Here is a 49,059-nt window from a genome sequence, read left to right as displayed (position 1 = left end):
GTGCTTCTTTGTCCTTTGCCATCATGCTGTGGTGGCTCACGACATAGTGTTCTTCCTCGCGCCCGACGATGAGGCTGTCGCGGCGATGCGCGGGCGGCGACCCGGTCCAGGACTCGAGTCCGTGACCTGCCGCTTCGTCGAACCGGACAGTGCCATTGCCGAGTGGGACACGTACTTCGAGGAGCCCTCGGCCGGGGTCCCGACACCCGAGCAGCTCCACGGCCGGTGGCCGCAGTGGGTCACCGCCCCGTTGAACGACGGCATCGAGGTGTTCGCTCTGCCACAGCGGTTGACCCGGACCCTGGCCGACGCCGGCCCCACGGCACTGGAGGAGCTCGCCGACCGCTGGACCACCAGGATCAGGTCCCACGACGGCGACGAGACGACCGACGACGATCTGCCGGCAGTCCTGCAAGAAGTCGCCCGGCTCGCAGCGCTCGCGGTGAGCACAAACGCTCACCTGTACAGCTGGAGCATCTGACCGTCCAATCCACGACCGCCGAACTACCGGCTGCTCCTGATCACGAGTACGGCCGGCCTCCCGATCCTCGAGGAGGAGCAGCGCGAGGGCCCGTCGGCTGACTGCTCAACGGCTCACCCCAGCCTGCGCGGAGCAGACCCTGCCGGGCTGAAATCGGCAACGTGCTCAAGGCATCATCCCCGCGAGCGCGGGGGTCAGCCGACCACTGGGGAGATCGTCGGACCTCCGTCTCGTCCTCCCCGCGAACGCGGGGGTCAGCCGTCGTACCGGATCGCGCCGCTAGCCCGCTTCCCGTCCTCCCCGCGAGTGCGGGGCAGCCGGTACAGAGTGCGCCCCAGTACCGGTCAAGCCATGCGAGGGGCCACCCTGGGCCCGGCCTTCGTGCGCAGGGAACGACCCCTCCCACGACACCGATGCCCATAGCCCCAGCGGCTGGAGGCTGCTCTTCAGGGGTGACCGGCCGGTTCGTCCGGCCGCCGGGTTCAGGGGCGCGGTGTCCAGCCGGGCGGGGTGAGTTCGGTGTCGGTCAGGATCCGGGTGACGGTGTCGTCGAGGGTGCTGTCCTCGCCGATGACGTGTTCGAGGTCGCCGGGCAGGAGGTCCAGCGGCCGGTACCAGTCGGCCATCTGCTCGGCGCTCACCTCGGCGGACAGCGGCCGGGTCGCGTGGCGGCGCACCGTCTCGGCGAAGCCGACGTCGAGGTAGTAGAGGAAGCTGCGCCCGCGGTGGCCGGCCACCAGGTCGGTGAGCATCGCGCCGTACCGGCCGGCGTCGAGAATGCCTTCGACGACGGTGTGGAAGCCGCTGTCGAGGGCGTGCCGGGCGACCAGGCCGATCAGGGGGATGTTCGCGCCGTCGGCGACGTCCCGCTCGCGAAGCACCTCGCGGCGCAGCAGGTCCTGTCCGACGACGGCCAGGCCGCGGCCGTAGGCGGAGCGGATCCGGGCGGCGGTGCTCGACTTCCCGGCGCCGCTCGGTCCGCGTACCACCACCAGTACTGTGTCGGTGCTACCCGTTCCCGCCCTCACGGCGAGGGGATTCTTCGCGCTGTCGTCCACATCGCCGTCCGTACCCACGGCCGGGCCAGGCGACTCGGCCGATCTGGGCGTTCACCGGGTGAAGCGGCTCTCGGCCGACGCGGGCGCGGCCGCCGAGGCTGGCACCACCCTCAACGCCGACGACATCGTCGTCGCCATCGAGATCGCCTCACCCTCCACCCGGGTCACCGACAAGAAGATGACACCGGCCCTGTACGCCGCGGCCGGCATCCCCCACTACTGGCGACTCGAACTCGAACCCGCCCCACGCATCTACCTCGGCCACCTCGAACGCGGCACCTGCACCGACCGCCTCGTCCAGGCCGGCGACACCACTAAGCTCACCGACCCGTTCCCCCTCGACCTCGACCCCGCACGGCTGCGCCGGTAGTCCACCGAGGAACTGCGACGGCCAAGCCTCGCCCGACCATCGGCCCCGGAAACGACCGGTCCCCTCACGCTTGTCGACGTGAGGGGACCGGCTTTCAGCGTACGGGGAGAACCGCGCAGGGCTGGCTTCGGGTCGATTTTCCGTGAACACCCGTTGCCGTCCCGCCCGTGCCCGTGGGCTGCCGACCAGCTGCTGCTCCGGTCGCGTCGCGGCCGATACTCACGTGGCGACGCCAGGCCTCGGCGGTGATGCCGTCCGGGGCGGGGCGGCTCTCCGGCGCGGCGGCCGGGATGTCAGGGCGGGCGGGCTGAATACGACTACCTGCCGGTATGGCACGATGCCCGGGTGGAGAATGGAGCGCGTGCGACGGACCCGTGCAGTCTTGGTGATCTGCTGATGTCGCTGCGGAACGAACCCCTCGTCTGCGTGCGGTACGGCCGGCTGCCGGACGGAACGGCCCCTGATCACCGGCTGCGGTCCGTTGCCAGCCATGTGCACGGCCTTGTCGCCGAGGTCCACCCGCTGTGGGAGCGGTACCTGGCCACCGTCGGTGTTCCCCCTACCGCTTCGCAGGTCGAGGCGTGCCTGAAGCCGCTGGCCGCCGACGGGGCGGTCGAGATGATGACCGCGCTCGCCGCCGAGGACCTCGTATCGTCCGACGAGGTCCTCATGAACCGTGAGATCGCCCACCACACGGTGACGCGGATCGTGAGGTGGCTCGGGCCCGGTGCGACGTGGTGGACCAACCACGGGGACGGCGGTTCCTCGTATCCCGTCAGCGCCTGCACCTTCGACGGCGTGGTCGCCGGGAGCGACGGCGAGTACTTCGCGATCCTGCTCCAGCTCGGCGAGGACTGAACTCAGCCGCCCACAGACTCCTCTCCCGCAGCTCTCCATTGGAGAACCGGGCCCACCTCGAAAGCTTCTAGCGAAGCCTTGCCGCCGTTCCGGCCGTACAAACCGGCAGATGTGCGGGAACTGCGCGAGTACGCCCCATGGACGCCCGAGGCCTGGTCGGAGCGGTCGCCCGAGCGGACGGGCGGACCAGGTGAGGCCAGCGGCGGCATTGTCATCGCAGCCGTCGACGCGCTGGAAGTAGCCGGCCATGGAAACTGAGTGCCGGGCCCAGCCGCCCTGGTCGGCGATCGAGACGGTGTTCCCGGCTCCACCCCGACGAACAGATCCAGCTACGGCTGCGGGTGGAGGACAGCACCCGGACCCAGGGAACACCCCTTTTGTACTCCCGGGGCCGACTGCAGGCCCAGGCACCGCTGTGCAGTATGGGTTCTCCTGTTCTCGGAGTGTGATGTGCACGCCACAGATACGCTGGTGGGTCCGGACAGGTGAAGATCATGGGGGGATAATGGAATTCGACGGAACGGAACTGTCCGAGGCGATCGCGGCCGTCCGCGCGGGGCTGATCGCCGCTCAGCGCAGCGGGGCGGACTCCGAGATCCGGTTCACGGTGAAGGATGTCGTGGTGGACCTGGGGCTGGAGCTGCGCCGTGTTGGCGGTGCCGGCGGCGGCGTCAAGGCGTTCGTGTTCTCCGGCGAGGCCCGGGCCGAGCAGTCGAACGGGCAGACTCACCGGCTGACCGTGACGCTGGGGGTCGTCGGTGGCGACGCGGTGCCGATCAGCGGTAGCGGAGAAGTCGGCCTGCCTGAGGGCGGCTACTCGCTGCGGTAGCGGGGGCGTCGTCGATGTACTGGGAACGGGCCGTTGCCGTTGAGTGTTCGGGCCGGGTCGGCACCGGGTGCGTGGTCGCCCCGGGCCTGGTCCTGACCGCGCTTCACGTCGTCAGGAGCGCCGGCCCAAGCCAGGCACCGGGGTGTTGCACAATCAGTCTCATCGGCGGACACGGGCGTGCGGCGGCCGAGATGGCCTGGTACCTCGGCGACGCCGCGCTGCTTCGATTCCGGCCGGGTGACCTGCCGCGCGAGTTCGCTCCCGTCCGGTGGGGCGAAATCGTGTGTATCAGCCCGTCACGGCAGGCACGCTGCGTTGCCGTAGGCCTTCCCGACGCGGCCAGACGCGCGGAGGGCCGGCGCGAACCCGAGGTTGTGGAAGGACACATCAACGCGGTCGACACGGGCGGCACCTTCTACAGCCTCCAGGCCGACAGCGCTGTCCCCGCCGGCGACCCCGCGTCCGGCACCTCTCCGTGGGCCGGCATGTCCGGCGCCGGGGTGTTCCACGAGGACCTCCTCGTCGCCGTCGTGCAGCAGGCCCTCCCGGGGCGGGCGAACGCCCGCCTGGAGGCCGTCCCCGCCCGCCGCCTCCTGGACGACCGCAGGTTCTGCGACATCGTGGAACAAGCCAGCGGCACACGCCCGCAGCTGGAACCCGCCGATCTTCACACCCTCTTCGACCGCACCCCACAGCCCGCCGCGGCCGCCTCCTATCTTCTGGCCGCACGCTCCGAGACCGTCGAATTCACCGGCCTGGACACCGAACTGCAACTCCTCCACGACTGGTGCCACAGCACGCAGGCCGTCGACGTGGCCGTCGTACGCGGCTCCGGAGGGGTCGGCAAGACACGCCTGGCCGTCGAGCTGGCCCGCCGCCTGGCCGACCGCAGACCCCAGGCCGAATCGGCCGCCGACACCGCGAACTTCGCATGGTCAACCGGGTTCCTCGACACCAGCACCACGTCCACGCCCGACCACGACTACCCGATGTTGCGGCACCTGATCCGGCCCGCCCTGGTCGTCATCGACTACGCCGAGTACCACCTCGAGCAGATCACGGCACTGCTGGAAGCCCTGGCCGGCCACCGCGCCCCGGCCCACCGCATCCGCGTACTCCTGATCGCCCGCTCCACCCGCGACTGGTGGCCCAAGCTGCGGGCCCGGTACCCCGCGATGGTCGGAGGCACGGACATCGCCCTCGCCGCGGACAGCCTGCTGCGTCAGGTGGACGTGAAGGAACTGCGTGAGCATGCACGGATCTCGTTCGCCCGGCGTATCTCAGCCCTGCAATGGTCAGGAGTGCCCGGCGATTGGGATGCCGACGACCTCCTCGACCGGCTCGGCGACCGTGGACCCTCGAACGGGGTCCAGGCGGAGGGTGAAGAGGCCACCGTCCTTTCCCTGCACATGGAAAGCCTTGCCGGGGTTCTGGTCGACAGGCCGCTCGAGGGCGACCTCGATCCGAGGGAGGTCCTGCTCTTCCACGAGGAGAGGTACTGGGACCGGGCCTCGGCAGCGCTGTTCTCCCAGCGCCTCGACCCCGACTACCGAAAGGCACTCGTCGCCGTGCAACGCCTGGCCGGTGCGGCGGACCAGCAGGAAGCCGACGCCGCGATCCGTGCGGCATGGGCCGCCCACTACGGTGACGGCCCCGACGCGCCGCGGCTGACGTCGGACGCGGTGCGGGTCCAGCGCCGGTTCCTCTCGACCGTCTACCCACCGACCGGGCGTGCCTACTGGGGCGGGGTGGGCCCCGACGCGCTGACCGCCAAACTCGTCAACGACGTCGAGGAGGACAGCAGCGGCGAACCCGGAAACGGAACGTTCCTGTCCCGGACCCTGACCGACCCGCTTCTGTCACCGACCCAGCGCCGCCACTGCCTGGCCATCGTGGGCCGCAGTATCCTCAGCCAACCCGGCCTGGTCGACGTAGCCGCCGGGGCCGTGGCCTCCAGCCCGGCCTTACTGCACGAAGACGCCCAGAACCTGCTGAGGAAGCTGTCCGGCCCGGCGCACGACGTCTGGCGCACCGCGCTGGCCGACGCACGGCAACGGCACGAAGCCTCCAGCCCTGCCGCTGCGGGCGCTACCACAGGAAACCCGCAGCAGGAGCGGGTCACACCGGCTGCGGAACCTTCTCTCCCTTCCGGTCCTCATCCAGTTGTCGTTGCACTCCCACGGCCTGTCCGCGGCATTGCCCGCCCTCCGGAACCGCCGCCGCCTGAGGGCTCGCCACCGCAGCCAACGGGGACCGGGACGGAAGCAGCCTCCCGCGCCCTGGCCGCTCCGCAAGTTCTTCACCAGCCTGCGGCCACAGCCTCGCCCTCTCGCGCGAACCGCGGACCGCACCCAGCCGGAATCCCCCGGCGCACGGTCCCGGTGACCATCCGTGACTACCTAGGACTCGACGCCCACGGTATGAGGCGAGTTCTGCCCACCGCCCTCCTCCTCTGCGTTCTCCTCCTCTTCATCGTCCTCTGGCAGACCGGGTGAGCCGGGGGATCCGTAAGCCGGTAACCGTCTGAAGTCCCCGCCGGGAACAAGGAGGGCAGGCACCGGAGGCCGTGAACGAGCCTGGGTGTTGCAGTCGCCGAGCACAGCGGGCCGTGGACCGTCGAGGACGTCCTGGCCCTGCCCGAGGACACCCACCACCGGATCGAGCTCGTCGGGGGAGCGCTGCTGATGAGCCCGAACCCCGGTGTGCCGCACCAGCGCGCCGGCCTCCGCCCGGCCATGCTCCTGGGACTGGCCGTCGACAACGCCGAAGCCCCGTTCGAGGTGCTGGAGGCGGTCAACGTCGTCGTGCCCGACGGCCTGCTGATCCGCGACCTGGTCGTCGCCGACGGGCGTGGCAGCCGACGCCGGCACCACGCTCAACGCCGACGACATCGTCGTCGTCATCGAGATCGCTTCACCCTCCACCAAGGACAAGGATCCTTGTACAACATCTGTCGTACAATAGTCCTTGTATGTATCCTGGTCGCATGAGCGATGAACCCGACAGCCCTGCCGCCGCGCGCGGCGCCGTCCGGCAGATCTCCGACTCCCGCGTCCTGGCCGCATTCACCCACCCCGTGCGGCGCCGCCTGCTCGACGTGCTCAAGGTGGACGGCGCCGCCACGGTCGGCCTGCTCGCGGAGCGCACCGGCCAGGCGGTCGGCAACGTCAGCCACCACCTCAAGGTGCTGGCCGCGGCAGGCCTGGTCGAGGAGGCGCCCGGGCTGGCCCGGGACCGGCGCGAGCGGTGGTGGCGTCCCACCTCCGCGAGCCTGCGCTGGGCGCGGGCCGACTTCGAGGACGACCCGGTCGCCGAGGCGGTCGCCGACGCCGCCGGTTCGCTGCAACTGGAGCGTCAGGCCGGCCTGGTGCGCGCCTGGTTCGCCGCCCGGCAGGAGTACGCCCCCGAATGGCGCGAGAACTGTGCCGTCGCCACCGAGACCTGGCTGCGGCTGACGCCCGAGGAGAGCCGGGAACTGGCGGCCGACCTGGTGGCCGTCCTGGAACGCTGGGCGGCGCGGCCGGTACCCGAGGACGGACGGGAGCGCGAGTCCGTCTTCGCCTTCGCCCACAGCGTCCCGGCCCGGCCATGACGACCGACCTGACACGGACCAGCGCCCCGGCCAGCACCTCGCTCGGCGGGCCCGCCCGCTCGCGGTGGGGCCTGCTCGCGCGGCGGGAGTTCCGGCTGTTGTGGGCGGGCGAGAGCATCAGCCGCCTGGGAAGCAGCGTCACCTCTGTCGCGCTCCCGCTGGTCGCCGTGGTCTCGCTCGAGGCCGGGCCGCTCGCGGTGGGACTGCTGAGCGGCGCGGTCTGGCTGCCGTGGCTGCTGCTCGGTCTCCCGGCCGGCGTCTGGGTCGGCCGGTTACCCCGGCGGCCGGTGATGATCGGCTGCAACCTCGCCTCGGCGGCGCTCTTCGCCAGCGTCCCGGTCGCCGGGTGGCTGGGCGCGCTGACGACGGCCCAGTTGCTGCTGGTCGCTCTGCTCACCGGCACCGCGGCCGTCTTCTTCAGTGCCGCCTACCAGGCGTACCTGCCGGAACTCGTCCACCGGGACGACCTGATCGAGGGCAATGCCAAACTCCAGGGCAGCGCCTGGGCCGCCCAGGTGGCCGGGCCCGGTGTCGCCGGACTGACCGTGCAGTGGTGCGGCGCGGCCGCCGGGCTGCTCGTCGACGCGGTGACCTTCCTGGTAGCCTCCGCCGCCCTGCTGCTGATCCCCGGCGGCCGGGAGCCGGTGCCCGCTCCGGTGACACCCGCCCCTCTGCGCGCACAGGTCCGCGAGGGCCTCGCCTTCATCCTGCGCGACCGCTTTCTCCGCTCCTTCCTGTTCTACGGGGCATCCGCCAACTTCGCGCTCACCGGCTACCAGTCGATCGCCCTCCTCTTCCTGGTCCGCGAGGTGGGCGTGGCCCCAGGCGCGGTCGGGCTCCTGGCGGCCGCCGGCGCGCTGGGCGGAGTGCTCGGCGCCGTCGCGGCCAGACCGCTCTGCCGACGCCTCGGCACAGCGCGCGCCGTTCGGTTCGCCCTGCTGGCCGCCACACCTTTCGGTCTGCTGCTCCCGGCGGCCGGCCCCGGCCCGCGGGTGGCCCTGTACGCGATCGGCTCGGCCGTCCTGGTGGCCGGGGCGGTACTCTGCAACGTCGTCCTCGGGAGCTTTCGCCAGACCTACGCCCCACCCGCGCTGCTCAGCCGGGTGGTAGCTACCTCGATGTTCGCCAACCAGGCCACCATCCCGCTCGGCGCCGTCGCGGGTGGCGCGCTCGGTGCGACGCTCGGACTCCGGGCCACAATGTGGATCATGACCGGGCTGCTGGTGTCCTGCGGCGGCCTGCTGCTGGCCTCACCGCTGCGCAAGGACCGGGACCTGCCCGCAGGACCGGCGACCGACAAGCGGAGCGGACGATGACGACGTCCCCTCTTCATCTCGGGCCCCATGGTGACCTCCTCACCATGAACACCATGAACCGGTACGAGCACATCCACCCCAGGCCCGTGACCGGCCGGACCTACCCGCGTGGTCCGGTCCACAGCTGCCGGCGCCCGGCCGGGACGGTGGGCTCGGCGTCGGCCTGGTCGACGTCCTCGACGGCGGGCGCCGGGTCCGGTAGCAGCGGCCAGGCCGGGCGCGCGGGCGCCGGGGCGTGGGCAGCGGAGTCGGACTGCGGGCTGGTGCCGAGCGGGCGGCGGGCGGAGGACGTCATCCGTACATGATCCACCGGCGCGTGGAGCGGGGCCGGACCGGGCCTCGGTCATCAAGTAGGGGGGACAACGACGAGGGCGTCGGCCGCGGCCGACGCCCTCGATCATCTGTCGGGAGCCTCTCGGCTCCTGTGCCGGCTGTCCGGCGCGGGACCCTGGCCGCTGCAACGACCGGTCCGGGTCCCGGCCGCGCTGGCCGTCTGGCCCGTGTTCTCGTTCCTTCTCCTGTGCCACCGCCACGGCCTGGCCGAAGCCACCCGGCTCATCCGCAGCGTGCGCTCGCTCCTGCCCGCGAGCACAGTGCCACCAGCACCGTGACGGGTGAGGTCCACAACTGAGGAGCCGACCGTCCGCATGTCGACGAGCCACCAGAGGGACGACCCTCCGTCGGTGATCCGGGTGCCGCCATGCTGCGGGTGAGGAGTTGCGCACAGCGTGACCGACGGACCGGACACAGCCACCGAAGCCACTGGAAGGGGAGTTCGTGCGAGCGGGGACCGTACTGGACGGGCGCTACGAGCTCGTCCAGCGAATCGGAGCGGGCGGTTTCGGACAGGTGTGGGAGGCGTACGACCCCAAGATCGACCGCTGGGTCGCCGTGAAGATCCTGACCTGGGACGGCAGCCCCGACAGCACCCGCCAGGCAGCCCGGTTCGCCCGCGAAGCCGCGGTCGCGGGTGGTCGCTGAACCAGCAGTTGGTCACGCCGTCGGCGCGCATCCGCTCGGTGCGGGCGGTGATGGCGTCGTTGGTGATCGGGGAGAGCTGGGCCTCCAGCCGGAAGGTCGAGGGAAGCCCGGGCCGGCCCCGGCGCCGGCTGGCGGCGGAACGCAGGAACCCGGTCCGGCTCCCGTCGGAGCCCGGGTGAACGCGTTGAGATCCTGGCCGGTGACTGATTGTCAGACCCTGCTGATTCCATGATGTCCACGCTGTTGCGGACAAATCAGGAGGTCAGTGCGATTGCTTCGACCCGTTCTCGCGGCCGCCCTGCCGGCCGTCACCTGTGCGGTTCTCGCCGCGAACCCCGCCCACGCCCTGTCCATCACCGCCGGCGACTACGCCTGTGTCGCCTCCTCGCCCGCCCCGCGGCTCGTGAACAACCAGATCGAGTGGTACGCCGACGTCACCTGCGAGGGAGACGGCTGGGGCCCGAAGTGGCTGAGCGCGACGCTGGAGAAGGCCACCTGCGACGGAGCGCTGTGCGCCCGGCAGTACACCCCCGTCGCCGGCCCGGTCCGCAGCCCGTTCGGCGAGGACTGCACGCGGGTGAGCCGGGTGGCCGCCTCCGCGCCGTGCACGGCCGCGGACCCGCCGAAGGTCTCCAGGGCCCTCTTCCGGGTCTTCGGCGAGGCCTGGAGCGAAGGCGGAGGCAAGCACGAGCAGGGCTACTCGGAGGTCGCCGAGCTGGCCTGCGGCTGACCGGCCGACACGGTGGTGCGGCCGCTGGCGGCCGCACCACCGCGGGGCTACCGTCACGCCATGGGCGAGACGACCACCACCGGCGACGGACTGCGCGTCCTGCGGGCCCCCGAGACCCTGCTGGACGACCCCGCCGGCCGCCTGTCCCACGGCGGCCTCCTGGACACACCGGCCGGCCTGGTCACCGTCCTCGTCCTGGAGCGCCGGCCCGTGGCACCACCGGCCGGCGCGGCCCCGGCCTGGCTCGTCCACCTCTCCGAGCCTGGCCGCCGCGACGCGACCCTCGCCCTCCCGACCGTGCTCGCCGACACCGAGCACGGCATCCAGATCGTCGTCTGCGTCTTCGGCCGGGCCTCCGGCCACGACCGCACGGTCATGGCCGCCCACCACCCCGACCTGCCACGGCCGGCAAGCCTCTTCCTCGACGCGCCCGCCCCGCCGTCCCCCTATGCCGCCTGGGCCGTCGAACCCGCGCTCCTCGCTCCTCCCACCCTGCGGGCGCCCCGGATCTGGCACACCGGCCTCCTGCGGGCCGGCCCCGTGCTCTTCACCCACCTCGAAGCAACCACCGACGAGCCCGGCCTCCTGGACCCGCCGGCGTGGGACATCACCCCCCAACGGCCCGAGGGCACCCCCCTGCCGTTGCGGGCGGGCTTCGACCACGGAGCCCACCACCTGCAGAGCACCTACAGCGCCGGCCCCGGCCACGTCTGCTGCGACACGATCCTCGACAGCCCCCCGACACCCGAACCCTTCACCTGGACCTGCCACCCCCGCGAGCTGTCCGCCCGCCACCTCGTCCACCCCACCTGAACCACCCCGGGACGGCGCTCCCGCCTTTTGGCATGCACGCGCGGAACCGAGTCCCGAGCTGCTCCGGATGACGTCGGACCTACTCGCCGTCACCGCCCGGACCCAGGACGCCGAACGGTGATGCGCCACCGTCGCCCGACCGGAGAACGCCCGCCTCACCGCCCGGGCCACCGAGAACCAGCTCGACAAGGCCGTCGCCGCCCTGCGCCCGCCCGGCCGCCGGAGATCGGCCCGCCCCCGGCTCCGCGAAGAGCACCAAGCCGGCGCCGGCGGCGTTCGGCCGAGGGAGGTACTGCGGTTGTTCAGTCGTAGTCGCCGTCGAGGTCGATCCGGAGTCGGCCGTTGCCGTCGACGTAGGCGGGGTAGAGGTATCCGTCGACGACGGCGCCGTCGATGTGGACCACGATGTCGCCGTGGTCGGGGTCGCAGCGCACCGCCCCCAGCCGATCCCCCTCAGCGGTCCCGCGTGACCAGGACCGCTCCACCGCACGCCCACCGACCGCTACCGTCGAACCTGCGGCCCGCCGTCCCGGCGGCCGCCACCACACAGGAGGCCCCGGTGACGACCCAGCCCGACCACCAGAACCCGGCCCCGGCCAGGCCCGCGACTCTGCACGAACTGCGCACCGCGCTCTCCCGCTACGGCCTGCCTGGCGACCGCGAGGCCTTCGAACAGGCCCTGGCCGCCGCCCTCGACTCCTCCCCGATCGGCGACCTCGCCGCCGTCGCCGAGGTGATCGCCACCTACCGCCACCGCCTGACCCTGCGCACCGACGAGCACGCCATGGCCTCCCTGGCCGCGCCGATCGGAGGCCAGCAGTGGACCCCGGCCGCCGAGGCCTTTGCCCGGGCGCGCGCCGCCGGCGGCGACCGGTGACCGACCGGCCCGAACCGCCGGCCCCGCTGCACGTCTTCCTCTCCGACGCCGCCGAACGGGCCCTCGCCGTGCTGCGGCCCGGCGAGCTGGACGCCGTCGAGAAGCTCCTCGAGCGCCTCGCCGTCCACCCGCGGCTCGGCATCCCGGTGCCCGGCGGCACCGACCCCGAGGTCGACGACTACACCGCCCGCACCGACCCGGCCTCCGACACCGGCGACCGCATCAGCGTCGTCTACCGCCTGCACGAAGGCATGTCCGCGATCTTCGTGACCTGGATCATCGCCGGACCGTGACCTGCATCAACACCGGCGGGAGACGGCCGGGCCCCTCACCCTCGTCGACGTGCGGGGCCCGGCCGTCAGCGTACGTCCGCAGCCGCCCTGCTTCCCCAGCCGGGGCGGACATGAACCGAAGCCCACCGTGAACACCACGACCACCACGACCACCACGACCACCACCACCGTCGACCTCCCCGGACCGCTGGGTCCAGCAGGTCCGGGCCACGACGCCCGGCTGGACCCAGCGGTCCGGGTCAGGTCCGGCACCGCCTGTGACAACCGACCCCACCGAGGAGCAGCAGTGACCGCAGAGCAGTACACGCAGGCACGGTTCAACGACCGGGTTGCGGAGAACGATCAACTCCGGCGCGATGCCGCCAAGGCCGTTCGGCTGATCGAAACAGGCCGTACAGACGAGGCGGTCTCCCTGTTGCGGCTGATCTCCCGAGGCTACGAGGAGCAGCAGTGAGCAGCCACCCCGTCGGCGTCGGCGCGCGGATCGACAACCTCGACAGGCTGCGGTGAGCGGAGCCCCACGAGCCGCACACGTCCAGGCGGTTGCCGATGTGCTGCCCCTTTCGTGTGCGGGGCAAGGGGCAGTCGATCCTCAGCATCGAGACCCGTGACCTGGGGAAGGGTCCGGGCGCGGCTGTCAGGGCAGGGGGTCGATGGGCAGGTCGAGGCCTCCGAGAAAGCGTCCGAGACCCGGGGCCGGCCCGTCCGCGACCGGTGCTGCGAAGTACGGGGCCAGTGGTTCACGTTCGGCCTCGCCCAGGACGACGGTCGCCAGCGGACCTGCGAGCGTCGCCCAGGGGATCTCGGCCCCGATGTGCCGGGCAACGACCCGGAGCGCCGCCTCCGTCGTGGACGGTGCCGTCGAGTTCCGCAGTTCGGCACGGACACCCTCGTGGAGCGTGCGGGGCCCACTGCCCTGGGCCGGCGACCGCTGGCCGGGCTCGAAACGCTCGACGAGTCGGCCCTCCTCGAGGCGCTCGACCACGGTCATGCCATCCGCGTAGAACAGACTCACGACCTCGGAGCGTCCGCTCAGCCGGGCCAGTACCCCGGGCTTGAACCCCTCCGCTTCCCGGGCCTCGAAGCAGAACGTCCACTCCCCCAACCGGCCCACCCGCAGCAGCGCACCGCCCTTCGCCATCGGGTACCGGGAATCGGCCTCGGCACGAGAGAGCTGTCGCAGTCCGCCCGGATCCGCACCGTACGCGGCAACCACCTCGTCGGCGGAGAGCCCCCACACCACGTTCAGACAGAACGTGGGCACCATCCCTCTCTCCGCCCACTGTCCCCAGAATGCTCCGGCATCGGTCACAGAATCCTCCTTCGGAAGGGGGCGTCCCGAACCCGGCAGGCTCGGGACGCCACTGGGGTGGTGCAGTTCAGCTGGTAGCGCTGACGACGGACTTCTCGGAGTCCAGGACACGGTCGGTCTGCACGAAGCCTGCGCGGGGAGAGCACGGGTACTAGCTAGTCGGCCAGGTCCACCGACAGCTCGTCGCGCCAGTGCACGGACATACGCAGGCTCAGGACCGTCTCCGCCGCCGCGGGCAGGGGCAGCAGCAGGAACCGGCGCAGCGCCCCGGCCGCCGCGTCCCGTCCGTGCCACGCCGCGAGGTCGGCCGCGGTGACGGACGCCGGATCCTGCTGGTGGCGGGCCGCGTCGAGCAGTCCTCGGACGGCCCGGGTCTCCGCCCGGACGGTCCGCATCCGTAGATCCAGGGCCCCGTCGGTCGTCAGGTCCACCGGCTCGCCCCGGCGCAGGGTGGGCCCGCGTTCCGGGCCCACCCTGGGGACGAGTACGAGGAGTGGTGCAATCGGTGGCTCAGAGAGTGTTTTGCAGGGTGGCTGCGGCGGCGACGAGATCGTCGATTCGATGGAATTCGTACTTCTTCTCCTCAGTTTCCGAGGAGGACCACAGGAGGTAGGATCCATCGTCCTTCTGCTGGATCAGTAGTTGGCCTGGTTGTTTACGAAGGGAGTCCTTCGCCAGGCGCAGTGTCCACATCGAGAAGAACGGGAACATCTGTGCGAGCCGCGGTTCGGCGCGGAGGGCGATGAGGAGTTCCCGGTATTGCGCGAATTTCGGGTCGCCGATCTGCAGGTCCCACATCACGGTCACCTGGTTGCCTTCGTCGTATCCCTGGCTCAGTCTGGTGTACGTCATGAAGGGGAAGTGCTGGGCCAGCCCGGTGAGGGTCTCGCCGTGCTTCCATGCCGCGAGCACCCGGGTGGCCTCGGCTAGGTCCGCGGTGGTGCCGTCGGCCCATTGGGAGAACCATCCCCTGTCGCTGTACAGCGAGATGTCGAATCCGCGTTCCGCGGGCCGGAGGACAACTTCCATCCCGCCTCGCGGCGAGTCGAACCGCGCGACCGTCGGAGCCCCGTCGGGCCCGGGGGCGTGCGGTCCGTCGCCCAGGTCGAGGCCGTGATCGGCTGCGGTCGCGAGGATCGCGGCCATGAGGCCCTTGTGTCGAGCGAGTTCCGGATAGTGGTCGGAGAAGTCCGACGGGAGGCCGCCGATCGCGTCGTTCATGGAAGATTTCGTCCTTTCCTCTTTGTTTGTCTATGAAATGGCTGACTGGTGGGACGGCCGCCAGGGAAAGCGGCTGTCCCACCAGCCATTGAGGGTCATTCGATCCAGGGGTCAGTAGGCCCACTCAAAGATCCAGGCCTTCTGCCATTTGGCTTCCTGCCACTTTGGTTCCGGAGGAAAGGTCTGGATCCCGTTCTTGTCGTAGAACTTGAACTTAGACCACGGCACCCTCTCGCCGATCACGGCCCGGGCGATCCACGACATCTCCTACTCGGTCGGCTGGAGCGAGACCTGGGCCCCGGTGAGCGACCGCGTCGTGACGGCCGTCGACAGCGTCGCCGTCGGCGACTACGTCCACACCTACGCTGTTCTCGACGACGGCCGCGTCTACGACGGCGGCGGCCGGATCGGCGGGAAGTGGGACACCTTCCAGGAGGTCCCCGGCGGAGCCGTCGGCGCCACCAGCATCTCCGCCACCACCCGGGGCAACGGCGTCGTCGACCTCATGATCGTCGGCGGCGACGGATCCCTCCACAGCACCACCGCCGACTACGGCACCGGCCGGTGGAACCCCACCTGGGACAAGATCGGCGACAACCACCTGAAGGCCGTCACCAGCGCCCACTACAACAACACCACCCACATCTTCGCCGTCAACGAGGACAACCGGGTCTACACCCGCAGCGCCGAGTGGGGCGTCGCCTGGAGCGACTGGACCGAACTGCGCGGCGGCCTGCCCAACGTCCAGGCCATCACCGCGAGCGTCCACGGCACCACGATCGACGTCCAGATCGCCACCACCGACGCCTTCTACAGCACCAGCGGCCACTTCGACACCGGCCAGTGGGACCCGCAGTGGACGAAGATGAGCGACAACAAGCTCAAGGCGCTCACCAGCACCGTCTCCAACAACGTCGTCCACGTCTTCGCCGTCAACGAGGACGACAAGGTCTACGGCCTCGACGGCGACTACAACGCCGGCAAGTGGTCCGACCACTGGTTCGAGATCCCCGGCGGCGCCGCCGGAGCCAAGGCCATCACCGCCACCAGCACCCGCTGACCAACCCCCTCCCGGCCCGGCGGCCGTCGAGGCCCGGCGGGGTGCCGGGCCCAACGGCCGCCGAGGTGAAGTCGCCTCGGTACAGGTCGACCATGGCGCGAAGGCCGTGGACGAAGACCCTCACCATGAACAGCCGAGCCTCACCCGCTACCGGGTTCGACGCCGGGACGGCGGAACCCCTTTCGCGGCCCGGCCGGCCACGGCCGCCCGCCGGGTCCGCGCGATTCGGGACTCCACGCGGAAGTCTTCCTCGCACTGGTCGCCGCCCACTGCGCGGGGCCGATAACCTTCCGGCGTGCACAACCCCGGCCGGCAGTACTACCGCCCGAACCTCACCGCAGCCGAGGAACGTGCACTACTGCGCCGCAACTACCTCGTGCTCATGACCGGGCAGGCCACCCTGGGCCTCATCGCGGAAGACATGCTCGGCATCGCTGTCGAAGGCCGGCCGGACACCGTCGTTCTCCACTTCGCAGTCACTGCCCGCACCCCGGGCGGCAGCGGCGCGAGGTCCTGGGACACCCTTCCGTCCCGGCTGTGATTCACGTCACTACCGGCGGCTCGGTGCAGCACCCGGCCCCGTTCCGCCGTCATGGGGGCAGTGATCGGGACGGGACGAGGAGAGGAGGTCGGCGGGTGAGGTTTCGCAGGAGCGGTCCGGGCAACGGATTCACGGAGTTCGTCGCACAGCGGTCGGGAGCGTTGTTCCGCACCGCGTATGCGCTGACCGGTGACGTGCACGTGGCCGAGGATCTGGTACAGGAGACACTGGAGCGGGCGTGCCGACAGTGGCGGAAGGTCGCGGTGGCGGACTCGCCGGAGGCGTACGTACGCAAAGTGCTGGTCAACCTGGCCAACGACCGCTGGCGGCGGCTGTCGCGCCGGGGCGAGCGCCCCGGGCTGTCGGGGGTGCCCGAGACGGCCGACCCCCGGGACCGGTTCGGGCAGGTGGATCTGCGCGCGGAACTGATCGAGGCACTGCTCGGGCTGCCGATGGGCATGCGCAGCGTGGTGGTCCTGTACTACCTGCACGATCTGGACGCCCGGCAGGTCGCCGACGTCCTGGACATCTCTTCGAGTGCGGTGAGGTCCCAGCTCGCCCGCGGCCTGGCCAAGCTGCGCGATTCCGTATCGGGCGCCCAGGCGCCGCACACGCCGTCGGCCGCTTTCGGAGGTACGAAGTGAGGAACACGTCGTCCGGACCGGCCCCGTTGGAGCCGGGCCTCGAAGCCGAGCTGCGTGCCGCGGTGGCCTCCTTCGCCGACGGGCCGACGGCGCCGGTCGTCGACGCGGCCGCGATCGAGCGAGCCGTCAGCCGCAGCCGCACCCGCCGGGCGCTCCTCGGCACCGCTGCGGCGTGCTGCGTGCTGGTGTGCGCCACTGTGGGGTTCTTCGCGCTGAAGCCCGTGCCGTCCACGCCCGGCGCCTCCCCGTCCCTGTCCCCAGCGGCGAACGGGGCGTGCACCCCGCTCGCCACCGGCACCCCCAGGAGCGGAAGCGCCGATGCGACTCCGACGCAGGAGCAGGAGCAGACCGCGGGAGCGGGCATCGCGCTGCCGGACCTGGCCGGCATGCCGGTCGAACAGGCCGGGAGCCTGCTGCGCGGACTCGGACTGAGCTGCACGATCATGCGTCACACGGACTGGAACGCTCCCGCCGGGCAGGTGATCAGCAGTCAGCCCCGGGGCGGCGCAGCACCGGTGGCACGGGGCTCGTCCGTGCTCCTGCTGGTCTCGACGGGCAAACCCGGCGGCACCTGAGCGACCGGGCCCTTCGGCCCGGCACCGGCCGAGTGCCCCAGAGGCCAGCACCGACGGACCCCTCGCCCGACACGTCGACCCGGACCGAGGACGACGTCCCCGCACCCACCTGAGGCGGTGGCGGGGGCGCGTCGCTGGCGCCGCCCGGCGTGGGGAGTGCGGGACCGTCCTCCGCCCGCGGCGCTGGTTCGCCCTCGTTCCCGTCCGTACGGGCGTGGTCGGTCGTGCCGGCCGGGTCGCCGGCTCCTGGGGCTCCGGCGTCCTCACCAGACTTCCTGCGCCAGGGCCAGAGTGCTGGGGTCATGACCGGCTCCCGTTCACCGCACCGTGGCCAGGCCGGGGCGCTGGTGCGGTGCCTGCGGCCTGGAGGGCGCGGGAGCGGAAGTCGGCGGCGGCCTCGGGTTGCCCGTCGGCATCCAGCACCGCCGCGGCGAGCCCGTACGCCTCGGCCAGGACCGGCCTGTACGTCGCCGGATCGTCGGACAGGTACGGGCCGACCGCCCCGACCGCCCCGGCGGCGTCCCGCCACGCCCCCGCCGTGTCACCGGGCAGCAGAGCACGCCCCCGCCCAATCAACATGGTGGTCAGGTTCACGCGCGACCGCACGGTGTCCGGGTGCGCGGGGCCGAGGACACGATCCCGGCCCTCGGCAACGGAACGCAACAGGTCGACGGCGCCGTCCGTGCGTCCCGCCTGCCAGTAGGAGCCGGCGAGGTTGCCACGGGCCATCAGGGTGTCGGGGTGGTCGTCGCCGAGCAGCCGCTCGCGGTCGGCGAGGCCCGCGTGACGGGTTGTCGGCCCGGGGCGGTCCAGTAGGCTGCGGCGGCCATGGACACGCACGCCGAACCCGAGCAGGCCCGGCAGGACGCGATCTCCTGCGGTCTGCCGGTTCGGCGACTCTTCCGGGACGTCATCGCCGAGCGCGTGCCGCCGGACCGCAGGCCGCCCCAGGCGGCGATGCTGTTCGGTGGCGAGGTGGACCCGTTCTGGGACGAGCGGACCTTCCTCGGTGACTTCTACAACGAGATCCTCCACCAGGACACCTGCCGGCCCGGCACCGCCGACGGCCTTCTCCTGCTCGCGCACCTCGCCGCCGACGACCGGGTTCCCGCCCGGCAACGTTTCGAGGCCGTCCACCTGATGTTCAGGGCCGCCACCGTCGCCGAACGGCGCCTCGCCGAGTCCTGGCCGGCCGCCCCGAAGGACGCCGATCCCGACAGCGAGGCCCTGGCCCGCACCGCGGTCCGCACCCTCGGCCCGGGCCTGCTGACCCGCTGGCCGGCCGAGTGCCCCGCGGTCCGGCTGGCCCTCGCCGGCCTCGCCGTCGTCTTCCCGACCGACCGCACCCTGCCCGCCCTGACCCCGCGCCTGCAGGGCTTCGCGTACCAGCACCCCCGGGGCACCGGCATCGGCGACTACGTGCGGTTCGTCCTCGTTCTGGCCGCCCAGGACGAGGACCGGATCCTCACGGCGACCGAGAATCTCACCGCCGCCCACTGGACCGGAACGGCGCGCGGAGTGCCGGCACGGGCACGGGCCCTCCACCTCCTCGGCCGGATGCTCACCGAGATCGGGGCCGGACCCGCCCGGCCGCCCACCGGGAAGTGACCTCCCGCAGCCGCGACGAGCGCGCTACAGGCCGGGGCCGCACACCTCCCGCGCTGTCGGCCCGTCGCGCCGCAGACCGGCCCCGTCATCGGGGACGCAGTGCGGAACGGGATGTCAGCCAGCCACAGGAAGCCTGGTTTGTATTCAGACAGTCTTCGGGCGGCTCGGGCAATCCGCGAACCCGGCGACGACGTCAACCGGGGCACCCGACCGACCGGCGCGCCGCTGCGCCCCGCGAGCGCGGGGAGGCGGCCGATGCCGCTGCTGCCCGGTCGACCCTCTGTTCGCGGACAGCGACTGGACAAGCCATGCCATATTTCGGTCTCTTCATCGCAGATCGGATGAGTACCTGCACGGATAGGAACGGACCGGTCACCGCAATAGGCTCTCTGCCGACTGACGAGCTGTCGGGAGGGGAACGCAGTGGGCCATCTCAAGGTCAATACAGGGGAGATCCACATGTCCGCCGGGGCGGCGAAGGCGATCGGTGAGGATCTCCGGAAGCCGTGTCAGGCAGCCGTATCGGCCAGTCAGAGCGTCGCCGGCCAGCTGACGGGCTGGTCCGTGGCGGCCAGGCTCGGTCGGGTGGCAGGGGAGTGGGCGCCGGTGCTGACCGGTGTCAGTGACCGTCTCAAGCAGACGGGCGACAACCTCACCGCCACGGCGCAGGCCTACAAGGACAACGAGAACGCCGTCGCCGATGTCTGGACGAAGCAGGGGATCGGCGAGGCATGGGAGAAGCCGGGCCAGTGAGCGGCAACCTGTTCGAGCTGCTGATACGTTTCGACCCGGCCGGCCTGCACGACGCCGCCGCGAAATGGCGCGATCTGTCCACCGGGGCGCAGTCCGCGGAGAACCGGCACCGCAGTCAGGTGAACGGTCCGCTGCGGCAGGCGAAGTGGGAGGGGGCGGACGCGCAGAAGGCGTTCTACACCCTGAACCGGACCGAGCAGATCCTGGAGATTCTGCGGGTCGAGTCAGCCGCGTTCGCGCTCACCCTTGACACGGTCGCCGAGCGGATGTACCAGGCGCAGACCAACCTGAAGAACGCGGTGCACCGTGCCGAGGAGCAGGGGCTTGTCGTCGGTGCCGACGGGACGGTGAACCTGCCGTCGCTGGGCGAGGGCGAGCGCAACGACCCGGACGCCGTGTCCAGTACCGAGCGCAGGGCGCTGACGACCCTGCGGGGGGACGTACAGGAGCGGATCAACAAGGCCCTGGCCGATGCACAGCAGGCGAGCGACCAGGGCGACCGCGCCCTGGGTCGGCTCGATGCCGGCATCCTGACCAACCCGCGTGTCTTCGGCTCCGCCGCCGAGACCGCCGCCGATGCGAGGGGCGTGGCGGCGGACCTCGGTCTCGTCGACCCGTACGTCCCCGAGAACAAGGACCCCCAGAAGGTCGCCGACTGGTGGAAGTCCCTGACTCCCGACCAGCAGAGCACCTACCTCGCGCTCTACCCGGACCGGATCGGGCAGTTGGACGGCCTGCCCGCCGCAGCACGGGACGAGGCCAACCGGCTCGTCCTCGACCAGCAATTGGACGAGCTGAAGGCCGGCAACGCGCGGGGGAGCGGCATGACGGCCGAGGAGTACAACGCTCGTGAGCAGACGCTGATGAAGCTGAAGGACCAGCTCGACGTGCACGACACCGCGGTCGAGGACAAGCGCGTGTTCCTGCTGGGTCTCGATGCCAAGGCCTACGGCGGCGACGGCAAGGTGATCGTCGCCGTGGGCAATCCCGACACCGCCGACCACACGGCCGTCCTGGTGCCGGGTACGGGGACGACGATCGACAGCACAGGCGGCCAGCTGGCGCGCGCCAGTGATCTGCAGGAGGCCGCGAAGCAGGCGTCGAAGGGGACGAATCAGAAGGTCTCGGTCATCTCGTGGCTCGGCTACGACGCCCCCGAGGTCCCGGTCCAGCAGGCGCCGAACCTCTCTGTCGCCTGGGACGCCCGGGCCCAGGACGGGGCCGAGGCCCTGCGCCAGTTCACCCAGGGCACCCGGGTCGCCCAGGGCGACCACCCCAGTCACCTCTCGGTGTTCGGCCACAGCTACGGAACGACGCTGGTCGGCGCGGCCGCCGCAGGCGGGGCAGGACTGGGCGCCGACGAGATCGTCGCTGTCGCGAGTCCCGGACTGACGGTCGACCGCGCCGACCAGCTCCACATCGACCCGAACCACTTCTGGACCGGCCGGGCCGCGGACGACAACATCAGCATGGCCGCCGGCTACACCCTCGGCGCCGACCCGGTGGACGACGAGTTCGGCGGGCAGAGATTCGAGGTCGACACGTCCGGGCACAGCGGCTACTGGGACGACGGCAGCAAGAGCCTCGACAACCAGGGCCGCATCATCGTCGGGAAGGAACCGACAACGCTTCCCAGACTGACTTTCAACCCACCGGGACCCCTGTAATGGCCGGGTCGGGCCGACCACGGCCCGGCCTTCCGTCCTCACGCCCTGTTCCAGCCACAAGGAATTCCACCGTGCCGTTCCACCTGCCACGACCCGCCGCCCGCGCTGTCGCCGCGCGGCGCCTCGGCGTCGCCGCGCTGGCGCTCTGTCTGCCCCTGATCCTCGGAGGATGCATGTCCACGCCCGGCCCCGCCGAGCCGCTGCCCGTCAAGGCCCGCCAGGACGCCCAGGGCTGGGCCCAGCACATGACCGAGTACATGGCGCAGAGCGCCGGCGTCACCCTGGATGCCGGCAGCGCAGAGCCGTTCTTCAACGACTGCGTCGGCAAGAACGACGAGGTCGCCCAGGACGGCCGGTACAAGATGTCGTACGCGGTCTACAGTTCCGCCCCGATCGAGCAGCATCCCGAGGCGGTCCGCAAGGTCCGTGCGATGCTCGAACAGCAGGGCTTCAAGATCGACGGATACCGGGAGACCACGGACGGCAAGGTCGACACCGTCCTCGACGCCTCCCAGGCGTCGAGCCGGTACCTGATCACCGTCGAGACCACGACCGGAGGACTTCTGCTCTTCCGGGTCAAAACGCCCTGCCTGCTCCCCCCGGCAACACCCGGAGCACCCAGCTGACAACAGATGGCGCCAGCCCGGGCCGCCGGCAGCCGCAAGCAGGCGAACAGGGGACAACGACGTCCGCGTCCTGACCACTGGCCTGTGCGCCGGCGTTCGTGCGGCCCTGGCGGCGCTGCCAACCAGCCGCGACCCGGACTTCGGACGCACACCCGCGATCGACCCGACCCGCTCGCCGCAGCGCTCCGCCGGCACCGCGCCGGCAACTGCTGTCGGCAACTGCTGCCGTAGCGACCCGACAGCGCCGAGAAGGTGCCGGACGGCACGGTCTACGAGAACGGGGGCAGCTGCCGCAGGAGGTGGTGGTAGCCGCTCGAGTCCCGCACGAGCGACTCCAGGTGGAGAACGGCGATCACGGCTGCCAGTCCGTCCTCGCCGGTGGTCAGGGTGTGCTGCCGGGATCCGGAGACCGGGACCGCCCCCGCCAGGGCGGTCCGCAGCGCCGGAGCGTCGATCCCGGCCAGGGCGCCGGCCTCGGCGGCGGCGAGCGCGGCACGCAGGACGTCGACGTCGCTGCCACGGACCTTGAACCCCTCCGGGACGGGAGCCAGCTCGATGGTGGGACGGGGGTTGTCCTGGAGTGCCCGGTAGGTCAGGACGGTCCGGCCGAGCGGGGTGATCCGCGCGGCCCAGTCCGGCCGGGAACCTCCGGAGGTCAGCCCGTCGAGCACCTCATCGGTAGCGAGGTCGCACAGGCCCCGCTCGGCGACGTCACGGACTGCGGTGCTGGCCCGGTACCGCTTCTCGAGCGGCCGGATCCCGGTGATCCAGGCACCGTCCGGTTGATTCCCGAGGTCTTCGAGCACAATCCACTCGTCGCGACGCAGCGTCACCAGGAACCTCCTCAGTGTGTTGATCGCGAATCATCGTGGCACGCTGCCCGACTGGTTGTACGTGGAATCCTGCCGCTCGCCAGCCACTCCAGAATCCTGTGGGATGCGACTTCGGCTGACATGGCGCTGGTCTGGCCGTGCGGGCAAGGTGGCACAGGGGGCGGCCCCTCCGTCGGTGCTGACGCTGCCGAATTTCAGGCCGCACCGACGTGCCAGTGGGCTGGCGAGGGCCAGAGGTGGTACCGGTTCCCGGGAGGTGCCGTCAGAGCTTCGGGCCCGGGGGTCCTCGGGTCGCCACCTCGAGCCGCTTGGTCCCGGAGGAGCCATCGTCCGCCGCCGTTGTGGTGTCCGTGCTTCGGCTGATGAAGAGACGTCCGTGGGGCAGGGAGAGCAACCGGTTGTCGGTGCTGCAGCACTCCTGCGGGTTCGCTCGGACGGCTATGGCGAGCCGGTCGTCGGTACCGGTGACACCCGTGGTGGATCCGCGGACGGTGACGCGCGCCTTTACTACCTAAGAAGGGACATATGCCCTGACCTGCGGTTTTGCCTCCCCTAACGTCTGGTTTTCCAGACGTTAGGGCCAGAAAACCCGACGTTAGCGCAGGTGCTGATGAGGGGACGGTGACTCGACACGCTGCACGGAGTCTGCGTTTTCTGGGCCACATCCTGTAGGTTCTTGCCGCTAACGTCGGGTTTTTCGGAGCTAACGTCTGAAAAACCAGCCCTTAGCAACGTCAAGGCGCACCGGTCGTTGTACCGGGGTTCGGACAGCGACGGCATGGTGAGGAGCAGCATGGCTCGCAGGGGCAACATCGCCCTGGTGAACCTGGATACGGGGGCGGTACTTCCGGCGCCGAAGGCCCGGACACCGCACACCATGGACGGTTCCTACACCCTGAACGCGTACACGGACGATGCGCCGCTGTACTCGCTCGCGCTGTCCGGGGCGGAGTGGGCGACGATCGACTGGGTCCGCTCGAACGGTGGTGCCGGGGCGGCGGTGAAGGTCACTCCGGCCGACGCGGCGAAGGCGATTCTGGCGACCGAGACGACGGCGAAGACGGCGCTCGCCCGCCTGGTCAAATTGAACATCCTGCTCAAGACCAGCGCGCGGAGCCAGACGTACCAGCTGAACCCGCGGCGTTTCTGGGAGGGGTCCGGCGACGCGCAGGTGCAGGCGTGCCGGCGGTTGGACCCGCCGCCGATCACTCCGGACGCCAAGGCGATCGCCGCCAAGAAGAAGGCGGAGGAGAAGGCGAAGGGCAAGTTCGGGGAGACGGCCGAGGAGGCGACGGCTGTGAAGACACCCCGACCGCGCCGTACCACCACGGCCAGGAGCACGACGACCGGAGGCACCCGATGAGCGCGGCCACCCACAGCCACCACGGCGGCTTCGACCCTGACAGCCTCGGCATGCCGCCCGTCTACACCCTCAACCTGTCCGCCTCGCAGCGGAGCGTGCTGGAGTGGCTGACCAGCCATGGTGCCGTGTTCGATCCGATCACCGCCGACGTCGAGGAGATCGCGCACGACTGCGGCACCTCGACGTCGACCGTGTACGAGGCCCTGACCCGCCTGGAAACGCTCCACCTGGTCGACCACCCGGATCCCGGCAGCTACCGGGTCAACCCCCGGTACTTCTTCTCGTCCAACCCGGAGGTCCGTCGTCTGGTCGCGGAAGCGCTGGAGGCACCGGAGATCACCCCGGACGCCCGCGCTGAAGGCCCCCGCAAGGTGGGCAACGTGGACTCCCGACGCCGGCGCACTATCAAGGCAGTCCCCGACCAGGAGTAAGCCGCAGGCACTTGGACTGGGGCATCACTGTCAGTGGTGCTCTGTAACGTACCGTGCCGTGAATGGCATTGTGGTGGACGGACCGGTAGCGGCGACCAGCGACTCCGTCTACGTGGTGGGGTCGCCCGCCGCTCGGCCGGTGAAGATCGGACGGAGCGTCGATCCGGTCGGACGGCTCGTGGACCTCCAGGCAGGATCGCCTGTCGAGCTTCGCCTCCTGGCGACATTTTCCGGCGGCCCGCGATTGGAGAAGCATCTGCACCTCTGCTTCGCCGGTCGGCGGATCCATGGGGAGTGGTTCGACTTCCACGGTGATGACCCCCTCGCGTTGATCACCAACGCGGTCGAGGTGTACGAGCCGGACCCCCAGCGGCTCGACAGGGCGAAGACTCCCCGCGCGGCCAGCGAGATCGCCGCAGCGGTGCTGGACCTCTACAGAGACGGCGCGCCCGACGGGGATCCGTTGTTCATGACGAACCTGCGCATGGCCGAAACGCTCGGCACGTCCCCGGCCAGTGTGAAGAAGGCCATCGCGGTGCTCGTTGCCGACGGCCGTCTTGTGGTCGTGAGACCGCTTGGCCGGGTGATGTTGCACGCGCTCGCGGAGCCGACTCCGAGGAAGGTGGTACCCGCGCAACGTCCACGGCTCAGGCTCGTGCACTCGTCTGCCAAAGTCCCGCCTTCGAAGGGGTGACAGCGATGTGACCTTCCTCGGCCACGCGGGCTGTGAGACTGTGGATCATGACTGACCGTCGACCTCTCGCGCTGCCCGCCTTCTCCGCGCCCACCACAGACGCGCCCCTGCCTTCCCAGCCCGGCGGGCGTCGGCTGCCGGTCGAGCAGGGCGCCGACTTTCGCCAGCCGCCCGGCGACACCGTGCCTGCACCTGCCCCGGCCCGCCGCCGCCTCTCGTCCGGCGGCCTCACCTTCTCTGACCCGGACCGCCAGATCTGAGCGGGTGGGCAAACACTGTGGCGGTGGTCGGCGGGGTAGGCCGGCCATGGCAGTGCCGTGGTGCTCTCTGGCGGGGTTTCCTGCCCTGTAGGTTCCTCTCCTGTGCCTGATGACATTGACGTGCCCGACGACCTGATCGCTCTGCAACTGGCGGCCCGGGCCGCGCAGCGCACGGTCGAAGAATTCTCCGCCGCGATCGCGGCGGAGGCCCGCGAGCGGTTCCCCGCTCCGGAGCAGTGGCTGGAGCGGCTCTGCTGGCCGGCCGATCCGCCGCCGGGCGGCCTGCAGGACGCGCCCGCCACATCGTTCTGGCCGGCGGACCTCACCGAGCGGCTCTGGCAACTGCGCCAGGAGGCCGGCACCGCCTGGAAGAGGGCGGGCGAGCACCCGGCCTTCGACGAGGCCCGGCGCGACGGCCGGTACCCGAAGTTCCTGACCGCACTGCACGAGCGAATCGTCGAGGCCGAAGCGGCGACCGCCTGACCGGGGGCCGGCGAGGGCCGCCCGCCCCGGGCACCGGACGCTCCCTGCGCCGCCGTCCGGTGCCCCTCCCCCCGGGTGCCGGTCGCCGTTCGCGGCTGGCGGGCGGTGACCCGGGTACCGCCCACGCATCTAGGTGTCGCGGATCCTGCGCGCGGACTGACTCGGAGGGTCCAGGTGTCGTCGCTGCGGACCAGCCGCAGCACCGGCCGGGGGTTCGTCGCTTCTCCCGTGCCTTGTGGCAGCCCCGATCGCCGACCGCTGGGGCACGCGAGGATGCGCATGTCGCGGTCCCGCTCCGCTGCTGCCGGGCGCTCGCAGAGGCAGGGGCGGTCTGCGGGTCGGCGTGGGCGGCCGGGCCCTCTCCGAAGGGGGCCCGGCCGACGGAATGTCGCCTTCGGGCGTTTTGTCGTGGGGGTGCTGGGACAGGTCCGGGCCGGTCGGCCGGGGCGGCGCCTGTGGTTGGCGGTGGCCGCGCCTCCGATTGGAGGGTCGTCTATCACTTGTCATGAAATCCTCAACTACTCCTCAAGTTTCGCCTGCGTTCCATCTCTTGTCACCTAGGGTCCTCTGTATCCGACCTGCTTGGGGTCGGTTCAGGAGGGGATTCCGATGATGAAGAAGGCCGTTGCCGGCATGTTCGCTGGCGCTGTGGTGGCGGGGGTTCTGGGGGCTGTGCCGGCGAGTGCCGCTGATGTGGATCCGGGCCAGAGCAGCGACTACTGCGAGCCGGTGACCAACCGCTACTACGAGCAGATCGGCTGGGACTGGAAGACGAGCGACAGCGGCACCATCTCGAACAGCTCCGGGGCCTCGATCAGCCGGGCGATAGCCCGCACCAACAGCGGGACGCTGACCGCGACCGCCAGCGCCGAGATCTCGGCCACCGTCGACACCTTCATCGGCGAGATCCAGGCCAAGCTCGGCCTGTCCGTCTCGGTGTCGGCGACCGTCACGAACACGGAGACCTTCACCGTGAACGTTCCGGCGTGGACGACCGTCAGCTACCGCGACGGCCTCATCGAACGCCGCTTCAGCGTCCGTGTCGTCCGTACCTACAGCAATTGTCAGACCAGCACGACGTGGGCCACCGCGAGCGCGCCGGAGCGCTACTCCGAGGTCCGCAACGCCTAGCAGTGCCGGTGCGGGGTACGGCCGAAACGAGGCCGTACCCCGCACCACCACCGCACCCACCCGCCACGGGAGACCGATGAACCACCGCACCGTACCGGCCCTGCTCGCAGCCCTCGCGGCCCTGACCGTCCTGACCGCCTGCACGAACGACGAACCCGCAAACAAAGCCCAACCCTCCGTGCAGGCCGTTGCGTGCACGACCGAGTACCACGCCCCGGAAGGCACGCTCCTGCGCCCGGAGAGCGTCTGGCCCCAGGCCCCCTACAGTCGGTCCGAGGCCTCGCTCACCCTGTCCGCGGGCTGCCCGAAGGCGCCCGCCGCCCCTTCCACCTCCTGCGATCCGGCGGAATTCCCGTGGACCGCCCCGGACGGGCTGCGGGCCGCCCGCCTGCGCGCGGCCGGTGTGGAGACCTGGGTCAAGTCGACGATCACCGGCGGCGGCGCCGGCCAGGGTCTCACCCAGCAGGTACTCGAACTCGCCCCGGCCCAGGCGTCTGCGGCGCTGAATCGCTTTCGTGACCACCTTGTGCAGTGCGGGGCGACCACCGTCACCGAGACCGACGGACATCCGCAGGTCCTCCTGCTCGAAGGCCAGGGCGAGCCGAAACTCCTCGTCGACCTCGCGAACGACCGGATCACCGCGCTCACCCCGTCCGGAGAAGGGTGGACCAGGCAGCAACTGCTGCAGATCCAGCACTGACCCGCACTCGCAGAGCGGGCCGCGTCGGCGCTGACGTCCCGGCGTCGCGCCGTCGATGGCGGCGAGCACGGCCGGCGTCGGCGGCCTGCTCGGGCAGCGGCCGCTCCTGCGCGGCCGCGGTGAGCTCGCGGCCCAGCTCGCCGATCGCGGCCTTCCAGTGGGCCAGCTGCCCGAGCAGGCCGCGCACCAGCTCCTCGACGGCGCGGGCCGGATCGGTGCCGAAGGTGCGGGCCTCGGCGACGATCCCGCCGACCGTCTCGGCCGGGAGCGCGGCGCCGCCGGCCTCCTGGTGGGCGTCGGTGAGGCGTTCGGCGATCAGGTCGGTGAGTTCGCTGACCCGGCCCTTGAGGTCGACGACCGCGCGTACCGGCAGGATAAGGCCGGTACTGTCCCACGCGTGGGACACCCCGAGTCCGTGCTGCACGGTGGTCTCGATCGCCTCGGCGACGGCGGCCAGGTCGAGCAGCCGGTACGCGGTGGAGCGGCCGATGCCGAACTCGGCGAGCGCGTACACCGGTCACGACGGGTACTCGAGGACGGTCCAGACCCGGGCCTGGTGGGCGGCGCGGACCCGGCGGGCGAGGACCAGGACGGCGGCGCGGACGTCCTCGATCGCGGTGCGCAGCTGCTCGGTCAGTTCCCGGGCGCGCGCCGCGTCGACCGGGCCGGCCTGCTCCTGGTCCTTGTCCATGTCCGGCTCATTCCCTGCGGTCGCGGCCGGGGAACCGCGTCGGCCGGGGCTACAGGAACGGCCGGGCGAGGATGCGCAGCTGCTGCTCGGCGATGGCGCCCATGGGTCCGGCGGTGCCGAGACGGGCCACGATGCTGGGCTCGAACAGCTCCAGCATCGACTGGGCCTCGTGGACGGACTGCAGGGTGAATTCGGCGTGCTTGCGGCGGTCGCCGTCCAGGGCGGGGATGCGGCCGGTGACCACGTCGTTGTGGATGCTCTCGCTGGTCCGGATGCGGTCGCGGTACTTGTCGCGCAGGAAGTCGACCATGGCCCGGGTGTCGTTCATCGCGTCATCGTGACGCACCGGCCACCGAAACACATCCCTTGTGACGAGGGCAGTTCCGCTGCTTCGATCCTGCGCGCCGGTGTCGGCCGCGAGGACGGGTGGCGGGTAGGGGCGGGTACCGGGCCCTGGCGCCCGGATGGCATGTTCGCGGCCGAAAGCTCGCAGGTCAAAGCCCTGTTCAATCGCCGATCCGCAGGTCTAGCATTCCCGGCACGGCGGCCCCCACCACAGCACCACGGGCCGCCGGCCAGAGCAGCCGCGCCATGCCTCCCTGGCGCTGCTGGCCCACGGCCGGGTCCCGCGGACACCCCCCTTGTCCCCGCGGGACCCGGCCGCCTTCCTGCCCGCGCCCTGGTGCCGCGCCGGACCCGGCTGCGGGAACGGACGAAGGCCCGCTCGGCACAGGCGCGGTGCCGGCATCGACGCGCCGCACACCTTCGAGCGGGTCCGGGGTGCAGGGCGGGCGGGCCCGGTACGGCTACGGCGCCTGCTCGGGCAGGAGGTCGGCGGCAAGGAGCGGCAGGGCGAGGCGGTGGGCGGCGGCTGCGCACAGCGCGTCCGGCATCGTCAGGTCGATCCCGCCGGCGGCCGCTCGGTTGGTGAGGTCGAGGGCGTGGGCGGTGTCGGCGGCGAGGGCGGCGCGGTGCTCGGCGGGGCGGACCTGGCGGACGCCGAGGAGGGTGAGCTCGTTGAGCAGGTGGTCGGCACGCTCGTGGATGCCCGCGCGGGCGAGGACGGTGACGAGGTCGGCGACGGCCGCCTCGGGCAGTACGGCGCGGTCGAGCCAGTGGCCGACCCTGGAGTCGGGGCCGGCGGCGATCCAGTGGAGGACGGCGCGGGCGGTGAGCACCACCTTGTGCTCGCCGAGCGCGAGGACCCGCACGCCCCGCACGTCCCAGGGCAGGGGGCGCAGTTCGGCGGGCAGCGGATCGGTGTCGTCGTCGGGCTCGGGGAGGGGGTGGCCGCCGGTGAGCATCAGGGCCTGGCCTAGGGGAAGGTGGCCGGCGAGCGGTGGTCCGAAGTCGGCGCGCAGGCGTTCGCGTACGGCCCACAGCGGCTCGATGGTGATCGCGCCCTCGCTGGTGGTGCGGACGGCGACCAGGTCGCCTTCGGTGATGCGCGCTGCGCGTTGGGCCTGGGCGGGCAGGACGAGGCGGCCGCGCTGGCCGACGCGGGCGGTGACGGCGGTGACGGCGGTGGGCTCGGTCATGTCGGCACCCTAGGCCCACATCCTGTCCCGTGGTGAGCAAATCGTAGTTTGCTCACCACAACGTATGACGGGGTCGGGGTGGTGCTGCCGACGGCCGCGAGCGGGAGGGCGGGGACGGCGCGATCGCCACCGCCGACCCGTCCCGCTGGAAGGGCCACCCGGTGCGTGTCATCGACCTCGCCCCGTAGTCCCGCCACCAGGACGGCCGGACATGCCCGGAAGGGGGTCGTCCCGGCGAACCGGCGGGCCGGGCGCCACCGCCGAGCAGACGGCCGTGGCGGCTCCCTTGGGTGGGACTGGGGCTGCGGATGGGCCTGATGGTGCTTCCCATCTGTGTCGCTCGGCCACGAACGATTGACTTTCGGTCAAGGGTTCGAATGCGCGCGGTGGGTGCGCGCCCGCTACTTCAGGCTGGTCCCACCGCACATTCCATGGAGGGGGATTCTCGTGGTTTCCAAGTTCGTGACCGCCGCCGCCGTGACGGCTCTGGCGGTGGCCTCGCTGGCCACCGCCGCGCCGTCGGCCCTCGCCGACTCCGGCACCCCGGCACCGGCCCGTCAGGTCCTCGAGGGGGGCCTGAGCTTCAGCGGCTACGACGCGGCGGTCGCCGAGGCGAACGGCTACGTCATCAAGACCAACGCCGCCGGCATGCAGTACTCGGTCAAGAAGGACGCTTCGCCGCAGGAGGACACCGCCGCCCAGCAGAAGGCCGCGGCGAAGTGGAGCAAGGTGTCGACCCGTCCGTCCGCCTACGCCGAGTCCAACGACGCCTGCGGCAAGGCGTACCTGGAAGGCAACGCGACAGGCAACGCCTCGATCAGCATCCGTACCGGGTTCAAACTGCTGCCCGGCGATGCCGCGATCTTCTACTACTGGAAGGTCGACGCCGTCGACCACGGAGGTGTGACTCACAAGCCCTGGGGCCCGTCAGGCCTGGCCGACCGCAACGCGTGGGAAGGCCGCTGGAACCACGGCGGACTGACCCGCGGGGACGCGTACTCGATCATCAGCCCCGAGAGCTACGCGCTCCTGGACGACGGCTCCTACTGCCACCCGGTCCCGCTGACCGTCTACTACACCATCTACTAGACCCGCCCGCGGCAGCCCGGCCCATGGCCGCCGGGGGCACCTGCCGGACCTGAGGGACAAGCAGTTCCGGGTTGGCCGACATCGGCCCCCGCAGTGCCGGCGCGGTGCCACGATGAACAGGCGCCGCGCCGGCGCCACGCCGTCGGAGGAGAGAGCCGTGTTCCGCGATCCCACCCGCAAGGACCGCCCCACCGCACCCACCTGGCAGGAGAACCTGCGAGAGTTCGAGATCCCCGTCGCCGTCCTCGCCCAGCCCGACCCGGGTCAGCGCATCCTCGTCGGACGCCAGAGCACCGACGACTTCCTCGACCAACTCGACGTGACCTACTACGACGACGACCGCACCATCGCCGTCCAGGTCACCACCCACCGGCCGCTTCCCGCTCACTTCCGCACGACGTCGGACCTGCGCCCGCCCCTGCTGCTGGACGTCTTCCTCGCCAACGCCTCGCCCGACGGACCCATCGAGATCCCCGGCGAGCCGGTCACCGGCCCCGGCCACCTGATCATCGACGGCACCACCGTCCCGGCCGACCGGATCACCCACGGCGACTACGTGCTCACCAGTGCCACGGTCACCGACGCCACTATCGCGGTCATCAGCACCGCAGACCTGCACGACCGGGCCGTTCGACTCGACCGGGAGAGCACCCGCCCGACCGACGGTGTCCTGTAGCCGCAGCGAAGCCCGGCATCGGTGGAGCCAGGGCGGGGCAGGGCGTCCACACACCTGACCGGTAAAGGGTGGCCTCCGGCTGTCGGCGCGAACCGGTCGAGCAGCGGGCGGTCGGTGAGGTCCCCGAGTGCTCGGCGGGTCCAGTGTTCCCGGCACGGCGGCCCCATCACAGCACCACCAGGCCGCCGGCCAGAGCAACTGCGCCATGCCCCCGGCGCCGCTGATCCCCCACGGCCCGGTCCCGCGGACCACCTCCCTTCACATCTCCCCGGGACCCGGCCCCTGCACCCGCGCCGGGCCCAGCCGCGAGTGCGAGAAGGACCGGGGATGACGTCGAGTACGACCGGAAGGCCCTACGGAGCCTCGGCGGTCAGCAGACCGGCGGTGAAGGGCGGGACGCCGAGGAGGGTGGCGGGCGGTGACCACGGCCCGTTGCTCGCCGGCGGGTCGTCACGCCTTGCCTGCTTCCCCCGTTCGACGACTCCACCCCCTCGAAGCCGCAGAGACTTGGGCCGGTCGGGCCGGGGTGGGACGGGTCTAGGACTGTTCCACCCTGTTATGCCTGGTCAGCGGATGTAGCGGTGAGCTGGGACATCGGGCCGGCTACCGACCCGGGGCGGCGCCGTCGATCGCGGCGAGCAGTCGGGCGTGGACGGCGGTGGCCGCTTCCCGGGTCGCCGGGTCCGGGTCCGTGAGCTGGGGGGCGATCAGTTCGGCGGCTGCGGCGAGGACCGGCACCGGCACGGTGGCCTCGTGGAGGTGGAGGAGCTGGGAGGCGGCGCGCTCGCCGGGGGTGGCCCGGGTGCGGGCGTCGGGGATCAGGGAGGTGAGGCCCCGGGGCAGGGGCTGGGTGCTGGTCACCCGCCCCATTCTTCCGCGTCCCGGGACGCCGGTGATCACCACGGCTTGTCGTCGGGTTCCTCGTCGGGCACCGGGCCGTGGTGGTGGCGGGCGATCGCTTCCAGCAGTGCCTGGCGGGCCCGGCGCCGGTGGACGTCCTCGGTGCGGCCGGCGTCGGCGGCCCACTCGGGCAGCGGCCGGTCCTGCGCGGCCGCGGTGAGCTCGCGCCCGAGCTCGCCGATCGCGTCCTGCCAGTCGGCGAGCCGCTGCCGGAGCTCGCTCACCAGGTGGTCGACGGCGGCCGCCGGATCGGCGCCGAACGCGCGGGCCTCGCTCGCGGCCTCGGCGAGGACGTCCTCGTCCAGGCCGTCGAAGGCGTCCCGCCACGGCTCGGCCGTCGCCTCGAACCGCTCCAGCTCGGCGCGCAGCGCGCCCGCGACGGCGGCCGGTGACCAGGGCGGCGGGGTGCGGGGTGTTCGGACGGTGTCGGCGAGGACGCGGTCGGCGCCGGGCCCGAGTGCCCGCCGGGCCCGGCGGGTGGGCGGAGGCGGTGTCACGCCGGTCGCGGCCGCGTGGGAGCGGTGGTGCCGTCGCCGTTCGCGCCGCCCAGGTCCTCGACCACGCGCACGTTCAGTTCGGCGGCGATGCGGTGCAGGTGCTCCCACTGGTCGGGGTCGAGGCCGAGCGCGGGATCGTCGGCCACTCGCAACAGGGCGGCGGCCGCGATGCCGAGGCCGGCGGCGGCGAGGGCGTTGTGCAGCGCCTGGGCGCGCGCCAGCTCGCCGTCGTCGCCCTGGTAATGCAGGGCGATCTCGAAGGCCTCGGCGGCGCGGTCGAAGACGCGCCGGTAGGCGAGGCGGTCGAGCGGATCGGCGTGGTCGGCGCCGAGGGTCCTGGGCCGCCGGGCGGGGCACGCGCGGGCGGTGCCGGCGGCGGTGGCGGTCCGGCCGGCCTCGGTGGCGGTTGCCAGGTCGCCGGTGAGCGCGGTGAGCTCGGCCGCCAGGTCGCCGAGTACGCAGGACGGGAGGGCGGCGGCGATCGCGCAGACGGCGGCCAGCGGCATCCTCTCGCCGTCGTGGAGTTCGGGCAGTGTGCCGGTGGTGTGCGAGGCGCCGAGCACCGCGTCCGCCGCCAGGGTGTAGCGCAGCTCCTCGGTCAGCAGGCCGTCGCTGCCGGGGACGATCTCGCGGCCGCTCACCCGGACGACCGCGTCGGCCACCCGCTCCAAAGCCCGGGCGTGATCCTCCTTGCTCTGGCGGCCGGCCAGCTCGCGCACCCACGCGGCCGCCGCCTCTCCCGCGTCGGCGGCCCGGTGCAGCGCCGCCAGCTCGGCCGAATGCTGCGCCTGTTCCTCGCCACCGGGGGCTTTGGTGTCATGGGGGTCGGAGCGCAGTGGTGGTGAGGACAGCGGCGTCGTCATGCCGGGTGCAACCGCTGTGGGCCCCGGTCGGTCACGGGCAGCGGTGGGTGCAGCAAGGGCCGCCCTTGCTGCACCCGCCGCAGCGCTGCACAGCCCGCTGGCCTTCGCTGCGCAGCGCCCGCTGCGCATGCGCGGTGCGGGACAACCCGCTGCGCGGCGGGGACAACACGTTGGCCAAGGACGTGCTGGTGCGGGACAGCCCGGACGCGGTCGGCCGGCGGGGACTTTTCGGAGCGGTGCGAAATTCCCGGCCCCGGCCTCGGCTGCAACCGAGGAGGGGAAGCGCCCCGGGGCGAAACGGCGTCGGCCGCGGAGGTAGCCTCTCGATCATGAGTTTCTCCCCGGGGATTAATGCGGCCTCCGAGGCGTCCGAGCCGATGCTGTTCGGCGCGCCGGTCTGCGCGGTGTGCGCCACGGAGCTGCTGTGGGGCGGCAAGGGCCGCCGGCCGAAGTACTGCTCGAAGGCGTGCTCCTCGAAAGCCGACCGCGCCCGCGAGAAGGAGAAGCAGACCAGGGCCCTCGCCGAAGCCGCCGAAACAACCCGGGGCGAAACACGGCTGCCCGCGGGCCTGCCCGACGGCCTTGCCGACGACCCGGCCGCGTCCGAGCTCCTCACCCTGAGCGAGGAGCTCGCGGCAGCCGACCGGCTGCTGCTGCATCGGCTCGACCGCGCCGCCCGGGACACCGACCCAGCCCTTGCGCACAAGGCCCTGGCCGCCGTCCTCGACGCCGCCGCCGCCGTGACACGGCGCCACCGTGAGCTGGTCGAGCGGCTGCGTGCCGGGCACCCGGCCCTGGCCGACGCCTCCGAACAGCCCACTGCCGGACCCCGCGAATCCCCCCGGGGCGAAATCGCGACGGTTCACCAAGTCGCCTCCGGGACGGGCGACGCGCGGTCGGCCACCGCACCCGCTCCGTCCGCCGTCACCGCCGGCCCGGGAGCGGCGGACGCATCGGCAGGTGAATCACTCCGGGGAGAAACGACCGCGGCACAGGGCACCCTCGAGGCCGTCGGCGCGGCCCGTCCGGCGGGTTTTTCCTCCCGGGACGAAAAGACACCCGCCGTGCCACCGGGAACGTCGGCACCCGTTGCACCCCGGGAGGAAACCCCGACCGCCGCGGACGTCGCCGGACCCGCGCCTGTTACACCCCGGGGCGAAAACACCACCGGCGGAGCCGCGGCCGCCGGCCCCGCCTCCGCCGACGCGAACGCACCGCTGCGCACCGCGGTTGCCGATCCTTACGCCCGCTTCGGCGCGTCCGACCGGCTGGACGACCTGGCGGTGACGTTCGGCGCCGGCTGGGAGCTGGCGACCTGGAGCGCGCCCGGCGTGCGGCTGCTGCTGCACGACGGCACACCGAAGGGCTGGACCTGCCGCCTTCCGGACGGCTCATGGGGCCTGGGCGGCTGGATCACCGTCGAGCACCAGGGGGACGGCCGCCCCGGCCGGTTCGTCGCCGACCGCTTCGGCCGCCCCCGGACCTTCCCCACCGCAGACCTCGCTCTCGACGTCCTCCTCCTGCGCGCCGCCGCCTCGACCACCCTGTCCTCCGCGCCGGCACCGGCACCGGCCGCCGCCTCGACCACCCTGTCCTCCGCGCCGGCACCGGCACCGGCCGCGGCCGACGGGGTGCCGGTGCCGGACCTGGCACTCGCAACCGCCGCTGGCCGCACGCCGCCGACCCTGCGCGGCCTGGGCGACCCGCACCGCGACTACGCGCTCGGCGACGGCCTGGTCCACCTCACCTGGCCGAGCGCACCCACGGTCCAGGCCCTCGAACACCGCGGGCGGCTGGCCGGCTGGGTCGAGGTCTACGACGAGGACGGCAACTGGATCGCCCTCGTCTCCGGCCGCCCGGTCGCCGACGCCGCCGACAACATCCCCCTGCTGTCCGCGAACCCCGCCGACGCCCTCACCCTGCTACGTCTGGCGCTCGATCAGGGCCTCGCCGCCGCCGGTCCGGCGAGGCCGCTTCCTCCCGTCCACGGGTGATCCCGGTCACGGACAAACCTGGAGGACAAGGTCCTTGACCGGGGCAATTCGGGCAGGACAAGGGGGCTTGGTCAAGGGGTGCGGTCAGACCGCGGACAAGGGGCCGGTGTGCAGGGTCGGCGGCACCCGGGCGAGCGCCCGGATGCCGGGGCTGGCTGCCGCGTCCGCCCCGGCCTCCCGCTGACGGAAGGCCACCTCGATGACCGCTACTGCGCTTGCCCAACCCGACCCACACGACGACGGCGGCGGCCAGGCCGCCGCCCACCACCGGCCGGAGCCCTTGGGCGAGGCCTTGCCCGGCCGGGACAACCTGCCCGCGGCCACCCCCACGGGCACCTCCGCCCGCACCTCCACGGCCGTCCCCGTCGATGCGCGCGTTCCGGCAGGTCAGCGGCCCCGGGTAAGGGGTGCGGGGCGTGGCGACAACCCTCTTCTGCTCGCTGCTGATGTGCGCTGGAAGAGGGGTTCGACGTCGTCGGTGCGAGCGGGGGTCTTGGTGGCACTGGCTCTGTTTCAGCGCTGCACCGCTCGTGAGATCTGGATGCTCGCGTGCGCGGGGCAGCGACACGACCGGGCGGTGCGGGACGCCCTGCTGGACCTCCGGGAGGCGGGGAGGGTGCGGGAGGAACTGCGGCTGCCGGACGGGCGCAAGCTGTGGTGCCTGACCGCGGCCGGCCGCCGCGAAGCCGCCACGCTGCTTCCGGCCGGGGCCAAGCTGTCGGCACTGCGTCCGGAGCGGGAGGGAGCGGCGGCGGTGTTCTCCGAGCACGCCCTGGACGTCGCCGCCACCGCCGGCCTCCTCGCCAAGGGCGGCATCGGGCACCTGGGCGCGTTCTCGACCGAGTTCGAGCACCCGCTGCCCGGCCGCCGCTCGCTCTTCGCCGACCTGGTGCTGCGCGATCCCGGCGCGGACGTGCCGCTGCTCCTGGTGGAGGTCGACCGGGAGAACGAGAGCACCGGCACGCTGGTCGACAAGCTCGCCACCTACCGCGCCTGGTGCGAGCTCCCCGCGAAGGGCGCCACGAAGGCCGCCTTCGAGAAGGCGCTGGCCCGCTCCGGCGCCCGAACCCACGCCCTGCGGCTGTGGCCCACCCTCTACCCGGCGACCAGGCGCGAGGGCCTGCCGCCGGTCGCCCTCGTCTTCGAGGCCGGCCGCAAGCGCGCCCCGCGGCCCGGCACGGCTCCGCTCACCGACGAGCAGAAGAAGGAGAAGGCCAAGACCGACCACCGCCGGCTGCTGCGCCGCATCTACACGGTGGAGACCGACTCCGAGGCCACCTGGTACGCGCCGCCGTACCGGGAGGACGGCATCACCGCCCGCGACTACCACCACGCGCTGCCGGTGGTGGCCACCACCCTGCCGCTGCTGCGTGCCCGTGGGGCCGACGCTGCGATCTGGCGCCGGTTCGGCCGCCTCGGCTGGCACACCCTCGACGCCGCGCTCGACAACCCGGACGGCGACCAGCTGCTGCGCATCGAGCGGGCCGCCGCCGAGCAGGCCCGCCGGGAGCGGGAACAGGAGGAGCACGAGCGTCGCCGCCCGGCCTGCCGCCGCTGCGGGGCGAAGTTCTCGGACGAGAGGTGGGCCGAGAAGGAGAAGGCATGGAACGACGACAGGCTGTGCGCCGACTGCCGCCAGGCCGACGCCGACCAGCAGGCCCGCCAGGAGGCCGAGCGCGAGCACGCCGCCGTCGAAGCCGCGGCCGCCGAGCCCAAGCACAGCCGTTCCTGGTGGCGCCGCTCCTGAACTGCCCGCTGCTCTCCGGCAGAGGCCCCTGACCTGCGGTGGGGAGTTTCGCCGTCCGACCGGTGAGTTCCATGAACAGGGCCGGTGAGTTTCGCTCCCGGGCCCCGGTGAGTTTGCCCGGCCCAGGAGGGGGCGGCCGGTGAGTTTCCGTGATCTGTGCAGGTCACGGGCCGGTTAGAACGGGACAGATGCCGTTCTAACCGGCCCCGGGCCTGCTCCGTCCGGGTGGCTGTCCGGTTGGAGCGCCGCAGGAGGTGGGCAGAGCCTTCGGCATGACGACACGTTCGACCAGGCGCCGCCGCCCGGGCGCCCCCGCCGAGCCCGCTGCGCCGGTCAGCGCCTACCTGCGCGATCGGCTGCTGGGGGACGTGAGTCCGCTGACGTGCCGGAGTTACGCCTTCGATCTGCTGCGCTGGTTCCGGGTGGTGTGGACGGTGGACGTCGGGTGGGAGCAGGCCACCGAGGCCGCCCCGGCGGCCACGTCCTCGGCCGTCGGGGCTCCCTTGTTCGCGGCGTGGTGGTCGCTCTGGCCGAAGACGTGGTCCGCGACGTTGTGACCGACGGCCAGTACGGCCCAGGTCGAGCCGAAAGTCGCCAGCTTGGTCAGCTCTGCGATGCTCGTCACCGCGCACCCCCGACCGCCGCAGGCGCGAGGTCACCCTGTCCGATCCGGCGCATACGCTGTCGCGACGTGATGGAGATCTTCGAGCTGGAGGCGGCATGTCCTTGACGTGGCTGGACACGGAGGGCGGCCCGTTCGTCGTGGTTCCACGCGACGCTCTGTCGCAGTGGTCGGGGACGGAGGGCGACTACGACCGGGCCTGCGAGGTGATGGATCTCGTCGGTGTTCTCGAACTGCCTGACGGAGCCGCAGCGCTCGTCCTCGGGGACGAACCGCTCTCCACCGCCTACCTTCCCGAGCACCGGGTCCTCGTCCGCTGGTACTACGCGGAGACCGAGGAAGGCGTCCCTGACATCATCACGGCCGGGATTGCCAGCGCCGACTGGGACGAAGGACCCGTGCTGCACACCCCCGGCGAGCTGGTCATGTTCGACGCCGCCTACTACGGCACCGAGGTCGGAACACTCACGGACGGCACCGCCCTCACTCTCGGTGCCGGCCGCTACCGGGTGGACTCGGCAAGCATCGAGCCCGACCACCTCACGTCCTTTCGCGTGCACCGATTCGTTGAACTGACCTGAGCCGAGGTTGGTGCAGAGAAGGTCCAGCGAGCACCTCTCCCCGGGCGGCATGGTCGTACGCACCACCACGAGCCCGCCCGCGCGACGTGGGGCCGGCCGCCCGGCCTGCCGGAATGACCGGCCGTTCCGGTCCGCTCGACGGCCCGGCCGGATAGGCTCGGCCCACTGACGCGGGAGGGGTGGGGACCGATGGCACAGCCGATCCAGTACGGACCGGAGCCGGTGGCCGAGTGGATCATCGACGTGTGCGGCTGGCAGAACCAGGCCCGAGTGCTCCGCGGACACCTGCCCTCGCAACTGCGCCTGGTCCACGAAGCGGACGGCTGGTGGATCGGCATCGACACGCACTGGCCGCACCAGCGCGTCCAGCTGTGCGCCGGCCGGATCGCGGACGGCCTCTTCGCCGACGTCTCGGCCTTCCTGGACGGCCCGGTCAACGCCACCGACCGCGAGGAGCTCGAGCAAGCCGTCCAGGAACTGCGCAAGCGCCTGGAGGCCCCGCAGCCGCCGAACGCCTGGGCAGCCGGCCGCCACGGCTTCCCCAAGCCCTGACCCGCTGTCACACCTTCGAGCGGACTTCCCGGCCCCGGCACCGGGAAGGCTGCTGCCGTGACCGACACCGAACTGTTCCAGCCCGGCACCACCGTCATCCGCCGCGACGTCCACGCCGACCGCGTGTGGACCGCGATGCCCCAGCGGGTGGTCGCCGACACCGGCCACGTGCTGACCCTGGCCTACTGGCCGGGGATCGAGAGCCTGGCCCCGACGACCTGGATCACCTCCACCCGCACCGGCGACGACGTCACCCGCAAGCAGGGCCTGGAGGACCTGGCGGCCGGCACCTGGACGCTCGGCCCCTACCGCTGGACCGGCACGGAGCTCCTGTCCCACTTCCTGGCCGGGGAGTGGTTCTCCGTGCACTGCTTCCAGGACGCCACCACCAAGGAACCGCTGAGGTGGTACGTGAACTTCGAGAAGCCCTACCAGCGCCGCCCCGGCGGCATCGACACCCTCGACCTGTGCCTGGACCTGGTTGTCACCCCCGACCTGTCCGGCCACCACTGGAAGGACCGCGCCGAATACGCCCAGCTGCGCCGCCTCGGGGTAATCGACGACTACCTCCACCGCCAGGTCGAGCAGGCCCAGGGCCGGGCGATCACCATGCTCGACAACCACGCCGGCCCCTTCGCCACCGGCTGGCCGACCTGGGCGCCCGACGCCGCGTGGCCGCTGCCGACGCTGCCCGACGACACCGACCTGGTCGCCGACCGGTGACGGCGCCGGTCCGGACCCGGGTGTGCACGGTGCTCCTCCACGACGGCCGCCTGGCCCTGATCCGGCGCGACCGCCCCGACGGGGTGCAGCACTCCTTGCCCGGCGGCCTCGTCGAAGAAGACGAAGACCCGGACGCCGCGCTGCGCCGCGAGCTCCTGGAAGAGCTCGGCCTGGACCTGGCCGACCTGCCCGAGCCGCCGGTGCTGCGCTTCGTCCAGGAGCAGGAGACCCGGCGCCCGGGCGAGAGCGGGCTCTTTCGTCGGCGGTGCCTGGTCTTCACCGCCCACCTGCCCGACCGGCTCCACCACACGGTCGCCGCCGAGCAGGACGACCCCGGCCGGGTGCCGGTGGAGTGGATCCCGCTCGCCGAGGCGGCCGGTCTCCACCTCTACCCGGCCATCGGACCCGTCGTCGAACAGGCCGTCGAGCCCGCCACCGGCCCGCTGCTGCTGGCGCCGATGACCAGCGCCTCCTACCAGTGGCGCTGACTGCGGCGGTGCTTACCTTGATGGTCACCCCAGAGCCGAGCAGGACACCTTGATGGCTGCCCCGGGCCCTGGCCAGGCACCTTGATGGTCTTCCAAGGTATCGACGGGAAACCTTGGAAGACATATCACGGAAAGATAACGCCGCAGGTCAAATGGTTGGTGAGCGGTGCCGCACACCTTGATGGTGTGACTGGAAGTGCTAGTTGGCCAAGGGCAACGGCAGTCGGCCTCACATCAAGGCCGATCGCGGTGAGCGACTGAGCCGAGCCACGATAGTTGGAACCTGGCCACGCATGTTGGAACTGGAGGGCTCACGACGGCCCCAGCGGGCTTGAGTGTCGCTGGTGTCGGGTTGGATGAGCACGTGACTGTCTATGACGTAGCCCGCCAGCTCCCCAGCATCGCCGACCTGCGGGACAAGTGCTGTGCACTGGCGATGCTCGATGCGATCCTGAGCCCGGACTGGGAGGGCCGGTACTACTCCTTCAACGCCGATTGGGCCGACGGTGAGGAGATGGCGTCGATGCGCAACGGGTCGGGAGACGAGTACTCGATCGTGTTCTCGGCGGCCGGGGCCTATGTGCAGGGGTTCGATCACGAATCGCCGATGAGCCCCTTCGGCAACGATGGCGAGGTCTGGCCAGGAGTGATCGACGAGGTCCCCGAGCTCTTCGGGCGCTTCGTCGAGGAGCCGGCGTTCACCGACGAGGACGACGTGCCGGTCGTGACGGCCTGCTTGTGGCGGGGGTCGACGGACGAGCGGTGGCATCACGGGACGATCGACTTCCCTGAGGGTGCTGTCGATCCTGACGGGGCGACGAGCCTGTTCGGCCTCCTGGTCGACCGTTCTCCGGAAGCGTTCCAGCGTTTCGCAGAGGACTACTACGAGGTCTCCATCGATCTCGGGGCGGTGAGCCAGGTCCATGCCTTGCAGCCGCTGAGTCAGGAACTCGTATCGTTGCTGAACCCTGAGGTCAGCTTGGCGGACCTGGCCCAGGACATCTCCGAGATCGGCTATCCGCAGCTGGACCAGGAGTCGGTCTGACCACTGCCATCACGGACACTGCGGCCCGGGACGTTCGGAACTGGTTCCAACATGAATGGCAACTCGCCGACTGTCGCAAGAAGCATGGCCAGGCAGTTCCAACAAGCGTGTCCCGAAGGGTCAAACTGCCAGGTCACCACATCGCACTGGTTCCAACCATCGTGGCCCGGCTCAGTGACTGCGGAGTGGTGGCTCAACTTCTGCGTCCGCGCGGAGCCTCCAGCGCAGGGCGACCATAGACGGCGCTGGCGAGCGTACTTCGGCTGGCCGGCCATCAGGCGCTCTGCTCGATTTGCGCCAGCTGTCAGTGCGGGCCTCGCTAGAGAATCGCACGTCACACCCCATCCCAAGCAACGAGTAGCACATTGGGACGGCCGGCGAACGGCGATCAACATAGTCGGACCCATCAACGGGAGGGCCGACTCCGCCTATGATCACCTGCGAAGCCTTCCTCATCAGTCAACACCTGCCACCCTTACTCGTACCTACCGGAGTATCCAATTGTCCATTACGCCAGAATGGCAGAGCTACGAGCACAAGGTTTCCTCTTTCCTGTCCGAGCTTGGATTCGAAACGCGCGTCAAGGAAACAATTGATGGCGCACGGGGTCGACATGACATCGACGTATCGGCCCGCATGAGAGTTATTGGGATTGATATTCTTTGGGTCATCGAGTGCAAGGCGTGGAATCGAGCAATCCCCAAAGAGAGAATTCTCACCCTCCAGTCCATCGTGAATGACGTCGGGGCTGACCGGGGATTTGTTTTCTCCGAGAAAGGATTCCAGTCCGGAGCAATCCGTGCCACTGAGAATACAAATCTCACTCTGACCAGCCTGGAAGACTTCAGGTTGGAATTTAAAGACGAGATCAGGGCGACAAAGGCGAGGATCCTCGATGAGCGAATCGCCACCCTCGTGCAGGCATTTTCAGCCATCTGGGATCTAGCACGGGAGGAACGGGATGCGGCGTTCTCCCGGTACTCTGGACCCCCTGGGTTCGATTTCCTTGAAGGAAAGCCAAGTGCTGTAATCGGCGTTACATCGCACCTGTCTCATATGCGGGCATCGCTAGAGAATGCAAGGTTTAATCGCTGGCCAGTTGCTTTCTTTCCGCTAGATCTCGTTGACGGCGAGGTGTTTGATGTCAGCGATTGGGAGGGTTTGCAATTCGTGGCAGAAAATACCATCATCACGTGCCAGCGCATCTATGATCACATGATGACCCCGGGGGAAAGTCCAGTCGACTGGAAGACCTTGCAGCCGCCGGAACTGACGAGCTTGCTCAGTGCCATCCGTGACAAGTGAGGCAAATCAGGCCTTGAGCCAATCATCGTCGGCCGGTCGCCCCACACCACCCTGGAATGCATCCACAAGCCCTACGGTACCCCCTTCTGGAAAGCCCTGCGGCTGGCCCTAGACGACTACGCCCGAAGCCTCACCCGCCAGGTCGATCAGAGGTAGGAGATCCCCGGCCACAACTGTCCGTGACCAATCCGGGCAGCAAGGGGGCCAACTACCGATTCCCCGAGAGGCCAGCCAGCGATTCCCAAGTCAGCTCTCACCTGCTGCTTTCCCCGCCTTCGGGGCCAACTATCGATTCCGGTCACAGATGGCCGCCCCGGGCGTAGCGGGGCGGCCATCAAGGCGAGAGCGGCGGGCGTCGGTCAGGACTTCGTACCGGTCAGCTCCCACCAGGGGACGGGGCCGTTGTCCAGGTCGGAGAGCGGCCACCAGTTGTCGGCGCCGGGGCCGTCGGCCTCCAGGTCCTCCAGCTTCGCGACGCCGGCCGCCACGGTGCGCAGCATCTTGGCGACGTAGGGGTTGCGGGCGGCGGTCTCCAGGTCGGTGGCGCGGTTGGCGAAGCCGGTCTGGCCGGTGCCGGTGAGGACGAACAGCAGCCGGGGGAAGGCCGGGTAGCGGCGCTCCCACAGCGGCTTGCGGCCGCCCTGGACGGCTTCGATGGTGCCGGCCCGCATCCCGGCCGGGAGCGGGGCGGTGGCCCAGTAGCGGGCGTAGGCGTTCAGCTTCCCGGCGAGGCGGGGCCCGCCCATGGTGGCGCGGTCGACCTCGACGAACGCCCGCTCGGACACCCGCGCCCCGTCGGGGGCGGTGCGCCCGTAGTGGAGCAGACCGTCCGGGCGCACGGTGCCCTCCTTGCCCTCGGCGAAGCGGTGGGTCATCTCCGGGATGAGGTCGAACGGTCCGTAGGAGTCGCCCCGCTCCCGGGCGTCGGCGAGGAACGCGAGGTGGGTCCGGACGACGGCGAGCTGGTGGTACAGGGTGAACCTGAAGGCTTCCCTGTCGCCGGGCAGCCGGGGTGCGGGGATGTCCGCCAGCTCCGGGAAAGCGGCGGCGATCCGGGCGCCGTGCTCGGTCAGGAACCAGCCCTTGGCCCGTCCGGACCGGGGCAGCACCAGCTCCTCGGCCAGGCCCCGCTCGCGCAGTCCGCGCAGCCGGCTGCGCATCTTCTCGATGCCGCTGTCCGGCGCGTGCAGGCAGCGCAGCTGCTCGGCGGTGGCGATCCGGAACTGGAACAAGGAGGCGAGCACTGCCCAGGTGATCTCCACCTCCCGCGTCTCGCTGTCCGGCTCCGCTCCCGTCCGCGCCCTGGCCCTCTTCGTCTTCTGCGTGGCGCTGTCGTCGGTCGTCATCACGATGCCCTTCGGCGGGCGCGGGGCCGGGTGCTCCGCGCGGTCGCCGAACTGAACCCCGCACACCTTGGCGGATCCCTTGGCGATCCACCCCTCCTGTCGCAACGATCATGTAACGGCCCCGGCCAAGGTGGGGCCGGTCGAGCCTCCAACCTTGACGGACTCCTTGATGGCCGGCCTCCAACCTTGGAGACGGCCTCGGACACCTTGACGGATCTCTTGATGCCGGGGCCGGACACCTTGACGGCGACCTGGAGGCCCGGGCCAGCCCGGCGCGGCGCGGGCCGGGCCGCCGTGCAGGACTACAGCTCCCAGGCCCCGCACTGGGCCCGCGTGTGGTCGCCGATGGAGTGCCACACCGGGGCGTTGACGCCGTGCTGCTCCAGGTCGGCCAGGCGGGCCGCGCCGGCCTTCACGCGCATCAGCGCCAGCATCCGGGTGACCATCGGGTGGGCGTCGGCGATGGCCTGCAGGTCGCGCACCCGTCGGCGGGCTGCCTGCTCGCCGGTGTCGGCCAGGACGAACAGCAGCCTGGGGAAGGCCGGGTAGCGCTGCTGCCAGGTCGGCAGGACGCTCTGCGAGTGCGAGGTGCGGCGCAGGTGGGCCGGGACCGGCTGGTGCTCGTGGAAGCGGGCGTAGGCGATCAGCTTGGCGGCGAGCTTCTCGCTGGCCATGGTGCCGCGGTCGACCTCGACGAACGCCCGGTGCAGCACCCGGTCCGGCCCCTTCTTCGAGTAGTGCAGCAGGCCGTCGGGGATCACCGTCCCTCCCGGGCCCTCGCCGAAGCGGTGGTAGACCTCGGGCAGGAAGTCCAGCGGCGCGCACTCGTCCCCCCGCGCGCGGGCGCCGGCCACGAAGGCGACGTGGGTGCGCACGACGGCCAGGACGTGGCCCAGCCGCAGCCGTGCCGCGCTCTTGTCCTCGGGCAGCGGAGGGGAGGCCACCCCCTCCAGCTCGGGGAAGGTCGCGGCGATCCGCACGGCGCGCTCGGTCAGGAACCACGCCTGCAGCTTCCCGGCCTGCGGGAGGACGACGCTGTCCACCAGGCCCTCCTTGTGCAGGCGGCGAAGGCGCCGGCGCATCTGCTCGACGCCGGCGTCCGGGGTGTGCAGGACGCGCAGCTGCTCGGCGGTGGCCATCCGGAACTGGAACAGCGCGGCGACCACGGCGTGGTCGATCTCAGGCGGCATCGCCATCGAGGGGCTCCTTCAAGGTCGGTGCCCGCCGCCCTGGTGGCAGTGGGCACCGCATGGAAGCCCGCGGTTCTCACCGGATTTCTCACCAGCAGAGGCCCCTGCGATCACGATCCGACAACAGGCGCACTAACCGGCCCGACAACCGGTGGTGAGAACCCGTCCGCCAACCAGCGGCCGACCCTCCCATCCGCTGCGCCCGAGATCCGGGCAAAGTCGCAGGTCAGGGTAGGCGGTGAGTGGCTGGAAAGGTCGAACTCACCACCCCGACAACCCTTCCTTCCTTCTTCTTTGGTCCTTGTAGTTGTAGTTGTGGTGGCAGTTGTCGTTGGTCGGTAGGGTTCGGCGCCTGCGGCGGGCCTTTCTTCTTCGGCGTCCGGCTGGTGCCGGCCGCGCGTGGTGAGGGGCGGCGCGGGAGCGCGGGCGGCCCTGGAAGGCCGCTGGAGGAGGTGGAAACGGCTCTGCCCGCCGCGTTCCTAGGACACGGCGGGCAGAGGGGCCCGAGACGGCCTGGGGGGTCTCCAGCGGGCACGATGGCCGGGCGGGTCAGCGCCAGTCGAGACCGAGGGCGGTGAGCTGGTCGAGCTGTGCTTCGGTCAGCTTGGCCCGGCGGCTCTTGGTGTTGGAGATCCACACCCCGAGCTTCACCTCCACCGTGCCCCCCTGGCCGTCGGGCAGCTCCTCGACGTGGGCCCGGGGCACGGTCACCGACCCGGTCCGCTCCCGGTACTGGGCGAGCGCGGCCACGCCCCGGTCGAAAGCGCTCACCTTCCCGGCGCCGGCCTTCTTCTTCGGCACCGCCTCCTCGGCCGGGGCCGCCAGCGGCTCGACGCCGAGCGCGGCCAGGCGCTCGCGCTGCTCATCCATCAGCCCCTGCCAGACGATGTGCTGGCGCTGCCGCTCCAGCCACCGGCCGACGTCCAACCCGTGGATCGTCACCCCGGGCAGCAGATCCGCCAGCTGCGCCCCGCCGTCCAGGCAGTCGGCGACGGCGGCGTAGTGGCGCTGCCAGTCCAGCGGCCACGCCGGGTTCCAGTCCGGGTCGATCTCGGCCAGCGCCTGGACCCGGTCCGGGCGGTCCGCCAGGACGCCGGGGCGGCGCTGGTTGGACAGCCACTGCCCGACCGGCTTGTCCAGAGCGGTGGCGGTACGGGGTGCGGCAAGGGTGCCGTGGTGCTCGAAGTACTCGCGGGCGGCGGCCAGGTTCTCCTCCCACGCGGCGTCCAGCGGATCCCACACCATCCCGAGCGACTCCAGCCGCTCGATGCGCTTGCCCTCCATCTGACCGGCCGCGTACGCCTTGCGCTGCTCGCTCACCCAGTGCCCCAGCGGGTACCGCTGGTGCGCCTCCAGCCCGGCCCGGGTCTCCTCGCGGTGGTCGAACGGCACCCGCAGGTGCCCCTCCCGCTTGTAGTACTTTTCCGCCGCGGCCCACCCCCGGGCCCAGTCCTGGCGCTCCGTGTCGATCACGTTGAACGAAACCCACCGCGCGACCATCACCGGGTCACGAGGAGCGGAGAAACGCAGCAGCATCCGGCTTTCCTGCTCGCCCTCCTGCGGCTCCGGACCGATATCCGTGGACGGCTCCACCTCGGCCTTCTGCTCCACCTGCGGAATGGCCAACAATTCAACGGCCTCCTCATCGTGAGCCCGCAGAGCCTGCAACACGTTCACCAAAGGCCGGTAACTCCCGGAGGTGAACATGTCCTGCGGCGCCTCACCTTCCTTGAGGAATACCGGCACGATCAGACTGGCCAGCTTCCCCTCATTCGGCTTCTGCCGCAGCGCCCGCCCGATCGCCTGCACGATGTCGTGCGGCGCGCCCTTCGGGTCCAGCAGGGCCACCGAGTCCACGGCCCTGATGTCCACGCCCTCACCCAGCACCCGGCAGTTCGACAGCACCGCCCGCCGCGCCGAGCGCCCGAACTCCGCCAGCACCCGGGCCCGCCGCTCACCCGCGTGCTCGCCCTTGAGCCAGTTCGCCCAGATCCGCTCCGGGTACAGCTCCGGGTCCGCCGCGTGCAGCCGGGAAGCGACCTTCGGCAGGCCCTCCGCGAACGCCTGAGACTCTATGGTCCGGTGATGGAACGTGATCAGCGTCTGCAACCCGTGCTGCGCCATGGTGTGGAGCATGGCGGCCTGGAGCGCGCCGAGCCGCTGCCCGCGGATCTCCTCGCTGCGCTTCTCCTGGCTCATGAGCTTCTCCGGGGTGACGACCGGGTCGGTCAGCTCCACCACGATGATCTGGTAGCGCGCCAGCAGACCCCGCTTGACCGCCTCGGACAGGGGTAGCTTCCAGGCGACCGGGCCGAAGATCGCCTCGTCGTCCATGGACGCGGCCATCTCCTCCGGCATCCGCTCGTGCCGCTGGCCCTCGCGCAGCTCCCACGACGGCACCGGCCTTTCCTGCCAGATGCGCGGAGTCGCCGTCGCGTACAGCCGCCGCGCGGCCGGGATGACGTGCTGGTGGTGGATGTCGGCCCAGGCCTTCCCCAAGCTCCCACTGGTGCGGTGGGCCTCGTCGACCACGGCCAGGTCCAGCGGGTCCAGCGCCTTGCCGTAGGCGCCCTCGAAGGCCTCCGCCAGTACCCCGAGCGAGCTGTAGGTGGCGAAGATGGTGACCGGCCCCGAGCCGTGCCACATCGCGAGCCGGATCGGGTTGGTGGTGCACCGCACGTCCATGGACCACAGCTCGACGTCGTCCTCCATCGAGCACACGGCGACCGCCGGCCCCGTGTGCCCGACCTCCCGCCACGCCTTGATGGTCTGGCCCAGCAGGGCCAGCGTCGGCACCAGGACGAGCGTGCGGCCTCGCGGGACGAGCCGCCGGGCTGCCGCCGCCGAGATGTACGTCTTCCCGGTCCCGCAGGCCGCGTGAATCTGCGCCCGCAGCCCGTTCGCCGGAATCACCCCGCCCGGCGGGATGTCCAGCGCGCGAATGATCGCGTCAACCGCCTCGATCTGGTGGTCACGCAACTCGATGGGCATGTCCCCGATCCTTCCATGGAATGCCGGAGGGGATTTCCTTGATCGCACAACGCCCGCAAGAGAGTCGAACATCTGGGGTGTGCCTGCAACACTGACTCTACACAGTGCATCACTGTGCTGC

The 49,059-nt window shown here is 71.3% G+C and carries 58 protein-coding genes; 39 read left to right on the top strand and 19 right to left on the bottom strand.

All coding sequences use genetic code 11. The annotated features are described in order from the left end of the window. Positions 1 to 481: hypothetical protein (locus ADK60_RS29950; protein ID WP_234371333.1), on the top strand; the 481-nt coding region annotated here is incomplete at its 5' end. A 482-nt stretch (positions 482 to 963) separates the two neighbouring features. Here the strand turns inward: ADK60_RS29950 and ADK60_RS29945 are convergent. Beyond that, on the bottom strand, positions 964 to 1,473 hold the full coding sequence (locus ADK60_RS29945; RefSeq protein ID WP_234371331.1) for a P-loop NTPase family protein: 510 nt from the start codon (positions 1,471 to 1,473) through the stop codon (positions 964 to 966). Positions 1,474 to 1,597: 124 nt separating this feature from the next. On the opposite strand from ADK60_RS29945, the gene ADK60_RS42510 reads away from it, so the two are divergent. The 7 genes from ADK60_RS42510 (at position 1,598) to ADK60_RS29915 (ending at position 8,504) form a co-directional block, all read left to right on the top strand. Next, positions 1,598 to 1,909, top strand: coding sequence for a Uma2 family endonuclease (locus ADK60_RS42510; protein ID WP_053650080.1), 312 nt, complete (start codon positions 1,598 to 1,600; stop codon positions 1,907 to 1,909). Between the two features lie 396 nt (positions 1,910 to 2,305). Continuing rightward, a complete protein-coding gene (locus tag ADK60_RS45200; RefSeq protein WP_053650078.1) occupies positions 2,306 to 2,767 on the top strand; it encodes a hypothetical protein in 462 nt (153 codons plus the stop codon). 505 nt (positions 2,768 to 3,272) lie between these two features. Further along, positions 3,273 to 3,596: a trypco2 family protein gene (locus tag ADK60_RS29930; RefSeq protein WP_053650076.1), complete on the top strand. Its 324-nt coding sequence runs from the start codon at positions 3,273 to 3,275 to the stop codon at positions 3,594 to 3,596. Between the two features lie 14 nt (positions 3,597 to 3,610). After that, on the top strand, positions 3,611 to 6,091 hold the full coding sequence (locus ADK60_RS29925) for a S1 family peptidase (protein WP_053650074.1): 2,481 nt from the start codon (positions 3,611 to 3,613) through the stop codon (positions 6,089 to 6,091). A gap of 189 nt (positions 6,092 to 6,280) precedes the next feature. Then, positions 6,281 to 6,586, top strand: a complete 306-nt coding sequence (locus ADK60_RS45195) for a hypothetical protein (RefSeq protein ID WP_159400651.1) — start codon at positions 6,281 to 6,283, stop codon at positions 6,584 to 6,586. Continuing rightward, positions 6,583 to 7,188, top strand: coding sequence for an ArsR/SmtB family transcription factor (locus ADK60_RS29920; protein WP_053650072.1), 606 nt, complete (start codon positions 6,583 to 6,585; stop codon positions 7,186 to 7,188). The genes ADK60_RS45195 and ADK60_RS29920 overlap by 4 nt, the downstream gene beginning before the upstream one ends. Further along, positions 7,185 to 8,504 carry an MFS transporter gene (locus ADK60_RS29915; RefSeq protein WP_053650070.1) on the top strand — a complete coding sequence of 440 codons (1,320 nt, stop codon included), beginning with the start codon at positions 7,185 to 7,187 and terminating at the stop codon, positions 8,502 to 8,504. Before ADK60_RS29920 ends, ADK60_RS29915 begins: the two co-directional genes overlap by 4 nt. A 100-nt stretch (positions 8,505 to 8,604) precedes the next feature. On the opposite strand, the gene ADK60_RS29910 is transcribed toward ADK60_RS29915, so the two are convergent. After that, positions 8,605 to 8,799, bottom strand: coding sequence for a hypothetical protein (locus ADK60_RS29910; protein ID WP_053650068.1), 195 nt, complete (start codon positions 8,797 to 8,799; stop codon positions 8,605 to 8,607). Between the two features lie 482 nt (positions 8,800 to 9,281). Between ADK60_RS29910 and ADK60_RS45950 the strand changes: the two genes are divergently transcribed. The 3 genes from ADK60_RS45950 to ADK60_RS29895 all read left to right on the top strand — a co-directional run bounded on the left by ADK60_RS45950 (position 9,282) and on the right by ADK60_RS29895 (position 11,028). Beyond that, complete coding sequence (locus ADK60_RS45950) at positions 9,282 to 9,485, top strand: protein kinase family protein (protein ID WP_053650066.1); 204 nt, start codon at positions 9,282 to 9,284, stop codon at positions 9,483 to 9,485. A gap of 271 nt (positions 9,486 to 9,756) precedes the next feature. Then, the gene (locus ADK60_RS29900; RefSeq protein WP_053650064.1) at positions 9,757 to 10,215 is read left to right on the top strand and encodes a hypothetical protein; all 459 of its coding nucleotides are present in this window, start codon (positions 9,757 to 9,759) and stop codon (positions 10,213 to 10,215) included. Positions 10,216 to 10,275: 60 nt separating this feature from the next. Next, a complete protein-coding gene (locus ADK60_RS29895) occupies positions 10,276 to 11,028 on the top strand; it encodes a hypothetical protein (RefSeq protein ID WP_053650062.1) in 753 nt (250 codons plus the stop codon). A 302-nt stretch (positions 11,029 to 11,330) separates the two neighbouring features. Here the strand turns inward: ADK60_RS29895 and ADK60_RS47875 are convergent, their stop codons facing one another. After that, positions 11,331 to 11,462, bottom strand: a complete 132-nt coding sequence (locus ADK60_RS47875; protein ID WP_286185312.1) for a hypothetical protein — start codon at positions 11,460 to 11,462, stop codon at positions 11,331 to 11,333. Positions 11,463 to 11,587: 125 nt separating this feature from the next. Between ADK60_RS47875 and ADK60_RS29890 the strand changes: the two genes are divergently transcribed. The 3 genes from ADK60_RS29890 to ADK60_RS45185 all read left to right on the top strand — a co-directional run bounded on the left by ADK60_RS29890 (position 11,588) and on the right by ADK60_RS45185 (position 12,652). Next, positions 11,588 to 11,905 (top strand): hypothetical protein, encoded by a 318-nt coding sequence (locus ADK60_RS29890; protein WP_053650060.1) that lies wholly within the window; start codon positions 11,588 to 11,590, stop codon positions 11,903 to 11,905. Beyond that, entirely contained in the window at positions 11,902 to 12,198 is a 297-nt protein-coding gene (locus tag ADK60_RS45190) for a hypothetical protein (protein WP_053650058.1), read from the top strand. The genes ADK60_RS29890 and ADK60_RS45190 overlap by 4 nt, the downstream gene beginning before the upstream one ends. A 286-nt stretch (positions 12,199 to 12,484) precedes the next feature. Further along, the gene (locus tag ADK60_RS45185) at positions 12,485 to 12,652 is read left to right on the top strand and encodes a hypothetical protein (protein ID WP_159400650.1); all 168 of its coding nucleotides are present in this window, start codon (positions 12,485 to 12,487) and stop codon (positions 12,650 to 12,652) included. Between the two features lie 183 nt (positions 12,653 to 12,835). On the opposite strand, the gene ADK60_RS29880 is transcribed toward ADK60_RS45185, so the two are convergent. The 3 genes from ADK60_RS29880 to ADK60_RS29870 form a co-directional block, all read right to left on the bottom strand. Beyond that, positions 12,836 to 13,510, bottom strand: coding sequence for a DUF6461 domain-containing protein (locus ADK60_RS29880; protein ID WP_286185311.1), 675 nt, complete (start codon positions 13,508 to 13,510; stop codon positions 12,836 to 12,838). Between the two features lie 155 nt (positions 13,511 to 13,665). Next, positions 13,666 to 13,983: a hypothetical protein gene (locus ADK60_RS29875; RefSeq protein ID WP_053650055.1), complete on the bottom strand. Its 318-nt coding sequence runs from the start codon at positions 13,981 to 13,983 to the stop codon at positions 13,666 to 13,668. 37 nt (positions 13,984 to 14,020) lie between these two features. Further along, the gene (locus ADK60_RS29870) at positions 14,021 to 14,731 is read right to left on the bottom strand and encodes a hypothetical protein (RefSeq protein ID WP_053650053.1); all 711 of its coding nucleotides are present in this window, start codon (positions 14,729 to 14,731) and stop codon (positions 14,021 to 14,023) included. A gap of 208 nt (positions 14,732 to 14,939) precedes the next feature. Here ADK60_RS29870 and ADK60_RS29865 point away from each other — a divergent pair, with 208 nt between their 5' ends. From ADK60_RS29865 to ADK60_RS29850, 4 genes are all read left to right on the top strand, one after another. Beyond that, positions 14,940 to 15,791 (top strand): PLL family lectin, encoded by an 852-nt coding sequence (locus ADK60_RS29865; RefSeq protein ID WP_053650050.1) that lies wholly within the window; start codon positions 14,940 to 14,942, stop codon positions 15,789 to 15,791. Between the two features lie 295 nt (positions 15,792 to 16,086). After that, the gene (locus tag ADK60_RS45180) at positions 16,087 to 16,332 is read left to right on the top strand and encodes a hypothetical protein (protein ID WP_053650048.1); all 246 of its coding nucleotides are present in this window, start codon (positions 16,087 to 16,089) and stop codon (positions 16,330 to 16,332) included. Positions 16,333 to 16,427: 95 nt separating this feature from the next. Next, on the top strand, positions 16,428 to 16,976 hold the full coding sequence (locus ADK60_RS29855) for a SigE family RNA polymerase sigma factor (protein ID WP_073810252.1): 549 nt from the start codon (positions 16,428 to 16,430) through the stop codon (positions 16,974 to 16,976). After that, complete coding sequence (locus tag ADK60_RS29850) at positions 16,973 to 17,551, top strand: PASTA domain-containing protein (protein WP_053650045.1); 579 nt, start codon at positions 16,973 to 16,975, stop codon at positions 17,549 to 17,551. Before ADK60_RS29855 ends, ADK60_RS29850 begins: the two co-directional genes overlap by 4 nt. A 300-nt stretch (positions 17,552 to 17,851) precedes the next feature. Here the strand turns inward: ADK60_RS29850 and ADK60_RS43950 are convergent, their stop codons facing one another. Further along, a complete protein-coding gene (locus ADK60_RS43950) occupies positions 17,852 to 18,391 on the bottom strand; it encodes a tetratricopeptide repeat protein (RefSeq protein ID WP_053650043.1) in 540 nt (179 codons plus the stop codon). On the opposite strand from ADK60_RS43950, the gene ADK60_RS29840 reads away from it, so the two are divergent. The 4 genes from ADK60_RS29840 to ADK60_RS29825 all read left to right on the top strand — a co-directional run bounded on the left by ADK60_RS29840 (position 18,380) and on the right by ADK60_RS29825 (position 22,205). After that, positions 18,380 to 19,159: a hypothetical protein gene (locus ADK60_RS29840; protein ID WP_053650042.1), complete on the top strand. Its 780-nt coding sequence runs from the start codon at positions 18,380 to 18,382 to the stop codon at positions 19,157 to 19,159. The two genes, ADK60_RS43950 and ADK60_RS29840, sit on opposite strands and share 12 nt — an antisense overlap. A 423-nt stretch (positions 19,160 to 19,582) precedes the next feature. Beyond that, positions 19,583 to 19,912, top strand: coding sequence for a hypothetical protein (locus ADK60_RS29835; protein WP_053650039.1), 330 nt, complete (start codon positions 19,583 to 19,585; stop codon positions 19,910 to 19,912). After that, complete coding sequence (locus ADK60_RS29830) at positions 19,909 to 21,579, top strand: alpha/beta hydrolase (RefSeq protein WP_053650038.1); 1,671 nt, start codon at positions 19,909 to 19,911, stop codon at positions 21,577 to 21,579. Before ADK60_RS29835 ends, ADK60_RS29830 begins: the two co-directional genes overlap by 4 nt. Before the next feature lie 71 nt (positions 21,580 to 21,650). Beyond that, entirely contained in the window at positions 21,651 to 22,205 is a 555-nt protein-coding gene (locus ADK60_RS29825) for a hypothetical protein (protein WP_053650036.1), read from the top strand. 269 nt (positions 22,206 to 22,474) lie between these two features. On the opposite strand, the gene ADK60_RS29820 is transcribed toward ADK60_RS29825, so the two are convergent. Then, positions 22,475 to 23,038 carry a DUF6417 family protein gene (locus ADK60_RS29820; protein WP_053650034.1) on the bottom strand — a complete coding sequence of 188 codons (564 nt, stop codon included), beginning with the start codon at positions 23,036 to 23,038 and terminating at the stop codon, positions 22,475 to 22,477. Between the two features lie 793 nt (positions 23,039 to 23,831). Here ADK60_RS29820 and ADK60_RS29815 point away from each other — a divergent pair. The 7 genes from ADK60_RS29815 to ADK60_RS29790 all read left to right on the top strand — a co-directional run bounded on the left by ADK60_RS29815 (position 23,832) and on the right by ADK60_RS29790 (position 28,100). After that, positions 23,832 to 24,401, top strand: coding sequence for a MarR family transcriptional regulator (locus ADK60_RS29815; RefSeq protein WP_199839790.1), 570 nt, complete (start codon positions 23,832 to 23,834; stop codon positions 24,399 to 24,401). Beyond that, positions 24,398 to 24,832, top strand: a complete 435-nt coding sequence (locus ADK60_RS29810) for a helix-turn-helix domain-containing protein (protein WP_053650030.1) — start codon at positions 24,398 to 24,400, stop codon at positions 24,830 to 24,832. The genes ADK60_RS29815 and ADK60_RS29810 overlap by 4 nt, the downstream gene beginning before the upstream one ends. A gap of 58 nt (positions 24,833 to 24,890) precedes the next feature. Next, positions 24,891 to 25,526 (top strand): GIY-YIG nuclease family protein, encoded by a 636-nt coding sequence (locus tag ADK60_RS29805; RefSeq protein WP_159400649.1) that lies wholly within the window; start codon positions 24,891 to 24,893, stop codon positions 25,524 to 25,526. A gap of 47 nt (positions 25,527 to 25,573) precedes the next feature. Beyond that, on the top strand, positions 25,574 to 25,786 hold the full coding sequence (locus ADK60_RS42480) for a hypothetical protein (RefSeq protein WP_079008782.1): 213 nt from the start codon (positions 25,574 to 25,576) through the stop codon (positions 25,784 to 25,786). 102 nt (positions 25,787 to 25,888) lie between these two features. After that, positions 25,889 to 26,269 carry a hypothetical protein gene (locus ADK60_RS29800; protein WP_159400648.1) on the top strand — a complete coding sequence of 127 codons (381 nt, stop codon included), beginning with the start codon at positions 25,889 to 25,891 and terminating at the stop codon, positions 26,267 to 26,269. A gap of 693 nt (positions 26,270 to 26,962) precedes the next feature. After that, positions 26,963 to 27,400 (top strand): hypothetical protein, encoded by a 438-nt coding sequence (locus ADK60_RS29795; RefSeq protein WP_053650024.1) that lies wholly within the window; start codon positions 26,963 to 26,965, stop codon positions 27,398 to 27,400. Positions 27,401 to 27,476: 76 nt separating this feature from the next. Further along, complete coding sequence (locus ADK60_RS29790; RefSeq protein WP_053650022.1) at positions 27,477 to 28,100, top strand: hypothetical protein; 624 nt, start codon at positions 27,477 to 27,479, stop codon at positions 28,098 to 28,100. Here ADK60_RS29790 and ADK60_RS29785 read toward each other — a convergent pair. The 4 genes from ADK60_RS29785 to ADK60_RS29775 all read right to left on the bottom strand — a co-directional run bounded on the left by ADK60_RS29785 (position 28,045) and on the right by ADK60_RS29775 (position 30,329). Further along, complete coding sequence (locus ADK60_RS29785; protein ID WP_053650019.1) at positions 28,045 to 28,614, bottom strand: hypothetical protein; 570 nt, start codon at positions 28,612 to 28,614, stop codon at positions 28,045 to 28,047. The genes ADK60_RS29790 and ADK60_RS29785 overlap by 56 nt on opposite strands. Positions 28,615 to 28,617: 3 nt before the next feature. Beyond that, a complete protein-coding gene (locus tag ADK60_RS45175) occupies positions 28,618 to 28,791 on the bottom strand; it encodes a hypothetical protein (RefSeq protein WP_159400647.1) in 174 nt (57 codons plus the stop codon). A 49-nt stretch (positions 28,792 to 28,840) separates the two neighbouring features. Then, a complete protein-coding gene (locus ADK60_RS29780) occupies positions 28,841 to 29,119 on the bottom strand; it encodes a hypothetical protein (protein WP_053650017.1) in 279 nt (92 codons plus the stop codon). A gap of 478 nt (positions 29,120 to 29,597) precedes the next feature. After that, positions 29,598 to 30,329 carry an AbrB/MazE/SpoVT family DNA-binding domain-containing protein gene (locus ADK60_RS29775; RefSeq protein WP_053650015.1) on the bottom strand — a complete coding sequence of 244 codons (732 nt, stop codon included), beginning with the start codon at positions 30,327 to 30,329 and terminating at the stop codon, positions 29,598 to 29,600. Between the two features lie 447 nt (positions 30,330 to 30,776). Between ADK60_RS29775 and ADK60_RS29770 the strand changes: the two genes are divergently transcribed. Together ADK60_RS29770 and ADK60_RS29765 are read left to right on the top strand one after the other, a co-directional pair. After that, a complete protein-coding gene (locus tag ADK60_RS29770) occupies positions 30,777 to 31,418 on the top strand; it encodes a hypothetical protein (RefSeq protein WP_053650012.1) in 642 nt (213 codons plus the stop codon). A 157-nt stretch (positions 31,419 to 31,575) separates the two neighbouring features. Beyond that, a complete protein-coding gene (locus ADK60_RS29765) occupies positions 31,576 to 32,094 on the top strand; it encodes a hypothetical protein (RefSeq protein WP_053650010.1) in 519 nt (172 codons plus the stop codon). Positions 32,095 to 32,697: 603 nt separating this feature from the next. Here the strand turns inward: ADK60_RS29765 and ADK60_RS29760 are convergent. Genes ADK60_RS29760 through ADK60_RS29750 form a run of 3 tightly spaced genes read right to left on the bottom strand, consistent with a single transcriptional unit; the run spans position 32,698 to position 34,354 of the window. Continuing rightward, positions 32,698 to 32,955 carry a hypothetical protein gene (locus ADK60_RS29760; RefSeq protein WP_053650008.1) on the bottom strand — a complete coding sequence of 86 codons (258 nt, stop codon included), beginning with the start codon at positions 32,953 to 32,955 and terminating at the stop codon, positions 32,698 to 32,700. 35 nt (positions 32,956 to 32,990) lie between these two features. Continuing rightward, entirely contained in the window at positions 32,991 to 33,491 is a 501-nt protein-coding gene (locus ADK60_RS29755; RefSeq protein WP_053650006.1) for a hypothetical protein, read from the bottom strand. After that, positions 33,488 to 34,354, bottom strand: coding sequence for a hypothetical protein (locus tag ADK60_RS29750; protein ID WP_159400646.1), 867 nt, complete (start codon positions 34,352 to 34,354; stop codon positions 33,488 to 33,490). Before ADK60_RS29750 ends, ADK60_RS29755 begins: the two co-directional genes overlap by 4 nt. Positions 34,355 to 34,683: 329 nt before the next feature. On the opposite strand from ADK60_RS29750, the gene ADK60_RS29745 reads away from it, so the two are divergent. Both ADK60_RS29745 and ADK60_RS43945 read left to right on the top strand, forming a co-directional pair. Beyond that, entirely contained in the window at positions 34,684 to 36,348 is a 1,665-nt protein-coding gene (locus ADK60_RS29745) for a hypothetical protein (RefSeq protein WP_159400645.1), read from the top strand. Positions 36,349 to 36,547: 199 nt separating this feature from the next. After that, positions 36,548 to 38,095: a replication-relaxation family protein gene (locus ADK60_RS43945; protein WP_107094748.1), complete on the top strand. Its 1,548-nt coding sequence runs from the start codon at positions 36,548 to 36,550 to the stop codon at positions 38,093 to 38,095. A gap of 391 nt (positions 38,096 to 38,486) precedes the next feature. Here ADK60_RS43945 and ADK60_RS45170 read toward each other — a convergent pair whose 3' ends face one another. Further along, entirely contained in the window at positions 38,487 to 38,720 is a 234-nt protein-coding gene (locus tag ADK60_RS45170) for a hypothetical protein (RefSeq protein WP_053649995.1), read from the bottom strand. Positions 38,721 to 38,815: 95 nt separating this feature from the next. Between ADK60_RS45170 and ADK60_RS29725 the strand changes: the two genes are divergently transcribed. The 6 genes from ADK60_RS29725 to ADK60_RS45160 all read left to right on the top strand — a co-directional run bounded on the left by ADK60_RS29725 (position 38,816) and on the right by ADK60_RS45160 (position 43,411). Further along, positions 38,816 to 39,298, top strand: coding sequence for an Imm21 family immunity protein (locus ADK60_RS29725; protein ID WP_053649993.1), 483 nt, complete (start codon positions 38,816 to 38,818; stop codon positions 39,296 to 39,298). 189 nt (positions 39,299 to 39,487) lie between these two features. After that, a complete protein-coding gene (locus ADK60_RS29720; RefSeq protein WP_053649991.1) occupies positions 39,488 to 39,850 on the top strand; it encodes a hypothetical protein in 363 nt (120 codons plus the stop codon). Between the two features lie 57 nt (positions 39,851 to 39,907). Next, a complete protein-coding gene (locus ADK60_RS29715; RefSeq protein ID WP_063783295.1) occupies positions 39,908 to 40,573 on the top strand; it encodes a ribonuclease FAU-1 family protein in 666 nt (221 codons plus the stop codon). A gap of 29 nt (positions 40,574 to 40,602) precedes the next feature. Then, complete coding sequence (locus tag ADK60_RS45165; RefSeq protein ID WP_159400644.1) at positions 40,603 to 41,061, top strand: NUDIX domain-containing protein; 459 nt, start codon at positions 40,603 to 40,605, stop codon at positions 41,059 to 41,061. A gap of 364 nt (positions 41,062 to 41,425) precedes the next feature. Then, positions 41,426 to 42,106 (top strand): hypothetical protein, encoded by a 681-nt coding sequence (locus ADK60_RS29705; protein ID WP_053649987.1) that lies wholly within the window; start codon positions 41,426 to 41,428, stop codon positions 42,104 to 42,106. Between the two features lie 501 nt (positions 42,107 to 42,607). Then, positions 42,608 to 43,411, top strand: a complete 804-nt coding sequence (locus ADK60_RS45160) for a restriction endonuclease (RefSeq protein WP_159400643.1) — start codon at positions 42,608 to 42,610, stop codon at positions 43,409 to 43,411. 359 nt (positions 43,412 to 43,770) lie between these two features. Here the strand turns inward: ADK60_RS45160 and ADK60_RS29700 are convergent, their stop codons facing one another. The 3 genes from ADK60_RS29700 to ADK60_RS29690 form a co-directional block, all read right to left on the bottom strand. Beyond that, positions 43,771 to 44,757, bottom strand: a complete 987-nt coding sequence (locus ADK60_RS29700; protein WP_159400642.1) for a replication-relaxation family protein — start codon at positions 44,755 to 44,757, stop codon at positions 43,771 to 43,773. 302 nt (positions 44,758 to 45,059) lie between these two features. After that, positions 45,060 to 45,953 (bottom strand): replication-relaxation family protein, encoded by an 894-nt coding sequence (locus ADK60_RS29695; RefSeq protein ID WP_053649983.1) that lies wholly within the window; start codon positions 45,951 to 45,953, stop codon positions 45,060 to 45,062. Positions 45,954 to 46,496: 543 nt separating this feature from the next. Further along, the gene (locus ADK60_RS29690; RefSeq protein ID WP_053649981.1) at positions 46,497 to 48,938 is read right to left on the bottom strand and encodes a DEAD/DEAH box helicase; all 2,442 of its coding nucleotides are present in this window, start codon (positions 48,936 to 48,938) and stop codon (positions 46,497 to 46,499) included. Positions 48,939 to 49,059: the final 121 nt, after the last annotated feature.

Source organism: Streptomyces sp. XY431, assembly GCF_001279805.1.
GTDB lineage: Bacteria > Actinomycetota > Actinomycetes > Streptomycetales > Streptomycetaceae > Kitasatospora > Kitasatospora purpeofusca.
This window is presented reverse-complemented; position numbering and strand designations above follow the sequence as displayed.

Excerpts from the sequence above, each read along its gene's own strand:
- ADK60_RS45200 (WP_053650078.1), top strand. The coding sequence starts at position 2,306 with ATGTCGCTGCGGAACGAACCCCTCGTCTGCGTGCGGTACGGCCGGCTG.
- ADK60_RS29930 (WP_053650076.1), top strand. The coding sequence starts at position 3,273 with ATGGAATTCGACGGAACGGAACTGTCCGAGGCGATCGCGGCCGTCCGC.
- ADK60_RS29925 (WP_053650074.1), top strand. The coding sequence starts at position 3,611 with ATGTACTGGGAACGGGCCGTTGCCGTTGAGTGTTCGGGCCGGGTCGGC.
- ADK60_RS45195 (WP_159400651.1), top strand. The coding sequence starts at position 6,281 with ATGAGCCCGAACCCCGGTGTGCCGCACCAGCGCGCCGGCCTCCGCCCG.
- ADK60_RS29920 (WP_053650072.1), top strand. The coding sequence starts at position 6,583 with ATGAGCGATGAACCCGACAGCCCTGCCGCCGCGCGCGGCGCCGTCCGG.
- ADK60_RS29915 (WP_053650070.1), top strand. The coding sequence starts at position 7,185 with ATGACGACCGACCTGACACGGACCAGCGCCCCGGCCAGCACCTCGCTC.
- ADK60_RS29910 (WP_053650068.1), bottom strand. The coding sequence starts at position 8,799 with ATGACGTCCTCCGCCCGCCGCCCGCTCGGCACCAGCCCGCAGTCCGAC.
- ADK60_RS29895 (WP_053650062.1), top strand. The coding sequence starts at position 10,276 with ATGGGCGAGACGACCACCACCGGCGACGGACTGCGCGTCCTGCGGGCC.
- ADK60_RS29870 (WP_053650053.1), bottom strand. The coding sequence starts at position 14,731 with ATGAACGACGCGATCGGCGGCCTCCCGTCGGACTTCTCCGACCACTAT.
- ADK60_RS29840 (WP_053650042.1), top strand. The coding sequence starts at position 18,380 with ATGGACACGCACGCCGAACCCGAGCAGGCCCGGCAGGACGCGATCTCC.
- ADK60_RS29815 (WP_199839790.1), top strand. The coding sequence starts at position 23,832 with ATGGCTCGCAGGGGCAACATCGCCCTGGTGAACCTGGATACGGGGGCG.
- ADK60_RS29810 (WP_053650030.1), top strand. The coding sequence starts at position 24,398 with ATGAGCGCGGCCACCCACAGCCACCACGGCGGCTTCGACCCTGACAGC.
- ADK60_RS42480 (WP_079008782.1), top strand. The coding sequence starts at position 25,574 with ATGACTGACCGTCGACCTCTCGCGCTGCCCGCCTTCTCCGCGCCCACC.
- ADK60_RS29790 (WP_053650022.1), top strand. The coding sequence starts at position 27,477 with ATGAACCACCGCACCGTACCGGCCCTGCTCGCAGCCCTCGCGGCCCTG.
- ADK60_RS45175 (WP_159400647.1), bottom strand. The coding sequence starts at position 28,791 with ATGGACAAGGACCAGGAGCAGGCCGGCCCGGTCGACGCGGCGCGCGCC.
- ADK60_RS29780 (WP_053650017.1), bottom strand. The coding sequence starts at position 29,119 with ATGAACGACACCCGGGCCATGGTCGACTTCCTGCGCGACAAGTACCGC.
- ADK60_RS29775 (WP_053650015.1), bottom strand. The coding sequence starts at position 30,329 with ATGACCGAGCCCACCGCCGTCACCGCCGTCACCGCCCGCGTCGGCCAG.
- ADK60_RS29750 (WP_159400646.1), bottom strand. The coding sequence starts at position 34,354 with ATGACGACGCCGCTGTCCTCACCACCACTGCGCTCCGACCCCCATGAC.
- ADK60_RS29745 (WP_159400645.1), top strand. The coding sequence starts at position 34,684 with ATGAGTTTCTCCCCGGGGATTAATGCGGCCTCCGAGGCGTCCGAGCCG.
- ADK60_RS43945 (WP_107094748.1), top strand. The coding sequence starts at position 36,548 with ATGACCGCTACTGCGCTTGCCCAACCCGACCCACACGACGACGGCGGC.
- ADK60_RS29725 (WP_053649993.1), top strand. The coding sequence starts at position 38,816 with ATGTCCTTGACGTGGCTGGACACGGAGGGCGGCCCGTTCGTCGTGGTT.
- ADK60_RS29720 (WP_053649991.1), top strand. The coding sequence starts at position 39,488 with ATGGCACAGCCGATCCAGTACGGACCGGAGCCGGTGGCCGAGTGGATC.
- ADK60_RS29700 (WP_159400642.1), bottom strand. The coding sequence starts at position 44,757 with ATGACGACCGACGACAGCGCCACGCAGAAGACGAAGAGGGCCAGGGCG.
- ADK60_RS29695 (WP_053649983.1), bottom strand. The coding sequence starts at position 45,953 with ATGGCGATGCCGCCTGAGATCGACCACGCCGTGGTCGCCGCGCTGTTC.
- ADK60_RS29690 (WP_053649981.1), bottom strand. The coding sequence starts at position 48,938 with ATGCCCATCGAGTTGCGTGACCACCAGATCGAGGCGGTTGACGCGATC.